Here is a 57,671-nt window from a genome sequence, read left to right on the forward strand (position 1 = left end):
ACCTCGGCGAGGTAGAGCGGGTCAGGGCCTTTGGCCATGACCTCTTCGAGCTGCCAGCCGAAGAGAAGTCTCTCCAGGCTTGCGCCCTGCCCCCGCATCGGAGCACTGATCCAGCGATTGCTCGCCCGGCTCGTCGTATTGGCGGCCTGGTTGTTGATCAGCAGGTGGAGGTTCTCGGTGGCCGGCCACCGGCTGCGCCGGTGGTCCAGCCAGTCCAGCAGCAGTTGCAAGGTGAGATCGTCGAGTGGACGGGCGCGTCCGGCGATGGACAGCCGGCGGTTGCCGAGGCCGACCTCGTCGAGTATGAGGGTGGTGATCTGCCCGACCCGGGCGGCGTGCACCGCCGCGAGGGCGAGGATGAGCCGCGTTGCCGGGGCGGACGGCGAGGCTGCGGATCTCATCGACACCAGTCGCGAACGACCCCCGCGCGGGCGGACCCGGACCCGGAACCGGCCCCCTCCCCCCGGCGCGAGCGACCCCGCGCGGGCGGGGCGGACCCTTCGTGACCTGGGGTGTTGTCACGTGATCATGCTGTTTTCGTTTACCTGCTCCAGGACAGCTCCCGGGTGCTGCTGCGGTGTTGTCGACGCTGGCCACCACCGTAGACGACGTCGGTGCGGTGCTTGACCTGGAGGGTGATCCGCTCCAGCGGGTTCGTCGATTGAATCTCGATCACAACCTTGCGCAGCCCCCAAGCCCCCAAGCCCCCGGGCCGTCTGGTCGGGCGGCCCCAGGGGCCTGGGCGTAGTGGTGGTTGAGCAGGCGATCGACCTGGGGCGGGGCTGGGCTAACGGGGGCTGAGCAGGCAGAACTCGTTGCCCTCCGGGTCGGTCAGGATCCGCCACGAGATGGCGGACTGGTCGATGCCCGGGTCGGAGGCGCCCAGAGCGCGCAGCCTGGCCTCCTCGGCTGCCGGGTTGTCACCGCGGTAGGGGCTGATGTCCAGGTGGACGCGGTTCCACCCGCTCTTGGTGTCGGGGGTGCGGACGAACTCCAGGTAGGGGCCGACGCCGTGGGCGGAACGCATGGTCGCGTGGTCGTCGGCGGCCTCGTGCACTGTCCAGTCCATTGCCTCGCCCCAGAACCGGGCCATCGCCCGCGGGTCGGTGCAGTCGACCACCACTGCGGCGATCGGCCCGGTGTCCCGGTAGATCTCCCGGGGCTCCAGGACACAGAACTCGTTGCCCTCCGGGTCGGCCATGACTGTCCAGGGGACGTCGGCGTGCCCCACGTCGGCGATTGTCGCGCCGAGGTCCTTCAGGCGTGCGACCAGCTCCGCCTGATGGGCCGTCGAGGTGGTGGCCAGGTCGAGGTGCACCCGGTTCTTCACCGTCTTGGGTTCTGGGCGGGCGATGAGGTCGATGCAGACAGCCGCGGGGTCGGGGTAGGCGAAGCCGACCGGTTCGAGGTTGGTCACGCCGGGGCCCTCGCTGTCGACACCCCAACCGAGTGCCTCCGCCCAGAACCGGCCGAGCGCGGCGTTGTCCTGGGCCTTCATGTTGATCTGCACGAGTCGTGTTGCCATGCCGCAGATCCTAGATTCGGAGTCGGCCGGTTTCAGTGGAGTTCCAGGGCGTCGAGTCACCGCTCCGCGCACTGTTGCCGCCGGCTCGGTCGCCCCCTGCACGGGTGAACGCCGGCCGCCGCTGCCGCGCGGAGAGCGACCCCCACGCGGGCGGGGCGGATACTTCGTGACCTGGGGTGTTGTCGCGTGATCATACTGTTTTCCTTTACATGCTTCACGACCGTTCCCAGAGTCTGCTGGTGTGTCAGCGTCCCGTGGCATCGGGCTCTGGCAGCACCGTATCCGTCAGTATGACGGTCACGCCGACGGCTGCCTGTACTTACCGTGCGGTGCGTTCCCTCGCCTCGTCGGCGGCCTTGCTCGCTGCCGTGATGGCGTCCGTACCGTTCGGGTTGTCCTTGCACCAGAGCCGGTTCCGCTCGGTCCGGTACGCCCGGCGTGCCGCTGTCTCGGCTCCCTCGGTACGCCCGAGTCGGCAGAGGGCGCTGCCACGGTACCCCGGCAGCGCCCGCTCGACCGGGTCCACCGAGCTCCGGGAGCTCGTACCGGGTGCGCGCTGTCGGTCGGCAGCGACGTCCGGACCTCGGCGGCGACAGCCACCAGCCCGGCTTCCTCGATCGCCACCGGCGACACACCTCGCCCACCCCGGCCTGGCCGGGCTGGCCGAGCGACCCCCGCGCGGGTGGGGCGGACGTGGCCTCTCGCGCGCCGAAGCCCCCGACTTTTGCGGTCGGGGGTCTTCCGTATGTCCGGGCCCGCTACAGGAGTCGGCTCCGTGCCGACTGGGGCGCGGCTCCCGCTCGCCGGCCGCGCGCCCGGCGGGCAGGGCGGGGAACGCGTCGTTCACCATCCAGTCCAGCTGCGCGGCGGGCGAACTTCGCCAGGACCTCCGGCGGCAGCCCGGACGCCGCCACGCTCACCGCCACTGCGGACCGGCAGCCCGGGGCCCCGCAATGCACCGGACTCGCCGTGACCCCAGGGGACGACGGGTAGGTCATCGACTCGGGCGGCAGATACTGGGCGGCGCAGCCGAGGCAGATGTAGATGGTGCGCATCAGGGGCGCTCCTAGACCTTGGTTCCGGACCCGGAGCAGCTGCTGCATGCGCCGGTGAAGCGGGTGACGACGTGTGTCTGTGTGCCGTCCGAGTCGGTCTCCACCGTGTGCTTCTCGTGCTCGGTGAGCCCGGTACCGCCACAGGCCATGCACTGGACGGGCTAGGAGTCGTCACTCATCCATCCAGGATGACGGAGGATCCCCGGCCGAGGGTGGGATTCACCAGACCTTCGCCGGCGAAGTGGCGGCTATCGTCCGGCCATGAGCACCTGGACCGACATAGCCACCACCAGCAGCCCGTCCTGCGTGAATTCCGTTGCAAGCCCGACCCGTCAGGGGAACGCACCGCACGGCTGGGGCGGACGCACTGGGCGACCAAGGTGAGGTCGCCTACCTCGAACGCCCCCCGCGCGGGCGGGGCGGACCCATAGATCCCGAACCTACCTGCCGTCGTGCCGTTGTGACAGCACGACGGCACCTCGTGATCGCTACGGGCAGCGGTGGGATCCGGCCCGGTCGTGAAGGCCGGTCACCGAGCAGACTGGGCCGGCCCCCGCCGCCACCGCCAGGTGATCCCCGGGTCCGGACAGCGGCTGAGCGCGTCGCCGACGGCGCGTGAGTGGAACCCACCACCGCCCCCGTCGGGCCGGTCCGGCCGACGGCCCGACGTCGGCTCGGACCCGGCGGGGCACCGGCCACGATCCCGCGCCCCCGCCCGGCCCCGAGCACTCTCCGTAGCGGCGAGGCGAGCGCCACGCCAGCCTGGGCCCCGGACGGGCCGGAGGAGAGACCACCTCGCCTCGCCGCTACACAACGTCACCGGGTGGCGATCAGGGCGACGACCGCGACCAGGACCGTGAGCACGGCGGCGGCCGCCGTCACCGGCACACCGAGCGGCGGGTGACGGTGCACCAGGTAGGCGATCCCGGCACCGACGAGCAGCACCACCAGGACGAGCAGCAGCACGACGAGCAGCACGAGCGTGGACATGAGAGTCCCCCAGAGGGTCAGGGCGTGCCGGACCGGCACGCGACGAGCGGAGAGTGGAGCACCCCTACACTGCTTGCGTCTCGGGCACCGGGCCGGACAGCAACGCGGGGTGTGATCCGCACAGTGACGGATGCGGGGGTTAGCCGCGCCCCCCGATGATCAACGCCCGCCGGACGGGACGCCCCGCCTCACGGGCAGACTTTGGGGCACACTTCCCTGCCCGAACAGGAAGATGGCCCGGATACCGGCATGCCAGACGGCCTGTATGGGGTGCCTCCCTGAATGGGTTCCCGACCTGCGTGTATGGGGTGTCTGGGATCAGGCAGGCCCCGGGGTTGCCCCATGGGGCAACCCCTACACGGACTCCACCTCCAACACCCCAGACACCGTGCTCCCGGCGCGCGCTCCGCTGGCGGCCCGGCCACAACCACCACGACGGCCATGAGCACGACGACGGCCCCGGGCACAGATCACCCGGCGGCAGATCCGGCAACAGCGCGCGCAGCCCGCGCGGGGTGAGGTCGGAGCGGAATCCGGGTGATCGCGGTAAACCTGGCCCCGCACCCCGGCCGTGGTGGCTCGAGCGGGAGACGACGGTCGTGTGGGCGGGGACGACGTCCAGCGCTAGGGCCTGGACGGGATGATCGGCGAACGGCCCCGCGCGGGCGAGGCAGACTCCGGGACGTTCCTCACCATCGGGACCGGCACCGGACGACCCCCGCGCGGACATGGCGTCCTGCATCCCGCCGGACTCGAAGGACGGGCGACCCCCGCGCGGGCGGGGCAGACGCTTCGCGACCTGGGGTGTTGTCGCGTGATCATGCTGTTTTCCTTTACATGCTTCACGACGGTTCCCAGGTTCTGCTGGTGGGTCAGCGTAATGTGGCACCGGGCTCTGGCAGCACCGTATCCGTCGGTATGGCGGTCGCGTCGGCGGATGCCTGTACTCACCGCGCGTTGCTTTTCCTTGGTGCGGCAGGGCGCTGGACCTCCGCCTCAGCTTCTTCCGTACGTCCGAGCACGCTGGCGCGGCACTCCAACAGTGGCTGCTCGACCGCCTGGAGCCCGGCGAAGGCGATCACGAATACTGCCGCGGCCTGTCTGCGGCCTGTCCGCGTCCAGCTCGCACGGGTCCACCGAGCCCCGGGAGCCCGTGCCTGGTGCGCTCGATGCCGGCCGCCAGCGATGTCCGGACCTCGGCGGCGACGGTCACCAGCCCGGCCTCAAACGCTCCCCGCGCGGGCGGGGCGGACTCTTCGCCGGACCGGCAGCCGGGGACCAGTAACCGCTCGGAGTTTTGAGTGTTCACCATGGCCGAGCACCGTACCGGCACCAGCCATCGGACGGGGCTGATGCCCGTCGCCGCGCTGTCCGGCATCGAGCCGAGGGTCGGCTCGATGCCGGTCGAAACGACCCCGCGCGGGCGGGTGGATGTGGGTCGGATTGTTCCGTGGGTTCATGGCGCGGGCCAGGTGCCCAGTGCTCGGGCCAGTCGGTCGCTCTGGTCGCGGGTGATGCCTTGGGCGAGGTGGATTCCGAAGCGGGGGCTGCCGGGCTCGTCGCAGTGCAGGATGCCGGGGAAGGGGACCCGGCTGCCGGAGAGCGGGGAGGCGGCGGGCGTCTCCCACGAGGCCGGCTCCCACAGAGGGTGGTCACGGAGGAGGGCTTGCGCCAGCCGCGGCGCTTCGCCGACTGCGGCGCCCACCCGGATGAGCGCGCCGCCCAGCAGGTCGGGGAGCCTCGCCGGGCAGGTCGGCGTCGCCGAGTGCGGGCAGCAGGAGCAGCAGGCGGGCGTACGGTGCTTGAACGCCGGGGGCGTGCGGGTCGGGGGTGTTGGCGATGTGGGTGAGTTCGCGCCAGGACAGCCCGGGGCCGGCCTGGTGCCCGTCGATGGTGGCCAAGTATCCGTTCCGGTCCCATGCGGGGTGGGAGACGAAGTACTCCGTTCCCGCGTCGTCGGCGTGGTTGCATGCCAGGACGACCGCGGTGTGGCCGTCGCTGAAAGGTATCCGGAAGACCGGCCACCGTCCCTCGTCGTTCAGGGCCTCGTATGCCGCGTCCGTGTCGGCCTCGTCGGCGCCGAACCACTCCGGCTCCGGATCCTCCTCACCGGTCCGGCACAGCCACAGCAGGTAGGCGGCCCAGAACCCTGGAAGGACCAGGAGTTCTTCCCCGGCGACAAGCGGGGCCTTCTCGAATCCGTCGATCAGCACCGGCCCAGACTGCCAGCCACGTCCGGCAGGGCCCACACCACCCTGGAGACGCTCCTGTTTCTCAGCAACACCCTGACGGCTGGCCTGGTCCCGGAACGGTGGCTGGGCTGCCGGGCCCGGCTTGCCCCAACCCGGGGCCGCGCAGAACATGACCGCTGACACGGGCGGGCCGGGTCGACGCGGTGCCAGCGGGGTGGAAGGGCACATTTTCACTGGGACTTGTCCGGGCGATCATGTTGCTGGTTAGGGTGCGGGCATGGCCAGGACGAGCGTGAGTAACGAGACCAGCGGCGTGGTCTGCCTGTGGGTTGAGCCGTGGGGAACTGATCACTGGATGCGTCCGGGTGAGGAGTTCACGGTGGCGACCGAGGCGGAGCCGGAGCAGTCGCCGTTCAATGTGGTCGTGCATGACCAGGGCATCACGGTGTGGGTGAACGCGGGTCATGATGCGGAGGTCTTCGACAAGAACGGCGGCTTGGTGCCGTGCGGGCATCAGCGGCCCGCCGAGGGCGGTAGCTGAGCTGCGTCTGATCGTCAGGTCCGGAGCCAGATGGCGAGGGCCGCTGCGGTAGGGGTGCCGAGGAACACGTAGCCGCGCTTGTTGTAGTGAGTGGCGACCGCCCGGAGCTGTTTCATGCGGCTGATCGCCCGCTCGACGGTGTTGCGCTTCTTGTAGCGGTCCTCGTCGAAGCCGGGTGGCCGTCCACTGCGCGGGCGGGGCGGATGGACCAGGTGGTGTGCTTCCGGCGGCGGCAGGATTGCCGACCAAGATCAGGCTGCCGTCTCGGCACGTCGGCTGGGTTCAGTAGAGCTGGACTCGGGTCCGGACGCAGTGGGGCACGTCGGCGACGATGACGTACTCGGCAACGCCGAGGGATCCGTCCGGTCCGAGCGGGACACGGTGCTGCTGGGGCCACCTCGCCGAGGCGGTACTGCCCGGCACGTAGCCCTTGGTCTCGTTGATCTGGACAGTTACCGCGATGATCGCCCCGAACACGTCGGCGGGCAGTGCAAGGTCGGCCAGCAAGGCATCGACTTCGGCGGACAGCAGGCAGGGCCAGCCCTCCGGCTCCGGGTTGTACGGCTCACTCAACCGGGTCGGCCCGCCGCCAGCCGGCGCTCTATGACCTCGGTGACCGTGGTGGTCGGCAGGTCCCGTTCAGCACGGCCTCGGTCAGGCGGTCACCGCTCGGGTCGGTGTCGAGCATCGCCTCGCACCACCAGCGGCGCAGTGCTGCGCCGGCGTTCTCGGGCGCGGCCGCCGGGAGCTCACGCCGGAGTGGGGAGCACGGTCAACGAGTTCGCCCACGGACACGGCATCCGCTGCTGCCGCTACCGAAGGCAGGGAAGGGCCCACATCCAGCACGTCCTGCCCGGACGAGTCGCTCTACGAGGCTGCTGGCTTCCTCAACGCGATCGCGATCACGTTGAGGAAGGTGTACACCCCGACTCGGGAAGTCCAGGGCCTGGCGGTCGCCCGGTGCCCTCGGCAGATGGGGAAGGCTCTGGACGGGGTGCGGGCCGCGCTTGACCTGGTGTGCGCGGACCTCGCGGCCTGTGACGACGAGGGGGCCGTTGGTGCGTTCGCGCCCATCCTGGCGCTCTTGGGCACCCTGAAGACCGGTGCGTGCCCCGGGGCGGCCGCCGACGAGGTCGCCGCGGCGATCCCGGGCAGACCTCGAGGTGGCCCGCACTACCGCCACGCTGGCGGCGTACGGCTCACCCGGTGGCCCCTGCGGCCGGCCGCAGGGCACCGCTGGTTCGCGTCACGCCCACCACCACACGACGAGCCCACACGGTTTGGCCACACGCAGCATGTCCGGCCGGGTGCCACTGCGGCCCGGTGCCTCGCCGCGGACCGGGGGAACGTCAGGCGGAGAGGCTGGTCGAGCCGACTCGGCCGCCGGGGCCGGACTGGACCCTCAGGGCCCGGAGGAGATGCTGGGCTTCTTCCCCGTGCCGCGGATGTGCTGATCCGGGTGGGCAGGGCCTGTTGTCAGTGGCGGGTGCCACCATCAGTCGTATGACCTCGACGGACAAGACAGCACCCGAATCTCCTTTCGACTGGCGGGAGTTCCTCACCCTGTGGAGCGGTGAGTGGGCGGATGCGCAGGCCCCTGCCGAGGAGGATGAGGCGCAGTCGGAGCTGATAGCGGCGCGGTGGCTCGGCTGTCCGGGGGCGTCGGACGCGGACATCGCCGCTCTGGAGCAGCGGATCGGGTACCGACTGCCGCCGTCGCTCGGCACGTTCCTGCGGATCAGCGACGGCTGGCGGCCGGCGGACCACCCCGTCTACCGGCTGGCCGGGACCCGGGACATTCATCCCCACGAGGACGAGTGGGACCTCGCCGAGGTCTTCGGGGAGCACCTGGACGAGGACGCGTCGCCGCAGAGGCTGCTGGAGGCCGGGATGTGGCAGCGGGCGTTCGGTCTGCACGCGGAGACGGACATGACGCTGGTCCTGATCGATCCGCTGGACCGGGGCGCGGACGGCGAGTGGGCGGTGTACGAGTACGCGTCGTGGCGTGCCGCGCCGCCTGACCGCTATCCGTCCTTCCGCCACTACATGGAGCATCTGTACCGGTCCTTTCACAGCTCGGCGGCTTATGACGCCGCTCATGGCGAAGGGCCGCCGTTCGCCAACGACACGACGCGGGCGCAGGACGCCGTGGTGGAGCGGGCCTGGCGAGCGGCGCTGAGCGGGGAGTACAAGCAGGCGATGGCCCTGCTGCGCGGGGCCGAGGAGTACGGCAGGCCCAGGGCCGGGCTGCTGCGGGCGCAGTTGAACTGCCTTCTCTCGGCGCACGCACCGGGTCTCTCGGCCGATTCTCTCGCGCTCGACCCGGTCTACGCCTCTGATCTGCTGCCGGTGGCGGCGGTGGGCTTCGCCGCCGGCGACCGGCACTACGGCCACGCCGGCCGGTCGTGGGATCTGCTCGCCCGCTGCACGACGCCCGAGGAGGTGGAGAGGGCGGAGAAGGCGCTGCGGGCCGTGCGGGAGGGGACGTACCGCTTCACGGCCGACGGGCCGCTCGGAGAGGCGGCCGGTGAGGCGCGGGCGTTGGCCCGCTGGGGCCGGTGGAACGAGGCGTGGCGGCTTCTGTGGGCCGCACTCCCCCACTGGCGGCCGCTGGGCCCCGACCATCTGGCGCCGCTGGGACTGCTCGCGGATCCGGCACTGGGTCCGGTGATCACCCCGGAGCGGGCGCGGCTGCTGCTGGCCCTGCCCCGGGGCGAGTTCGCACGCCCGGAGCGGGAATGGCCCGGCACGACCCCGGGGGACGATCCGGCGGGTCTGTCCTGGCTGGAGGACGAGGTGCCGGACCGGCTCCGCCAGGGCTATCGGGCCGTATTCGTCGCGGACCCCGATCCCGCGGGCCTGCCGGCCCGCCTGAAGGACCCGGACGGGGGCGGCCCCGGACCCGGCGGCCGGCCGCAGCGGGAAGCGACGCCCGGGCCGGACGGGCTGTATCCACCCCTCAGCCAGTGGGACGCTCACTACCTGCTGGGTCTGGCGCTCGGCAGTACGTCGTACGACGACCGCGCCCTGGCCCGGATCGGGCAGGCTGCCCCCGGGTGGAGCTTCGCCTTCGACGGTGCCCCAGCAGGCTTCGACGAGGAGCGTTTCGTCTCCCCGGCCGCCGCCGCGTCACAGGGGACCAGGGCGGTGGTCGTCTGGCACAGCGTCGACACCTTCGACCGGACCCGGACCCGTTTCCACCTCTCCGCCGGGGTCGGCGGAGAGGAGGTGTGCGCGTTCTCCGTGACGGCCGGGGACATCGAGCCCCACTGGACCGGGGAGATACCGCCGTGGCTGACGCTCGACGGCTTCCCGGCAACGGCCGGGCAGTGGCGGGGCGACGAGAACCTCCGGAAAGAAACAGACACCCCCAATACCCCGGCCCGGGGGCTGCCGGGGACCAAGAGCGCACTGAGAGCCCTGGAGCGGGCCCTGGGACTGACCCTGCCACGCACCGCCCTGCTGGAAGGCCCGCTGCACGGCTTCGTCACCCGTTCATGGATCCGCCCGCCCGGACCTGGCGAATCGTATGCGACCTTCGTCTACGGCTCTTCCAGCGGACCGGACACCGATGAGGACACGTGAGCGCGGCGGCTCCTGCTCGCGGGTGTTCTTCCCGGCCCACCCGGCTGCGACATGACTCATTCTCGAGATGTCCTCGTCGACGCACCAGCCGGGGACTACCCCCGCGCGGGCGGGGCGGACACTTCGTGACCTGGGGCGTTGTCCCGTGATCATGCTGTTTTCCTTTACATGCTTCACGACCATCCCAGAATCCGTTGGTGTGTCAGCGCCGGTGGTGCCGGGCTCTGGTAGCACGGTATCCGCCGGTATGAAGGTTGTGCTGGTGGATGTCTGCACTCACCGCGCGATGCGCTCCCTATCTGCGTCGGCGGCCTTGCTCACGGTGCCGATGGTGTCCGCGCGGTTCGGGTTGTGCTGGTACCGGAGTCGGGTTCTGCCCGGTCCGGTATGCCCGATGGGTCTCCGTCTCGGCTTCCTCGGTCCGCCCGAGCCGACCCAGCGCGCTGGTGCGGTACTTCGGCAGCGGGACCTCCACTGCCTGGAGCTCGGCGAAGGCGAGCGCCGACGCCGCTTCGGCCGGGTCAGCGTCCAGCTCGCCCTGCTCCACCGAGCCCCGGGATCTCGTGCCGGGTGCGCTCGCTGCCAGCCGTCAGCGGCGTCCGGACCTCCACGGCGACAGGCACCGGCCCGGCTTCCGCGATGGCCGTCTCGGTCCGGCACCGGCCACACACCTCGAACAGCCCGAGGTCACTACCCCGCGCTGAACGGATCGGGGCCGCTCCCGCCCTAGGCCCCCGCGCCCAGTGGGTGCCTGGCGTGTGGCGTGTCCCGGAGTTCGCTCCCGCCCGGGCCCGGGTACGGGGGGCGGCTTTCGGCCGGGTTGACGGAGCGGCAGAAGAGCGTGGTGCGGCACCAGTAGGGTGCCGGTGCGCACTGCGGTGCGCCTCCCCTCAACGGACGTGTCCGGGCCCCTCGCCTTCGGGGCCCGGCCCGAACCCGAAGGAGGTCGTCGGCCGGGAACTCCGGCGGCCGGTTCTGAGGGGAGGCGCCCATGGGGCGTCACGGGAAGCGGAAGCCGACACTCTGGCAGCGCTGCGAGGACCTGATGGTCCGGGCGGCACGGCTGCTGGGGAGGTGGCTGAAGCGATAGGGCCGACCTGAGCCCCGACTTATGAGGCTCAGGCCGGAAAACCCTTTTCCGTATGGCTCCCATTCCGGAATTCCGGTCCGGGGTGGGAGCCGCTTCCCCGGCAGGTGCACCTGCGGAGTCGCGTAGAGGCCACGGTAGCCGATAGCCCGGAATGCGGCGAGAGCTGTCAGCACACGCACCTGCCACCAACCGGGCCCTTCCCATCCGAGGGCTTTGGCATGCTGCGGCCAAGCAGTTCGGCCGACGTGGCTACCAGCGTCAACTCATCATCCCCACCCGCGCGAGGGTCGCTCGGAGGCCCGCCGGAGGCCGTTCGACCGGAAGCCATCGGCCGTCCCTCCCCACACAGGGGTCGCTCGGCAGCCCGGTCGACCGGGCTGTCCGAGTCCTTCGGCTGCCCCCAGACCGAGGTGGAGGCCGGACTGGTCGCCGCGACCTGGACAGCCGCCCTGGCCGCCCTCACCGCCGAGGTCGCCGCAGCCTGGCACTGGCACTGAACTAGAACCTGCTCCATCAGAGCCGGTACATCGTCCGCGACAACGCCGGCCTCGGGGGAACACCCGCCACGACAACTCCCACATCGCCTTCGTCTACCACTCCACCACTACCGCGACCCCGCGCGGGCGGGGACGACCCGGACGTCGATTCCGCGAACGCGCCCGAAAAGGGACAACCCCCGCGCGGGCGGGGAGGACACTTCGTGACCTGGGGTGTTGTCGCGTGATCATGCTGTTTTCCTTTACATGCTTCACGACCATTCCCAGATTCTGCTGGTGTGTCAGCGTCAAAGTGCCACCGGGCTTCTGGTAGCACCGTATCCGTCGTGAGGGCGGTCGCATCGACGGATGCCTGTACTGACCGTGCGGTGCGTTCCCCTCGCTGCGCCGGGGGCCTTGCTCACGCCGGCGATGACGTCCACGCGGTTCTGGTTGAACTGGTACCAGAGCCTTTGCCCCGTCCGATACACCCGATGGGTCTCCGCCTCGACCTCCTCGGCCCGCCCGAGTCGTCCGAGGGCGCTGGCGCGGTACTCCAGCAGCGCGGCCCCCACGGCCTGGCGGACGGCGAAGGCGAGCGCGGACACTGCTGCGGCCGGGTCCGTGTCCAGCTCGACCGGATCCACCGAGCCCCGGGAACTCGCGCCGTGTGCGCTCGCTGCCAGCCGTCAGCGGCGTCCGGACCTCGGAGGCGACGGGCACCCGGCCTCCACGATCGCCACTTCGGTCCGGCGCCAGCCACACACCTCACCCACCCGGCCGGCCAGGCTGCCGAGCCGCCCCGCACGAGCAGGTAAGGCGCGCCCGGCACCCAGCCGAAGGCTCTGTCGATCGAACGATCCCCGCGCGGGCGGGGACGACACTCGCCAAGGACGAAAGTCCAGGTGAGAGCCCGTACGATCCCCGCGCGGGCGGGGCAGACATCCCGATACCACTGCATGGGCTGCATCCCCTCGAGCGACCCCGCGCGGGCGGGGAAGACCTCCCAGTGGTGCGCTGCGGGGGCCCGACGATCAGCGCGTTGCCGGCCGCGAGGGCCCACAGGCCCATGCAGCCGTTGCTCATGGTCGCGTTCTGCGGCGGGCTGAGGCAGACCACGCCGTCCGCCTTGCGCACGAGGCGAATCCGCCGGCCAGCGGCCTCCATACGACGGTCCATCAGGGTGCTGAGCTGTTCCAGGCCGGCCGGCGCCATGGCCTCCGCGATGCAGGACAGCTCCCAGCGGGCGAGCGTCGGCGGGTGTCCTTCGTGTCCGAGGATCTCCACCAGCTCATCCGCCTGCTCGATGATCCGCAGCCGGAAGTCGGCGATCATCGCCATCCGGTGTGCCAGGGGGTGTGAGCCCACTGGGGCTGGGCCTCGCGTGCGGCACTCAGCGCGAGGGTGAGCTGTTCGTCATCCGCCACGGCCACATGGCCGACCATGGACAGCTCTTCCGCCTCGGGTTCGGCGCCGTGTGCCAGTTCGCTCTTCCTGCGCAGGACGTCGGCGGGATCGGCGACGCTGCCGCCGGACGAAGCCGGGAGCGAGGACCTCGTAGGACATCTCCAGGCCCTACCAGCCATGTGGGCCTCCGTCGCCGGCTACGCGTCCGCGTCGCCGGGACAGGCCGGCTCGGCATGGTGAAGCCGCACATCACCAGGCTCGGGGCAGACGGCGCTGCCCTGTCCGCCTGTACGCCGACCGCCACAGCAGTTGAGCAGCGGCGGGGCATCTCTCGGCACCGCCCCCTGCAGCTGACACGGAGGGCTGCTGAGCGTTCAGTGTCCCTGCCGTCAGGGTTGCCCGGCAGGAGGTCACCTGAACGCCTCCGTGTTGCCCCTCCGGACGAGACGGTTGCCGCCGGCACCGCGGCTGGCCCGGGGTGAGCGACCCCTCCGAGCCGTCGTCACCCCATGGGGAACAGCGCGAGGCGGCGGGCGGGGAAGCTGGTCCCTGCCGGCGGTCGCGGACAGCACCGTCCGCCAAGTGGGGTGAGGCGGCCGGGTGGCCGGGGAGGCGTTGCCTCAATGTCCTCCCGCCGGGCGGTTTCCACCCCTGCCGCGGACTACTGCTGCCGGCTGTGCGTCGCCGTTCGGTCGGCGAGTCGCTCCAGGACGCCGATCGCGGCGCGGAGGTCGAGTCTGTCCAGTCCGTCGAGGTCCGTGAGCGCCCCGTACCCGATGAGGTCAGGCGGCCTTTGTTGTCCACGTGGACCGTCGCGGTGACCTGGTCGCCCGAGTGGCCGGGCAGCCGGACCGTGAAACTCAGCCCGGTGAGCCGCGCCTGGGGAGAACCCCACATCGGGTTCGGTCTGTTCGCAGTTCCGCTCTTCTTCGGCGAGCTCGTCATCGTACTCCCGCTCGGTCAGCCGGCTCATCGTCAGCCGGGCCGCCTCGGCGGCACGTAGCCCTCTGAGCTCGGCGTTCTGAAGCTGCTCCATCGCGCACTCGTTGTCCCTGGTCAGGTTCCCCGTCTGGCCGATGGCCCAGACCGCGGACAGAAGGAATCCCAGGATCGGGAGGGTCGCAGACTCCTGCTCCTGGGGATCAAACCCAGGGCGGATCCGATGTGCGGGGTCGATGGCACCCATGGTGACCCCAGGCTCGGCGGTACCGTGTCGGCCAGCACAACGCACCAGGCCACCGCCAAGATGCGCCGGACCACCCGAGCGGCCCAGCCATAGAGTCCTCCCGTCCACCGGCGGCACCGGGAACAGTCGTTGCCGCGATGCGCGCCGACCGGCTGCACAACGGCTTCAACAGGTCCGCGACGCCCCTCACACCGGCTCCGGAACTGCGGAGGGCCGCGGTGTGAAGACCTGCCGCCGTCCGGACAGGCGGGTTGCCCAGCGCGGGCGGCGCACGGGGAAGTCGCTGCTCAGAGGCCGGCGTGCGGAGGTGATGTCGGCGAGGCTACGTCCACACAGCTGCTGTGGCACCACGCACTGAGTTGTCCGCATCCCGTACACCCGGCTGCCCCATCGGATCCGGTGCGGGCGCGGACCGCCACCAGAGCATCGGAGACCTTGCCCGAGATCACCAGCACACCGGGCAACTGCGGTAACAAGCGCACCAGTTCTAAGTGAAGTCGCAGACTGCCCGCTATGCTGACCGGCCCACCGCGTCACGGGGATGACCTTCGGCTACGAAATTCTTGCCAGAACGGCGATCGCTTGTACGCCAGCAACGGGTCGGGACGGTGTTCTCCGCCTGGGCGCGGTCCCGGAAGTCGGCAGGTTCCCGAAGATGCGGGGGAGCTCACTGCCGGGTCGGCACGCCCCCGGAAGCGTGCCGGAGAGTGAGTCCGGAGGTGGCCGCTCGGGCCAGCACCGCGTGATGACGTGCTGGCGGAGTGCGTGATTCGGCAGGGCTGTGACCAGCGGATTCAACGGGAATAGGGCGGTTGGTCACCGTATTCCGGACGGTGACTGCGCTCTGCAGGGTGCTCGTTATCTTCGCAAAGATCCATTTCAGGACCTTCGACCCCGTCGCCGCTGGGCCATTGGGCCTACGTGACCGCCGAAGGCCCTGACTAGCTTTGGCGTTTTCCGATGCTTCTTTATCCCGAAGGGATTTCATGACAAAGGCATTGTTGAGGCGTCAATCGGCTGTCGGGGTCTGACTGGCACTCGCCGGTGCCCTGCTCCTGGAGACCGGAACGCCACGAGGGGCCGTGGCGGCCGAGAAGCCCGCCGTGTCGCGGCCCACCGGCAAGCCGGCCGCAGGGAAGGGCATCACCGCGGCGATCCTGAAGGCGCGCCTCCAGAGCAAGCGGGTCGAGGTCGTCGGCGAGCGCAGCGAGACCCGCACGCTGTGGGCGAATCCGGACGGGACCCTCACCGTGGACCAGGCCGCCGGGCCTGTACGGTTCCGGAACAAGGGTGGCTCCTGGTCCAAGGTCGACATCGGCCTGGTGAAGAAGGCCGACGGGCGGATCGGCTCGAAGGCCCACCCCCTCGGGCTGACCCTCGCGGGAGCGACCCCGCGGCGGAACGACGCCGCGGCGGCCCGCAGGCTCGGCGCCGCGTCGTCCGTCGCCGCCTCCGTCCCCCTGGTATCCCTGACCAAGGGCAAGGGACAGCAGGTCACCCTGGGATGGCGCGGCGCGCTGCCCGCGCCGGACATCGAGGGAACCAGGGCGACCTACCGCGGTGCCCTGCCCCACGCGGACCTGGTCGTGGACGCCACCAGGACCGGCTTCGAGCAGTTCCTCAGGCTCCGCTCCCGCGAGGCCGTCGGCCGGGCGGGCACCCTGCGGATGACGCTCACCGCGAAGGGGCTGAAGGCCAGGGCCTCGAACGGCGGGGTGACGTTCACCGACGCGAAGACAGGCAAGACGGCCGGGACCATGCCCGCCCCGGTGATGTGGGACAACCGCAGGGACAAGCACACCGGCACGCACACCCACCGGGCCCCCGTCGCCCTCACCGTCGACCAGCACGGTGACCAGATCGATCTGACGCTGCGCCCGGCCAAGGCGTTCCTCGCCGACCCGGCCACGAGATTCCCTGTCACGGTCGATCCGTCGGTGAACCTGCCGGTCACCTTCACCACCTTCGTCCAGGAGGGCCACACCACCGATCTGTCCACCGCGCAGCATCTGCGCATCGGCGGCACCCCCGGCAATGTGGCCCGTTCCTTCCTGCGCTTCGACACTCAGCCGGTGAAGAACCAGCAGATCACGGCGGCCACGCTGAAGCTGTGGAACAGCAACTCCGGCGTGGGATTCTGCATCGCACGCTCCTGGGAGGTCTGGGACACCAACAACGTCGGCACCGCGACCCGCTGGACCTCACAGCCGTCCTGGAACCGCAAGTGGGCCACCTCCACCCAGACCAAGGGCGGCGGCTGCGACCCCGGCTGGGTGAGCGCCAATGTGAAGACGCTCGTGCAGGCGTGGTCCACCAACCCGCACGCCGAGAACATCCTCGGCGTCAGGGCCACGAACGAGAACGACGTCCTGGCCTTCAAGCAGTTCCACTCCCGCAACGCCGCGGCCAACATCCCGGTGCTGTCCGTCACCTACAACACCCAGCCGGGCACTGCGAGCGCGGTGGCGTTCACCCCGTCCGCGCACAACCCGTTCAACCAGAGGACCTATGCCACCTCGGTCACGCCGACGTTCACCGCGAAGGTGACCGACCCCGAGGGCGCCGCCGTGAAGGCGCAGTTCGAGGTCGTCGGCGAACCGGCCGCCGACGGGAGCGTCTACACCTGGACGGGCACCAGCGCGGCGGTCGCCTCCGGCTCCACCGCCAAGCTGACCCTGCCGACCGCGAACAAGCTCCGTGCCGGGTCGCACCGGGTCCGGGCGCGCGCCTACGACGGCCTGGTCTACGGTCCGTGGAGCGCCTACTCGACGTTCGGCGTCAATGTCGTGCGTCCCAACGCCCCCTCGGTGAGCTGCAACGGCATCACCCGGGACCAGTGGAACAACATTGCGCCCGGTGAGGTCGACTGCACCTTCACCACCACCTCCACCGACGGGCGCGGCTTCCTCTGGGGCCTGAACGACCCGGCGACCAAGCAGGCGGTGAACGACCCCGCCGGAACACACGGCCGTCCCCAGACCGTCAAGGTCAACCTCACCCGCGGCTGGCACACCCTGTACGTCCGCACCGTGGACTCCGGCGGACTGCTCTCCGGTGTCGTGGCGGTCCAGTTCGGCGTGGGTACCGAGCCCGCCGGGCTCACTGCCCCCGACGTTCCCGGAGCGCTCCAGGAAGGCGGCCTGGAGACAGCCGCCCCGCTGCTCTCCGGCGTGGTCACCACCCGGTCCCAGATGTCGCTCAACGGGGAGTTCGCGCTCTTCGACGCTGCCGGGGCCGCGCTGCCCGGCGTGGTGCTCCCACCGATGGGCGCGGGCAGCGGCAGCCGTGTCGCCACGATGGTCCCCGAAGGCGCCCTCACCCCGGGCACCTCCTACCAGTGGGCGATGCGCGCATGCAGCGACACCGCCTGCTCCCCATGGAGTACGAAGAAGACCTTCACGGCGAAGACCCCGCACTCCGCTCCCGCCCCGCAGACCAGTTCGGTGACCCTCTCCGGCACGGCGCTCCAGGACGCCACCGCCCCGGTCGGAGCCCAGGACTGCGGCGGCACGCCGTGCGCCGCAGTCCAGGACGATCAGCTCCAGGTGGGCACGCCGGACGGAATCTCCTGGCGGACCTGGTTCAAGGCCGATCTCACCGCGGTGCCGGCCGGTGCCCGGATCACCGGTGCGCGGCTCAAGCTGCACCGCGTGGACTGCGTCGACGGCGAGGTCTGCGAGGAGCCCGGGGCGACGGTGCGCGAGCTGGCGGACGCATGGACCCCGCAGCAGAGCGGCCAGGATCTGGCCGCCGCCTCGAGCGAGGCCACCCATGAGAGCGAGGACGAGACGACTGTCCCGGTCGGCAGCCTGGATCTGGGACCCCTGGTGGACTCCTGGCGCTCCGACGACGACAACCACGGGATCAGCCTCCAGCTCGGCGACGAGAAGACCGCCGCCCCCGGCATGGTCTACCACTCCTCCCGCGCCGACGACCCGGCCAAGCGCCCCCAGCTGATCATCGACTACATCGCCGCGACCGCTCCGACCGCCCCCCGGGACGTCCGGACGGTCACGGCCGACGGCGGTCTCCTCGCCGTCTGGAACGCCCCCTCCGACACCGGGTCCTCCGACGGGGCCCCGACCTACACCGTCGTCGCCCACCGGGGCGGCGCCGAGGTGTTCCGCACCACCACCACGAGCGACCGGGTCAGCGTGCCCGGACTCGTCAACGGCCAGGACCACACCGTCACCGTCACCGCCGCCACCTCCCACGGCACCTCCCCGGCCGTCACCACCGCCGCGGTGAAGCCCCAGGCAGTCACCGACCGCGATGGTCATCTCCAGGCGGTGCGGGACTACTTCGCGGCCCGCTCCGGCCTCCTGAAGGGCACCTACACCACCCTTGACCAGGCCGTCGCGTCCTCCCCGCACGGAGTGAAGTTCCGTGCGCTCCTCGCGGAGCAGGCCCCGGAGCTGAACCGGCGGCGTCAGGCGGTCGTCGGGCACGGCCTGCACTACTCCTCCATCACCACCACCTTCGACAACCTGCTGGCAGGGCCCGGCCCGAACGGCACCGTCGTCGTCCGCGGCGGGGTGAAGGAACAGCTGAACCTCACCCACACCGACGGGACCCATGAACCCGAGGAGGGGGAGGAGACCGGCCACTTCGTCTTCGACCAGGGCGTTCTGCGCATGGAGGCCGACGACACCGCCGTGGAGACCACCCTGCCGGAGGACGGGGCCGCCGAGCGGGCCGCCCACACGGCGGAACCCGACGCACGGGACCTCGCCGATGTCACCCCGGTCACGGAGGAGGCGCCGCTGGTCGAGATGAACGCCGACGGCATGTTCCCCCGGACCGGACCGGCCCCCGGGGGGCCGTCGCCCCGCAGGGCCCCCGACCACAGCGGCACCGCACGCTGGGCCCTGGGCAACATGAAGCCCAAGTCCGAGTGGGAGTACAAGCAGGACTGCACCAACTTCGTCTCCAAGGCCCTCAACCGCGGCGGCAAGATGAAGCAGATCCGGGGCGGCCGTGAGAACGTCGCCCGCTGGTTCCGCAACAACGTCGGCTTCCAGCGCAGGGACAGCGTCACCTGGACCGTCACCGCCAAACTCCGCACCCACCTCAAGCAGCACCGCAAGGGCAAGGAGATATCCCTGCTCGACGTCCGGCCCGGGGACATCGCCTTCGCCTGGTACAACACCCCCCGGCGCTGGAACCACGCGGGGGTCATCTCGAAGATCGACGGCTGGACCATCCACATCGCCCAGCACGGCGGACGCAACCGCACCACCGTCCAGAACTGGACCCGGAACCCGGACATCGGCCAGGTGAGCTTCATCCGACCAGGGCGCCGCAGCTGACCACAGCAGACACAGCGCCGTGACGGCACCCGGCGGAGCCCCCGGGCCCACCGGAGACCCCCGGCACGACCGTCCCCTTCACCTCAGCCGCGGCCCCGCAACCCGTCCCGGGTGCGGGGCCGCGGCCCGTCCGCGCGGCGGTCCCGTATCAGCCTCCACAGGCGGTGCGGATCTTGTAGAAGTTGCTCAGGTACTTCGCGTGGTAGTCCGCACTGGTGATCCGTACGAAGGCTTCGTCGGCGTGCCTCAGTGACGAGCCGGTCAGGTTGGCGCTGCCGGTGTAGACGCGGGGCGTGATGTCACCGTTGTAGTCGCCGTCGATCAGAATGTGCTTGTTGTGGGGGAGTACATCGATTTCAGGGCCATTGGGAATCAGGCACTTGCGGTGCTGGATGCCCGCACGGTTGAGCTCGGCCACGACATTGGGCTGGGCCGAGCGGTAGACGATGTCGATCCAGCAGCCCCTTGCGCGCAGTTCGCTCAGCTTGTCGGCGACCTGGATCCGCGTGTCGTTGAAGTAGAGCACCACGATCCGGACGTCGGTCTGGTGGCGCTTGCCGTCCGCGCCCGTGTAGGAGCAGGCAACTTCGTTGAGGACGTTGACGATGGTGTCGGTGGCCGGGTTGTAGTAGGAGGGGTCTCCACGGGGGAAGAAGTAGGCCCGGTAGGTGGAACCGGTGGGGGTGGAGGAGTAGACGCTGCTCTGTCCGTCCCTGAGATACCGGCCGGCTCGCAGCTTCTCGTGGTAGGCGGCGTAGCCGTCGTGGACGGTGGCGTCGACGAAGGTCACCGCGTCGTTGAAGGCCTCTTCCTTGTCCCAGTTCCCGAGATTCGAGGAGGTCTGGAAGACGGCCTTCGAGTAGGCGGAGCCGTCGTCGAAGGGGCCGGTTTTCGAGAATAGGAAGAACTTGTTGTGGTTGTAGGCCGAGGCTGCGTCGGCGGAGATGCAGCCCCTCCTGACATCGTCGATGTGGTCGTTGTCCTCGAAGCGGTCATCGCACACGACGATCCAGGACCGGGCCGTGTCGTTGTTCCCGAGGCCGGCCTTGAGCGCGTCGTAGGCGAGGTTGGCGAACTCCTTGCCGTTGTCGTCGCGGACATAGGTCGAGTCGTCGACGATGATCCGGACGTTCACTCCCCGCTGGTGCGCCGCGAGCAGGGCGTCGGCGACCTCAGGATCCTTGAACTCGAAGATCGAGCCGAGGATCTGCTGGCCCGGCGGGGTGGCGTCGATCAGGCGGACCAGCTGGGTGAAGATGGCCTTCTGCTGCGCCGCTGTACCTAATGGGTTGTTGAACACCGGTCCGTTGACAACCGGCTTGACAGGCACGGCACCCGCCGGTGGCGCACCGCCCAGCACGGAGCCGGCGACCAGAGCAAGGGTGGCCGCCACCGTGGTGACGGCACTGCGTACGCGGATCAACTGATCCTCCCGGGCGTATAGGCCACGTGGGAAACTCCGCAATCGTTTCATGGCAAGGCCACGACAAGAAGAGTTCCGGGAGTCTCGGCTTGTTCTCTGAGGAGCAGCAGCAGTTGCTGGCGGAGGGCGGAGACCCGTGCCTTGGGAATCTCCCTGGTGCACGGTCACCGGCATCCTGCGGTGACGGGCGCGCCATCGAGATAACCATGATCATCATGGGCGCCTTCGGCGCTAAGGAGTCTCGGCGAAATCAGGCGCGCGTTACGTCGGCGTCTGGCACGAATGCGTCACGACACCCCGGCGGCCAAGACCCTATCGTGGTCGCACAAGTGCACATCTGGCGACCCGAGAGGGGACGCTTGTGCTCAGCAAGCAGTCATCGCGCCAGCCAAACCGTACGCTCGTTTTGATTCTGACCACCGTGCTGATGACGTTCGGCATCGGACTGACGGTCACGCCTGAGGCAGAGGCATACGCCGTGTCGTGCTCCCAGAGCCATGCCGGGAATGGTGAGGGGGGCGGCCGTCTGAAAACAGACGTGAACCTCAAGCGGGGGCCCTACACCCACTGCGCCAACGCCGGTACGGCCGCCTCCGGTGAACTGGTCTATTACCACTGCTACGTCTTGAACGACTACGGAAACGTGTTCTGGTACGTCCGAGTGGCGGGCACCTCCAACTACGGCTGGACGTCGGCCGCCAACATCGAAGACATCTATATCGACGACAACGGCGACGGAATCAGACACCTTCTGTATTGCTGACAGCGGCGCCCGCACATGCCCCTCCGCGTTCCACTCGTGGGTCGAGACCATGGACGGCACCCCGGTCGGAACGGAGGAGGACAATGGCAGCGACCACCCGTGGACCGCCGTCCACCGCACCTGAATCCCCCGTGCACAACTCACCTGCCGACGAACCGATTTCACCCGAACAAGTGGATCTGAACGCGGGAAAGTTGACCGCTCGGAGGCGGGAGCAGCATCAACGCGCCCGGGCCGTGGGCAAACAGGTTGAGCCCCCCACCGTGGCCGGACTTCGATGACGCCGTGACCCTCCCAGCACCCCTTTCCTCCCCAGCCTCAAGCCCAGATCCCAGCCGCCGCGGCACTCCCCGCTCCGGGTGCACCGCCGGTGATGCGCCTCAAAGAGGACACTCATGAGGCCAGGCAGGCGACGCTCACAGCCCGCGCCATCGCCGCCCGGCTGCCGGCCCCACTCGCCCGCGCCTGGCGCCTGAGCTGGAACACCGACCGGCGCAGCGTCCTGATCCCTCCTGGCCGTCGTCCCGCGGGCGTGGGGTGCGGTACGGGTCGCGCAGATCACCCCCACGCCACCGCCCACCAGAGCCTCGCCGACAGCCGCCTGCGGGGCGTCCTCGCCCAGTACGCCACCGACGGCTCCACCGCCCCCGAGGTCCGCGCCTACACCATGGCGCCTTCCTCCTCGATCAGTACCGCACCACCTCCCACCGGCTGGAGACCGAGCAGTTCGACGGTGCCCGCCGCAGCGCCCTCGTCCAGGGCGCCGGGGACCTCCTCGCCGCCGTCGCCACCATCGCGGTCTGGGCCGGGGCATCGTGTTCCTCCTGCTGAACGGGGACATGGCCGTAGCCGCCGCCGCGACCACCGTCCTGGCCGTCCGCAGCGCCAACACGGCCCTCACCGGCAGCGTCCGCGCCTCCGCCTCCCTGTTCAGCACCGGCCTCTACGTCACCGACTGGGCCAGTTTCGTGGACACCGCACCCGCCTGGGCCATGAACCGCGGCACCTCCCCCGCCCCGCCCAACGGGCCGGACGTGATCAAGGCCCGGAGCCTCGCCTTCACCTACCCCCGCCACCGCGCCCGCCGTCAACGGCATCGACCTGACCATCCGGCGCGGCGAGGTCATCGCCCTCGTCGGGGAGAACGGGTCCGGCAAGTCCACCCTCGCCCGTCTTCTCACCGGCCTCTACCTCCCCAGCAGCGGCACCGTCACCCGGGACGGACACCCCACCGCCGACCTCGACCCGAGCACTCTGTGGCAGACCATCGCGCTCGTCCCCCAGGACTACACCCGCTGGTCCTTCACCGCCCGGCAGAACATCACCCTCGGCCAACCCCGGCCCGGAGGCGACCAAGCCGTCCACGAAGCCGCCCGCAACGCGGGTGCCGACACCGTCCTCACGGCCCTCCCCCACGGCCCTGGACACTGGCCCGCTCCTGGTGGGGCGGCCACGACCTCTCCGGCGGCCAGTGGCAGCGCCTCGCCATCGCCCGCGGCTTCCACAAGGACGCCCCCGTCGTCGTCATGGACGAACCCGCCTCCGCCCTCGACGCCCACGCCGAGCACCAGCTCTTCACTCGCCTGCGCACCCTAGCCGACGGCCGCGCGGCAACCCTGTTCATCACCCACCGCCTCGCCAACGCTGCTGTCGCCGACCGCGTCATCGAGTCCGGTACGTACGACGAGCTCCTCGCCACCGAGGGCTCCCAGTTCGCGGAGATGAAGAATCTTCAGGACCGCCGAGCCGACACGACCGGCTCTGTCACAGGGGCCTTGAGCCGGTGAACACCGCCAGCCGGTCGCGTCGGCGACGTATGCGACCACCGCACACCTGGCGCGCATAAGCACCCCTCGCGTCACTCTGCGCAGCGCTTGTCAGGGCGAGGTGGTGTGTTCTTGTCGATGGCAGGCTTCTAGCGGGCGCGCTCCCGGTGCGGCTTCGGTGATGGTGCCGACGCATTCTTGGACGGGGAAGCCGGGCCGGGGCGCGGAAGTGTCGGAGACGGGCTCGAACGTCTGGGACGCGCGAAGACGGAGGGCGTGCACGGTCCGGTCCTTTCGTCGTGGGCCCACGCACCCGATGGCCGGCAGTTCAGGCGGTGCCGGGGCAGCTGTGGAGGGCCGTGATCTGAGCGGCGAGGGCCGGGATGTCGATGGTCTGGAAGTCGGTGGTGTCGACGGTGAGGACCGGTCCGGGCAGGTCCAGGGGTTCGTAGCTGCCGGCCAGCAGTTCGTCGCGGAACTCGTCGGCGTTCTGGTCGTCGCAATGCCCCGGATGCCGCTCGGCCGAGGAGGAGCGGGCGGTGAACCGCTCCAGCAGTACGGGGCCGTCGGCGACGCACCGGACCTGCACCACGGCGCAGCCGGTCCGGTCGATGAGGTGGAGGAAGTCCGCGGTCGCATGGGTGGGGCGGAAGTTCGACTCGGCCAGGCAGTCCGAGCCAGCCTTCAGGGCGGCTTCGAGGAGGTTGAACAGCACGGTCGCAGACGCGGCCCCGAGCTGCTTGGAACGCTGCCGATCGGACCAGCCCAAGGTGCCGAACAAGCTCTCCTTGATCGTGTCGCGGCTGTAGAGGGGCAGGGTCAGCAGCTTGGCGAGCTTGGTGGCGAGGGCGGTCTTCCCGGTGCCGGGAGGGCCGGAGACGATGACGGCAACGGGCATGCGGGTGGGCACAGGATGGTCTTCCGGGACAGGGTGAGCGTGAGGTCGGCCGACGTCTGCACGTGGAGCCGGCCGGTCAACTTCACGAAACCTACCGCCCGGTGGGAGTGAGCGCGGGGGCGGCGTGGCAGGTGAGTCATTCCAGCAGGTGAAGGCCCTCGGTGCAGACGCTGCTGCCGGAGGGCGTCGGTGACCTCGCCGGGGCTGCCGCCGACGGTCGCCAGTGCCCGTCCGGGCCCTGCGGCATGGCGGGGCCAAGGTTGCGGCGCTGGAGGTGGAACAGGCACGGGGGCGGCGCGGGCCGGCCCGGTGAGCGTCAGCGGTTCGAGGCGGTGGGCCAGGACGTTGATCGTGTGGCCGGCCCGCTCGGCCGTGCCGTGGATGAGGAGTCCGGGGTGGTCGAGGACGACTTGGTGGTACCGGTCCCACACGTGCGGCGGGACGATCACGTTGATCATGCCGGTCTCGTCCTCGATGTTGAGAAACACGGTGCCCTTCGCGGTGGGCGGGCGCTGGCTGTGGGTGACGAGCCCGCCGGTCAGCGCCGGGGTGCGGTCGTGGAGGAGGCGGATGTCGGCGGTGGTGGTGGCTCCGAGGCGGGTGAGGTGGCCGCGTGCGTGCTGGACGGGGTGGGAGGTGGGTGAGGCGCCGGTGGCCCACAGGTCCGCGGCGGTCTCTTCGGCGGGTGTCATGGCGGGGAGTTCGGGCGGTGCGGGTGGTTCGGCGGTGCCGGGGAGCTGTCCGTCGTGAGTGTGGGCGAGCGGGCTCGCGCTCCTGGCAGGCGTGGTTCGCTCTCGCCGCATTCGCCGCCGGGCCCCGCGGCACGAGCGGCAGGAGCGTGGCCCGGCCGCAGGCGCCGCGGCAGAGAAGCCGGGGGGAGTGCTGTGGCGGCGGCTGGCATACATCGATGCGGTGTGGGCTTCCGGAGGGCGGCAGCCGACTGCGGGTGGGCTTCCGGAGGGCGGCAGCCGACTGCGGGTGGGCTTCCGCCGTCTCTTCCGCACCCACTCCGGAGCCCTGCTCGCAGCTCCGGCCAGAACCGGCCACGCCTGCCGGCTCCCGCTGCCCGAGATCCAGCCCCTCCTCGCTGCGCGCCTCAGGGCCGGGCTGGTGATCCCGCCGCGAGTCCCCGAACTCGGTGGATCGCGTACATCCTCACCGTTCTCGCCCTGGGAAGGCCGCTCTCCCGAGCCACGCTCAGCGGCGGGCAGGAGAGAGGGGACCCGGTCCGACTCCCCTCGGGCAACTCGGACCCCACGTCGCACTCGGGAACATGGCGGACGCACATCTTGCCGTCACAGCAAGCCATACGGACCATTCGATTTGCTTTCGCAACAACCCCATCCCATGTGATGGGCATCACATTTCATGAGTGGTTGCATTGTCGCCCATACAGTGAATTGGTGCAGTTTTGGATCATTATCCACCTCGATAGCTTCACAGGTAAATCACAGGTGCGATGGGTGAAGCCAGGAGGTATGGGATATATGAAGATCAGTTTTCTCGCGCCGAATGAGCGCGCCGGGCCCCGGCCGAGAGTGGGCGTCGGCTACTTAGCCGGCGGGCTCGCACTGGCCCTGGCGGCGACCCTGGTCGACGCCAACAGTGCCGCGATGGCGGCGGTGCCGAAAACACCTGCCGCGCCCAAGAAGGCCGCGGCGACGCAGGCTGCCGACATTTCGTCCGCGCGGGTGGCGGCGCGGCTGTCGGGCAAGCGCGTGGAAGCCCTCTCGGAGCGTACGGAGACGTCGACGACGTGGGTGAACAAGGACGGTTCTCTCACCACGGATCTGTCAGCGGGGCCGGTCCGGTTCAAGGACAGGGCCTCTGGTGAGTGGCAGGACGTCGACCTCGATCTGGTCAGGGCGGCCGGCGGCGCGGTGGAGTCGAAGGCTCACCCCCGGGGGCTGGCCCTCGCCGGGAAGACGGGGACTCCGGCCCGTTCGCTGGCGGCCACCCGGACGGCGAAGGCCACCGACCTCGTCACCCTCGGCGAGGGCGACCAGCGGATCACCCTCCAGTGGAAGGGCGGACTCCCTGCCCCGACCCTGACTGGGACACGCGCCGAGTACGTCAACGCCGTACCCGGCGCGGACGTGGTCGTCGAGGCCACCCGCACCGGCTTCGAACAGTACGTCGAAATCAAGCAGCGCCCGGCCACCGCCGGGTACACCTACACCCTGCCGCTGAAGGCCGAGGGCCTCAAGGCCAAGCAGCTCGCCGACGGCAGTGTGCGGTTCACCGACAGGAAGAACAAGGTCAGGGCGGTGATGCCCGCGCCCGTGATGTGGGACGCCACCGTCGATCCCCTCTCCGGTGAGCACACCCGCCGCGTCCCGGTCGCGATGAAGGCCGTCAAGACCAAGGGCGGTGTCGACCTGGTCATCACCCCGGACGCGAAGTTCCTCGCCGACCCCAAGACGAAGTACCCGGTGACAGTCGACCCGTCGACCTCAGCCCTGGGCAACGTCTTCGACACCTACGTCCAGCAGGGCGAGACCGTCGACTGGTCCGGCGACACCGAGCTCGACCTCGGCAACCCCGGCACGACCAACCCGAACGGGACCGCCCGTACCGCCCGTTCGTTCATCTCCTGGGACACCACACCGATCCGGGACGCGCTGATCACCAACGCCACCCTGTCGCTGTGGAACTTCCACTCGGGCAACGCCACCTGCGTAGCCCAGCCGTGGGAGGTCTGGTCCGCCGGAGCCGCAACCACCTCCTCACGCTGGACCGCCCAGCCCGCCTGGACCGCGAAGAGGGCCACCTCCACCGAGACCAGGGGCCGCCCCGTCTGCACCGGTGCCCCAGACGGCTGGATCAACGCCGATGTGGGCACCCTCGTCCAGGAGTGGACCTCCGCGCAGGCCACCCGAGGCCACCTCGGGCTGCGCGCCACCAGCGAGACGGACACCGCCCAGTGGAAGCGGGTGAACTCCGCCAACGCGGCCTCCAACCCGCCGAAGCTGACGGTGTCGTACAACTACCGCCCCCGGACCGGCACCATGCAGGAGGCCGGACCCCCGTACTTCTCCCACGGGGGCGACTACACCGTCAACACCCTGCGGCCGGTCCTGCGCGACAGTTTCGTCGACGCCGACGGCGACAAGGTCAACAGCACCTTCCAGATCTTCGACAGCGTCACCGACACCCAGGTGGGCGCTCTTCGCGTCTCACCGTACGTGCCTTCCGGCGCGGTGGCCTCGATCACGGTGGCGGCCGGCGTGCTGACCAACGGCAGGACGTACAAGTTCCGGACCAACCCCTCCGACGGGGCCCACTACAACCTGGCCTGGTCGCCGTGGAGGACGTTCACCGTCGACACCAGTGCGCCCTCCGCGCCGACGGGGATCACCTCCACCGACTACCCGCCCACCGCCTGGGTCAAGGGCGCCGGACAGACCGGTGTCTTCACCGTCACCCCGCCCGCCGCCGACCACAACTGGCTGGAGTGGTCGCTGGACGGCGTGACCTGGACCAAGGTCACCACCGACGGAACCGGCGGAGCCAGGAACATCGGCATCGCCCCGCCCAAGGACGGCACCCACACCCTCCAGGTCCGCGCCGTCGACAAGGCCGACAACAAGTCCGAGCCGGTCGAGTACACCTTCCACGCCGGACCCGGCGGCTTCATCCAACCCACCGACGGCGAGCGCACCGCACACCGGCTGCCGCTGGTCGCCGAGGCCGACGCGACGGCGTACGACAGCGTCTCCTTCTACTGGCGGCGTTCCGCCGCCGACCTCTGGAGGCCGATCCCCGCAGGCGACGTCACCTCCGCCGGCACCCCGCTGACCGGCTGGCCCGTCGCGCTCACCGCGGGCAAGAACGCACCCCTGGTGTGGAAGACCACCGACACCGTCAACCTCGACGGCACCGTTCAGCTCAAGGCCGACTTCACCGGAGCGGGCTCAGCGGCCGGCTCCACCCAGTCCCTGACCGTGGTCGTCGACCGCAACGCCACTGACGCCGCCGCAGATCAGGTGGGCCCGGGTTCGGTGAACCTGATCACCGGGGACTACACACTGTCGGCCAACGACACCTCCGAGTTCGGGCTGTCCACCTCCCGCACCGCTTCATCCCGTGAGCCGGACAAGGGCGCCACCCAGGCGGGGCAGGCTCCCATCTTCGGCGAGGAGTGGGTGTCCGGCACCGTCGCCGAGCTGACGGAGTCCGCCTACTCGCACATACGCAAGATCTCCGACACCGCGGTCGCGGTCGTCGGCTCGGACGGTTCGGAGACGTACTTCACCGCCAACGCGGCGTCGAACGGCTGGATCCCCGAACCCGGCTCCGAGCACCTGACCCTGCAGGGCAGCACCACCGGCTCGTTCACCCTGTCGAACACGGACGGCACGGTGAACGTCTTCACCAAGCCGGACCCCACGGTGCCGACATGGCAGGTGTCCTCCACCCTGCGCAACGGCCTGACCAACTCCACCACCACGGTGGTCTCCGAGACGACCTCCCACAACGGGCTGCCCGTCGCCCGACCGAAGTGGATCATCGCGCCGACCTCGGCCGTCACAGCCGCCGAGTGCGCGGCCAACCCCGCCGCCAAGGGCTGTCGGGTACTGGAGTTCCAGTACCCGACCACCACCACCGCCATCGATGGCGTCCTCGGTGACATGGTCGGCCGGGTGAAGGCGATCCGGCTGTGGGCCACCGAGCCCGGTGCGGCGACCTCCACGGCCCTCAACGTCGCCTCATACGCCTACGACTCCGCCGGCCGGCTGCGCGAGACCTGGAACCCGCGGATCTCACCAGCGCTGAAGACGGCCTACGCTTACGACGCCGCAGGCCGCGTCACCCAGCTCACCCCTCCCGGCGAACTTCCGTGGACCTTCACCTACGGCACCGCCGGCGGCGCGTCCACCGCAGGCGCCGGGATGCTGCTGAAGGCCTCCCGCTCCGGACTCCAGCAGGGCACCGCCGACGTGGAGCAGGGCACCGCGACCATATCCGTGGTCTACGGCGTACCGCTGACCGGCGTCAACGCCCCCTACGCCATGGGCACGGCCGACGTCAGGACCTGGGGACAGACCGACACCCCCACCGACGCCACCGCCCTCTTCCCGGCCGACTCCGTACCGGCCTCCCACACCGGCGGGTCGCTCACCGCCACCGACTACGCCCGGGCCGAGGTCCACTATCTCGACGTCTCCGGCCGCGAGGTCAACTCCGCCGCACCCGGCGGCCACATCTCCACCACCGAGCACGACCGCTTCGGCAACACCATCAGCAAACTGAGCCCCGGGAACCGCGCCGTCGCACTCGGCCTCACCCCGCGAGACCAGGCCACCCAGGCCGAACTGGGCATCGCCCAGCTCTCCACCACGGGCCGCGCGGAGCTGCTGACCACCCGCTCGGTATACGACCAGAGCGGCACCCGCGAGACCGACCGGTTCGGGCCGCTGCGCCGGATCGACCTGACGGCGGACCTGAAGTCCGGCACCACCACCCTGGTGCCGTCCGGCACCTCGGTCACCGCCCGTCCCTGGACGGTCAACGAGTACGACGGGGGACGCCCCACCGACGGTACAGCGGTGATCAAGGACCAGGTCACCAAGGCCGTCGCGGGCGCCGAAGTACGCGGATACCCCGGTCTCCGGGGAGAGGGTCACACGACGCAGACCGTGTACGACTGGGCCAAGGGGCTCGCTGTCCAGGCGGTCAAGGACCCCGGCGACCTCGCGATCACCGAGGCGACCGAGTACGACGCCCAGGGCCGCATCGTCAAGCAGCTGCTCCCCGGAGCGGGCGGCACGGACGCGGCGACCCGCGCGACCGCATACTGGTCCGCGACCGGAACCGGAACCTGCCGGGGCCGCCCCGAATGGGCCGACCTGATCTGCTCCACCGGACCGGCCGGCACGATCACCGGCGGCGGCGCGCACCCGGATCAGCTCCCGACCACGACCAGCGAGTACGACTGGTACGGCAACACCGCCAAGACCACCGAGACCGCGAACGGCGTCACCCGGACCACCACCACGGCCTATGACGACGCCGGCCGCCGTACCGCGGTCGTCATCAGCGGCGGAGTCGGGGACACGCCGCCGACGACCGCCTACGAGTACGCGACGAGCGGCGGACAGGTGGCGAGGATCACCTCGCCGACCGGCGGAACGATCACCAAGGCGTACGACCGGCTCGGTCGCGTGATCTCGTACACCGACGCCGACGGCGGTGTCACCACCACCGAGTACGACCTCCTGGACCGGCGGGTCCGGGTCGCGGACTCGGTTCCCTCCGCAGTCACCTACACCTACGACCACACCGCCGAACCCCGCGGTCTGGTCACCCGGTCCACCGACTCGGTCGCCGGTCACTTCCAGGCCACCTACGACTCCGACGGCTCGGTCCTGACGGAGAAGCTGCCGGGCGGTTACACCCTCACCCGACGCGAGGACACCGCCGACTCCCCGGTGGAGCTGGTGTACACCCGCGACAGCGACGGCACGACCGTGTACTCCGACACGGTGACCCGATCGGTCCACGGTCAGATCACCACACACTCCGGCTGGTCCAACCAGGACTATCGCTACGACGCGACGGGCCGGCTGACCACGGTCGAGGACACTGTGGACACCGTCTGCACCCGGCGTGGTTACGCTTTCGACGCACGCTCCAACCGCACATCGCTGGCCAAGGCGACCGGCACCCCCGGCGCGGACTGCCCGGCGGGCGCGGGGACCTCCACCACCCACGCATACGACAGCGCCGACCGGGTGGCCGACGCCGGGTACGCCTACGACGCCCTGGGACGCAGCACCACAGTTCCCGGCAATGGCACGATCGAGTACTACGCCAACGACCTCGTCCGCCGGCAGACCGTTAACGGCGAGCGCCAGACCTGGCAGCTCGACGCCCAGCAGCGCTTCCGCTCCTGGACGAGCGAGACCGGCAGCGGCTCCGCCTGGACGCAGACCGCGTCGAAGCGCAACCACTACGACAGCGACGGCGACAACCCGCGCTGGATCGTCGAGGACACGGCCAACGGGGCTCTGAGCCGCAACGTCGACTCCACGACGGGTGAGCTGGGAGCCGTCACCGACAAGACCGGTCAGGTCACTCTCCAACTGGCCAACGTCCACGGCGACATCTCCCTGCTCCTCCCGCTGGACGCCGCTCAGGCCCCGCTCGCGCTGGACAGCGACGAGTACGGAAACATGCGGTCCAGCCCAGTGGCGACCCGCTACGACTGGCTCGGAGCCAAGCAGCGCTCCACTGAGACACTCACGGGCGTAGCCCTGATGGGCGTCCGCCTCTACAACCCCACGACCGGCCGGTTCCTCTCGGCCGACCCGGTGTACGGAGGAAACGCGAACTCCTACATCTATCCCGCGGATCCCGTGAACATGTACGACCTCACGGGTATGTACAGCGTCAGCCGGAGCTGGTACAAGATTTCCGTCACCCTCTCGAAGAGGGAGAACGAAGCTGTGATGAGCGGCGGAGGCTATGCCGCGGCGTTTCTCGGCGGCATCAAGAAGATGGGCTTCTGGGGACGCATCGCCTACCACGCCTTCCTGGGCTTCGGGACCCTCGCCTGGCTCGCCAGTCGCCAAGGAAAGTGCCTGCGGGTAACCGTCAGTTTCATGCGCCCCTACCCGAGTTTCGCGAAGTGCGCAAAGAGGTGACAGCGGATGAACGCTTCCCTCTGGTACGACGGAATCCCGACCCGGGCCATTGCCTGGCTGTTGATCGTGACCGTCCTGGCAGCCACGACCCTGCGGAGTGATCAGAGCGGTCTCGTCAGAGGTCTCGCGACAGCGGCGGCTCTGATCGTCATCGCGGGGTCGGTCCAGCAGATCATCCAAGGCGCGAGAGCGTCCGCAGAGGGACAGCGGGACTGATACGGCAAGGAGCGCGGCCACCGCTGATCGTGGGTTCGAGAGGACACACGATTACGCGGTGGGCGCGCGCTGTCGTGAATGTCCTGCCCGCAGAGCCAGCCACGTTGGGGCCTTTACTTCGGATTTTGAACCCGTCTGTGCGGCTCGGGTCAGGGTAGTCGCTGTTGGGCGGAGGTTGCGTTCGAAGGCGATCGGAAGACCGCTGGCCGAGACGGAAACGCCGGCGTCGGGTGTTGTACCGGGCCGCCTCGCGGAGAACGCCGCGCTCTCCCTCCAGCTCGCGAATCCCCTTCCGGGCCGCGGCCGACTCCGTCTGAACACCGTCACCGTCTGCCCGCGCAAGGGCCGGGGGCGCGGAGTGGGCGCCGGAACGCCGTCCGTCGGCGGGCCACTCCGCTTCCCTGGACCAACAAGATCCAAGTCTCTCCGGTGTCCAACTTGGCTCACGCAGCCGAGTACGGCCGGTTTCCATCTCCTCGCCGGGCCGTCTATGGGGGTTGAATTCATTTTCAGTCGACATCCACATGGAGGAAAAGAGAATGATCTTCCGTAGGGTCACCTCTGTCTGTGCAACCTTTATAGCCATCGCCGGCCTGTCGCTGGGTGCCACCTCATCAGCTTCGGCCGAGAACGGAGCGAAGCGCTATCCGGCGGGAAGTGGATTATCCGAGGGGCGGGCGGTCAGTCCAGCTGATGCGACAGGCTGGCGGCTGCAGAACTTCAACAGCGGACAATGTGCCGTCGCGCGAGGCGGTGCGGAGAGCAGCCCTGTTGTTCAGTTCCCATGCGGCGCCTACGATGATCAAGGCTGGACGTACCCGCATCACGGCGGCATTCTCAATCAGATCGCGAACAGGAACAGTGGTAAATGCATTGTGGTGCGTGGTTCGACCTGGGGTAACAAGGCGGTTCAGTCGGAATGCAATGCAGGCTATGCAGACCAGATCTGGGAGGCTCATTCCTTCCGGCACACCAACGGCGAGACGCTCTGGTACTTCCTCAAGAGGGGAACAGATCTCGCACTCACTGTTCAGGGAGGGAGCGCTAACAATCAGCTCATCCAGGCAAACTACGGCGGCTATGCCGATCAGTGGTGGCGGGTAGCTGTTTGAGGAACTAGATGTATTGCCCTGTGAGGTTGAGGACGCGGCCGGCGGGTGATTCGCCTGCGAGGGCGGTGTGTCCGCGGTGGTGATTGCAGGGCGGGAGTGGTCTCGGCGGCGGTGTGGATGTAGCTGTAGCCGGCCCCGGAGCGGTTCTTGCGGCCCGCTGGGCGGCCCACGCCTTGTGGCCGCCGTCGTCGGGGAGGTTGCCGAGTTTCTTGATGTCGACCGAGGGCAAGAGCGGCGGCCCACGATGGCTCGCCTTGACCTAGCTGCCAGGCTCCCCGCCGTCGTCCTCAGGAAGAACAGCGCCGCGCCCTGGCCGCTTTCCTCCAGAGCTGGGGCCGCGGCGGGCGGAACGTTGTAGCGGTGGACGGGTACCTGCGGGCTCAGGCTGCTGCCCGGGCGGGGTAGAGGGGCGGTGGTGGGCGGGGACGATCGCGTCGGCGGACGCGGTGGCGTGGAGGGCGACGTCGACGCTGCCGGCCCGGCTGGTGTCGAAGCGGACCTCGACCGACTGCGGGGAGCGAACCCAACGCGCGAGGCGAACACCCACAAAGCAGCCAGTAAAATCCGCCCGGCGCACCCGTAGCCGGGCGGTGCTCTGTTCGAGGCCGAGGCGGGGGTGTCGGAGGCGACCAAGTCCGCCAGGTCCTCGCGGCGGCAGACGTCCGCGGCTTGGTCGGGGTACACGTACTCGTGAAGACCAGACCGACGAACCGGCCGGACTCCAGGGATTTGGCGTTGCCCGGCGCGACATCATTGGGCTCGGGATGGATTGACGGTCATGTTCTCGCCGCTTGGCTCAGTCGGTGTCCTCGTCGAGGTTCGTGGTCGAGGCAGGGAACTCTATGGGTTTGCATTCCCTGTACAGCCAGTTGAACCGTCCCTGGTAGGGGTCGGCGACCACATGGTTGCGCAAGGCGAGGATGGCCTCGTCGTTCTGGCGCAACCCCCTATAAGTGAGGTTCTGGCTGCCCGCATACAACGTCGATTGAGAGCCTCTGCGAACGATCATAAATTTTTCATGCATCGTCACGCCGCCTGCGGCCGTGTGGCCGCAGTGGCGAACGGGAACAGCGCGGGCGAGATCCTTCAGCGCCGCGAACCCGTTCTCACCGGTGACGACCCTGACCCTGCAGCCCCGCTCACGCGCGGCAATGAGTTCCCTCACCACGGCTCGCCGCTGAATCCTGAAGTTGGCCAATTCGATTCGCGTCTCCCCTGAGGAGCCGCACGTGGTATTTCTGAGGAGAGTTGAGATTGGATCGTTGCTTGCGCTCCGTGGCCCTCCAGTAGCCTCTCTTCGGGGGAACGTGTACACCCGATGCGCACCAGCCGTGAAAGTTCTTCCGTAATTGTTGTTGACTCTCCCGCTCTCACCGTGCCGCATGAGGTCGTTGAAATATCTGAGATAGTCCCGATAGAGACCAGCATGACTGATGGTTAGCGCGCTTTCGTATGCTCCGTAGTAGTCGAGATTGGCGGAAGAGACATAGAGTACGTTCTTCGCGGTTGCGCCTCCTGTCAGCTCAACGCTGGATACGGTCATGAACTTATTGTGATTGATCGGCCGCTTGTCGAGCGGTGCTGAATTGATCCTGTTGCTCATGCAACCCCTGACTGGACTGTCGCCAGAACTCCTTGGATCGCACTCGACGATCTTGACCGAGGGAATCGCTTTGAGGGCCTGATGCCAACTGTTTCCGACCATATCGCCATCGACGACAATCTGGATACGCACTCCGCGGGCAGCGGCCGTTTGGAGAGCCCCGACGATCTCCTGGCGGTTGAAGAAGTAAAGGGTGAGAGAAAGAGTTGCCCCTGGTGAGGCGGCGTTGATTACCCGGCTCACATGCCGCACGACGCCGTCGTGCATTTTCTTCTGGTCCTCGATCGTCGCGGGCTTGGCGTTGAACCACGTGTGATTCCGTACCTCTGAGGGTGCTACCGGTGTCGCAGCGCTCGCGACGGTCCTCGCGCTTGAGGTCACTGCTACGGAATCGGGCGTCGTGAGAGTGGCCGCAATGATCGACAAGGACAAGGCTGATATGGCAGTACGCACTCGCGACATGGCTGCTCCTCTGCTGCCTAGCCGATCGGAGGTTGCCTGGAGATGGTTTCCGAGTACAGAGGTGAAGTACAGATAAAATGCGGACAATATTTCTGGATCTTCGGTTCGGGCGCAGATCTTGGGGAGTGGTTGCGGAGCATGAAGATGTCGTTCGATTGAGAGGGTGGTCAGCCCTGGTGGCCGGCGTGGGCGCGGAGGATCAAAGGGGCCGGGAACCGCTCGGCATCGCCTTCGGAGAGATGCGGCTAAAGGCCCAGAGCGGGTACTTCGCCGAGTAGGCTGTGATCATTATATTGCAGACCCTGACCATTAAGACGGAGAACGCAGACGGCGTTTTGAGTGGGTGTGTTGGCGGCATCTTCACCCAGGACCAGCCGCCCACGTGCCAGGTCGACAGCTTCACCGAGCTGATCCGCCGGGATGTGCATCGACTGGCCCACCTCCGGCCGTCTGCCCTGCGCCTGACGCCCCCGTACGGGAGAGGCCGGACGGTCGGGTGTCGCCGGCCTTTCGCTGTCGGATAGACGACGGTGTCTCCCTGCCCACCGAGCTGGGGCGGTGGGCAGGGTCCATCCCGTGCTCGGCCCGCCCGGCGACGGGTGGGAGGACAAACTGGGTGAGCTGCGCGGCGCCAATCTGCTGCAGTACCAGGACGAGCAACGCGCAACAGTTATGGCCGTCGCCCGTTCCTCCATCTGACCGACAGGCAAGCCGTATGTGGTCCCGGCCCTCTCCCGGGGCGGTCCCTCGGCGGTCCGCCCCCGCTCTGGCAGCCGGCGCCGTTCGAAGAACTCGGCCCGAGGGCCGGCCTCCCGAGGTCCTCGGGGCCCGGTCCGGCGGGACGGACCGGGGGCCGGTGGGTGGCCGTAGGGCTCAACTCATCTGCTGGGCAGGACGTCTGTACTTCTGTACACCCATCGGCCGGCCGACCACCGGCAAGGGCAGGCGGCACGGGACGTTGGCCCCGCTGGTACCTGTCTGTGGGCTCACAGCAATCAGCAACGTGACGGAGAACGCATGCGCAGGACGCTTACTAGCGTCGCCTCATTCGCCCTTCTGCCGGGCACGGCGACGGCAGCCGGAGCCGTCCGGCGGGGGACGGCGAACCCGGAGGCGGAGGCATCTTGGAAGGTGTCGGCGGGGCCGACATCAAAGACCGGATCGTGGCGATACCAGGGTTGCGGCTGATCAAGGAGGAGCCATATCCGGGATACCGGTTCTTCACCTTCACCTACGAGCAGCCGATGAATCACCGCAACCGGACGCGGAGTCGTTCCGGCAGAAGTTCACTCTGCTGCACCGGAACACCGGGCCCCATCGAGGACACACCGGTCAGGCGAACCGGCGCAGGTGCGTGAGGTCCGCGGGGCGCAGCGAAGGGCCCGCAAACACCTCGACGACGATGGCGCTCATGGCAGGGGCTTCGCGCGTCCGGCCCGCACCGCCTGGAGGCGCACACCCAACAGAAGAACGCCGCCTCCCAGGCGATTCTGCGCAAGCACGGATTCCGTTCCTGGGGCATCGCCCACGAACACTTCTACGCCGACGGTGCGTGGCGTGACAAGGTGTTCTGGGAACGGAGGCTGAACGGCGGTGCCAGATTCCGGCGGCGTTCGACGCCGCCGCCGAGGGTGAGCAAGACATCGCATCCCGCACCCGCCGGGCTCTGTGAGACCGCATCAACGAAACGGGACTGCTCGACCGGTGCGTGCGTGACATCAAGCACCTTCTTCCTTACGACGGTGCTCGCAAAACGGCAGAGGGACAGGACCGGATGACCTTGCAGTCGTGACAGCGACACGCACGTCCCAAGCGGCCGCAACTACGGCGACGAGTCGATCTGGTGACCGTCATCATCCTCGCCAACTTCCCCTCCGGACTGCGTGGCTCTCTCACCCGCTGGCTCCTGGAGATCTCCGCCAGCGTTTTCGTGGGCGCCCCATCGGCTCGCGTACGCGAAGCTCTCTGGGCAGAAGTTCGCCAATACGCGGACCAAGGCCGTGCCCTTCTGGTCCACCAGACCAACAACTGGTCAGGGAGATGCAGATCATGTACCACCAGCAGACAACAACTTGCTCGTGTCGTATTCGCCGAAGAAGCTGGGCTTCTTCTAGACACAGAAAATGGGCGCCTGGCCAGGGGGTTTCCCTACCAGGGGCCCTTCGTAATGCGTTTCTACGCGGTGAGTCGAAATTTAGTGTTACTTCCGGTTTCTCTCACCTGAATCCCACTTCGTAGTGACGGAAGAGGACTTGGATCTCTGCCCGGCGCGGCGGAGATCGTAGGGTCGTTTGGCGAGTTCGAGGGCGTGTTCGTCCAGAGTGAGGGCGGCTTCGTGGGCCCGGTTCCAGGTGCTGCCGTAGGCGGAGGCGTCGATGTAGTCGCCTTTGGCGTTGCGGAAGATGCGGACGAGTATGAGTGGGATGGGTACGGGTCGGGTGGCTTTGGCGGCACGTCGTTTGAGGGAGTGGATTTCGCGGACGGAGCCGTTGTCCGCCCATTCCTTTCCGGCGGTGACGACGCCGCCCTTGAGGTTCAGCAGGCCCCATCCTGCGGCCGGGAGGCGGCACTGGGCTTTGCGGAGGTGGATGACTTGGGGTTGGGGACGCAGTCCGGGTCGACCTCGTCCGCCACTTCCGGTGCTGTCCATCGGAGCCCGTTGAGTGGGTTGCGGGTGAAGTATCCGCGTTCAACGGCCACACCGAAGACCTCGTTGACCGCCGCCTTCTTGCGTTTCACGGTTTTGGCCGCAGCGGCCGTTCCGTCGAGTTTGTGGCACAGGGCGTCCAGCACGCGGCGAAGGGTGTCGGGGTCCTTCAGCTCGCTCACGGGCAGAGAGTTCCGCTCCAACCAGGCCAGTGCCTCCTGCCGCTCCTCCCCCGGCTCGGCTTTCCAGGCCTTCTTGCTGAATCCCATGAGCACAGGGGCCGATGGTTAAGCGTGCTGGTCAGAGCACCAGGCTGACCAGCGGCGGAGGCGGGTATCACCACCCTCGCCGTGTGCCGGCTCGTACGTGACCGCAGGCACCGAGGACTGAAAGACCTTCTGGCCTACGGCGTAGCCTATGTTCGTGAGAATGCGCAGCTCCGTTGCGAGAGGTCGGTTCCCGTGTCCGGTACGGGCGGAGCGCGACCGTAAGGGCCTCCGTATCCGGGGTCCGCCCTACGGGGCGAACTGGCCGTCAAGCAGGGCGACAGTCCCGGGGCCTGATGGGGTCGCGGGTGATGATGGGCCGGTGTCCCGTGGCGGGGGCCGCCCCAGTCGGGCTCAGTCGTTCTGCGGTGGGACTCCGGGGCGGAACTCCACCAGCGGGCCGTAGGAGTAGCGCTTGCCGTTGACGCTGTCGCCGCTGGCGGTGTTGCCGGTGACCACGGTGTTGGTCACCTTTGAGTCGAACCCGCCCTCGCTCACCGAGTTGATCCGCACCGCGTGACGGGTGACGCCTGCCGCGCTGCGCGCCACCGTCACCGTGTTGCTGGTGATCTCCACTCCGTTCAGGGAGTTCGCGGCGACGGATACCGGCGGCTGACCCGGTGCCTTCGCCGTCATCGGGCTGACGTAGATGCCGCCGCATCCCCTGTTGACCGTGTTCCCCCGGATGACCAGGGCGGTGGTGTTCATGGGGCCGATGGCGTCCCACTTGGCGTCGTCCACCACGTTGCCCTCGATCAGCACGCGGGCGTGCACCTGACCGGCCTTCTCGCCGCCGGTGTGCGAGCCGATCAGTTTGGCCCAGGAGGGCTGGGAGCCGGAGGCTGCCACGTGGTTGCGCAGCACCCGCACATCCACTGTCGGTGTGCCGTCGGCCGCACCCGCCCAGGTGTTGTTCGCGCTCGGCAGGTCGAGCTGGACGGCCTCGCCCTGCCAGAGCCCCGCGGTCGGGTTCTCGACCCAGCCCATGAAGAAGGAGTCCTGGACCACTGCCCGCCGCACGGCGTTGAGCTCGACCGCGTGCCACCACTTGACGTTGTAGACCGTGACACCCTCGATCTCGATGTCCTGGGTGTGGATGAAGGTGAGGGCGTTCATCGGCGGAGCCTTGTCGGCGCGGGCGCGCGCGGCCCCCGTGTCCTGCCACACGTACGCGGAGATGGGGTCCCACTCGCCGCCCCTGATCCTGATGTTGCCGGGGGCGGCGTATCCCCTGGTGGTCGCGGCGGGCACATGGTTGATCAGCATCGTGGCGGCCTTGGCGCCGCTGACGGCGGGCGCCGTGAACATCCGCTGCCCGTCGACCTGGTACACGGGCGTGGGCGAATGGTCGTTCGTCTCGTCCAGCTTGTACTTCCGGCTGACCGTCCCGAACCTGGCGACGAAGCGGGCGCCCGTCGCGTCCAGGAAGGTATTGCCTCCGATGACGAGGGTGTCGAGGAGTGTGTAGGTCGGTACGCCCGCGTACCCGGCCTTCACGATGATCCGCCCCGCGCTGTCGACACCGTCCGGGCCCGCGATCCCGGCCGCCGCGTCGTCCAGCGCCTTGCGCAGCCTGCGTGCGTGGGCCGCCTCGCCCGGCACGGACGGATTCACGCCTGTCGCGGCAGCCCGCGCGGCCCAGTGCCCGCCCCCGGATAACGCGGCGGCCACCCCGGCCACCGCTCCGCCGCGGATCGCACCCCGCCGGCTGATCCCTCTCATGGTCCCCGCCTCGCCTCTCGCCCACCAGTGGTCCAATATGAACACTATTGCGAATACAGTACGATTCATGGAAGACACGGCTGACCCGGCTTCGGCCAGGGAGTCGAAGAACTGCGACACACCGGCTTCCTGGTCCGCTCTCAGCCGGGATCCGCCCTCACACGGAATGCCTCCAGCTCCGCCGGGCCTTTCAGTTGCCGGGGCCGTTGAGGATCCACGACAGGTTGAACCGTCGCCACAGGATGGCGCGGTACGAGTGAGGCCCGGTCCCGTCGTTGAAGAAGTCGGTTTCGACGAGCGCGCCGATCCGGTAGTCAGCGGTCTTGGCCATGCTGGAGTAGCCACCCTCGTAACCGACTCCGGCAGCCGGAGCGTCGCCAAGGCTGCGGCTCGGACCGAAAGTCCGGGCGTCCGCGTCGTAGCTGATGCGTACCCGCATCGCTCTCCGGCTGTTCACCGAGGCCGAGTTCAGGAAGACGGTGCGGGCGGGTGAGTCGAGATTGTAGGAGAGTACGGAGCCCTGACACCTCGGATCGGGCAGAGCGGTGTCGGCGCTGAACGGTGCGAAGCCGTCGAGTGTGCCGCGGGCGACCAGCCGGTGGGTACCCGTGCCGGCCGGCCGGTCGTTGCGGTAGAGGCCGCCATCGGGGGTCTGGGTGATCGTTCCTTCACTGCCCGCACCGGCGAGTGACTGGTAGGACCAGGTCCGGTTGCCAGTGGGGCCCCGGCCGACGAGGTTCCGGCCCTGCGCCGGCACCACTAGTTCACCGGAGCGCATACGGATGCCGTTGCCGGGACCCACGGCATCCCACGACCATCCGTTCGGGGTGAGTTGCGATGTCATGTTCCGCGGGGTGGACCAGGTGGCGCCGTCGTCGGTGCTCGTCGTGAGGTAGAGACGGCGTCGTCCCTCGTCGGTCGAGTCGACCTTCTTGGTGAAGGTTCCGTCCGGCAGAAGGTCGTTGCCGTGCTGGCTTCGGTCACCGGCGTTCCAGGACATGAACAGATGGACGGTGCCGCCGTCCACGACGGGTGTGGGATTGCCCCATGTCCCGTTCCCCGCCCCCGTGACCTCCCTGAGGGGCTCCCAGTCGCCCGGGTCGGCACCATGGTCCGATGTGGTCCGGGTGCGCTTGTACACGAGGTTGATGTCACCGAAGTCCCGGTTGTCGTGTCGCCGCCCCTCTGCGAACGCGAGCACTCTGCCGCTTCCCGTCGTGACCACGGCCGGTATCCGGAACGAGTGGAAGCCGACTCCGGAGGCGAGTTTGTCGGGCGACGACATGTTGGCGCTGCGGAACAGGGCGAACTCCCTGTGGTAAGGCACAGCCGTCTTCGCGGGGTCGTCCGCCGCCGCGGAATCCGAACCGGCGGGCCCCGTCACCACGGTCAGGGCAACGCTGACTGCCAGCATGAACCGGATGGCCGAACGCATGAAGGTCATGTCGTTCCTCTTCTGCCTGTACAGGCACAAGGCTCTTTCGACGAATCAGACCGGAACATCGCGTGAACGGACAGTGGAACACGCCCTCAAACCAGTGGATACCACACTGCGCGCCAATGGCTCATTTGTGGAACCTTTGTCCGGAGTGTGGTTCTTGCGCTGGAACCGGCCAGGCCCTGGCTTCCCTAGCGCCTCTTCGGCCTCGCCACAACCCACGGGGTACGTGCCTCAAGTCATACCTCTGCGACCTTGCGCGCCGAGACCACTCGTCAATCCTAATGACTGACTGTCAGACACGCTGGAATGGAGTGCATGTGAAGCACCATCGATTAAGGGCTCTACGAACCGTCGTCGCTGGACTCGCAACTCTCCTCATCGTCGTTGCCGGCCCTGCGACCTCAGCCTCGGCCGCCCCCACCTACTGGACGTACCAGAGCAAGTACAATTTCGCCTGCCTGACGGCCTCGGCCGACTCCACCAAAGTCTTCACTGACACATGCCAGGGCTGGCACGCACAGGACTGGGACTGGGTCGGCCCCGCCAACTCGTATGGCCAGCACCAACTGAAGAGCCGGACGCGAGGCTTGTGTCTCACCACTGACGACAAATCGGACCGCAACGCGATCTGGCTGAGTTCGTGCGGTGGCAAGGTCGGGCAGTACTGGGACAACGATATGCCTCAAGTCCTCTTCAGCGCCGTGGCGTTCGGTAGCAACAGCCTGCGGATATCTCCCGGATACTCCTCCGTCTACAGCTCGGACATGGTCACCGACAAGGACAGGCACGGCATCCCCTACGAGGCTCACTACTGGTGGGCCTCGGCTCATTCCTGATCCTCAGAGGCCGGACAGTCTGCTGGTGAGCTCATGCGCGTCGGCGAACGAGGCACTGCGGCAAAGGGCCTCCGTCCAGGGCGGAGGTACCCGGGTTGTCGCTTTTGAACGAAGAAGCCGTGCAGCCGATTCTTGCCGGTGATGCCGAGCGTGGCTGCGAGGTCTTCGGCGCGTCGTGCCTGTTCCGGGCTCACCGGCACCAGATCCCCTGGGCTCCTGGCCGTGGCTTCCTCCCGGGGACACACCGGTGCGCACTTCCGGGAACGACAGCCCTCGCCGACGACCCCTCGATGGAGACACCGTGCTTTCTCGTCCGGTACGACGCCGCAGCCCGGTTCTCACCGCACTGCTCCTCCTGGCCCTCCTGCTGTCCTCGCCTGGGCTGTACGCGGCCCCGGTCTCCCAGGCGGCCGAAGGTACGCGACCACAAGAACGCGGAGGAAGGGCCATCCTTCCGGGAGCGGTGTCCACGCCTTTCACCCACCACACCGAGGGCTACGCCTGCTTCCGGATACCCGCGCTGATCACCACCGTGTCCGGTGCGCTGCTCGTCTTCGCGGAGGGCCGTGTCGACGACTGCGGCGACATCGGGCACATCGACATCGTCATGAAACGCTCGCTCGACGGAGGCCGGACCTGGGGGCCACTGAAGAAACTGAGCGGCGCGGCCGACACTCTGGCCCACGGGAACCCCGCACCCGTCGTCGACGCGGCGACCGGCCGGATCTCCCTGCTGCACGCTTCCGGCGCGTGGAGCCTCGGGTCGGACGGAACCCGCGTACGGGGCCCGCGCTCTCTGCACGCGCTGAGCAGCACGGACGACGGGGTGACCTGGACGGCGAGGGGCCCGCTGAACCATCTCAAGCCAGCGGGCTGGTCCTGGGTCTCCACCGGCCCCGGCCACGGTCTCCAGCTCGCCGCCGGCCCGAACCGTGGCCGACTCGTGATTCCGGGCGATCATACGACCGAGGATGCCCAGGGCGGCGGACAGCTGTACTACAGCGACGACGGCGGACAGAACTGGACGCTCGGAGCCGTCCACCGCGTCCCCAGGACCTCCGCCCACCCCTCGGAACTCGCCGTGGCGGAACGAGCGGACGGCTCCCTGTACGTGAACGCCCGCAGCTCGGCCACCTGCGGCACCGACGACCACCGGATGACGGCGACCAGTGTGGACGCCGGTCATACCTTCGCCACCCCGTTCATCTCCGTACCCTCCCTGGAAACGCCCCCCGTCTTCGGCTCCCTGCTGCGCATGCCCTCCTCCGGCCCGAACCGGCCCCGCCTGCTCCTGTCCGCCCCCTCCCGCCCGGGCGCCCACACCGTGGAGGACCGCCGCACCCTGGCCATCCGCTCCTCCTTCGACGAAGGCCGGACCTGGCAGAGCGCCGGTACTGTCGTCGAACCCGGACGGGCCGGCTACTCCGACCTCACCCTGCTCCCCTCCGGCGCCATCGGCCTGGCCTACGAGACAGCGTCCAACACCCCGCACGGCACCGTCCGCTTCACCTCCTTCACCGAGACCCAAATGGATGCGGAACGCGAGGAACTGCGCCTCCCGCGCACCTCCGACAGCACCGGGAACCGCAACCACGCCGTCGTCCACGGCGGAGCGGTCCTGGGCAGCCGCGGCTCCGGCCGGGCCATCGAACTCGACGGCCGGGACGACTACCTCCGCCTCGTCAACTGCGCCCCTTCGCTGCGCCTGGGCGGTGGCGACTTCACCGTCACCGCCTGGTTCCGCCACACCGGGACCAGCGGACCACAGCCCATCGTCTGGGGATACGGCCAGGGCGCGGGCGCCCGGCAGTTCTGGCTGAGGGCCGAGCCGAGCAGTGGAACCGTCCGCGCCGCCATCGACACCGGCACCGCGTCCGCCTCCGTGGAGACCCCCTCGTCCTACAACGACGACGCCTGGCACCACGTGGTCTTCCAGCGCCAGGGCGGGCGACTGCGTCTGTCCGTGGACGGCGGCACGGTCCACACCGCCGCCGCTCCCGCGGGGGACATCACCCCGCCCGGGGCCTTCACCATCCATCTGGGAGCACGCCCGGACTACGAGCAGCTGTTCCGGGGCGGCCTGGACGACATACGGATCTACGGCCGTGCCCTCACTCCGGCGGAGTACGCCCGGGTCCGCGACGGCGCCACCGACGTAGCCGTCGAGGAAGAACGCGTCCGCCTGGGATTCACCACCTTGTGGTGAGCACCGGACACGGACCAGCAGGGCCCGGGACCGCCACGTTGTCGCCCCGCACTCCTTCACCACCGCAGACACTCCCGCACATCATCCGGCACCCACCCATGTCACCCCATGGGCGGCTCTCACTCCCACCGCCCCAGCGGTCCCCACTTACCCCGCCGAAACCCTCAACGGTGACACGCGCGGCCATGCCCGCATGTCACCACGGTCGCTTTCCACCCGGAAACGGAGGGCTGGATTCTGCACCTCCGGCTCGACTGCCGGTGCCACATAGGTACGCGGCACCGGTTCCGGCCTCGGCGGACAGTCCCCGCTGGCGCGAGGCAGGGCGAGAAACGGTTCACCGGAGCGTCGCATGTCCCGTCCGGCGGGTAGTGGGGGTGAGCGTCGGCGGTGAGTCCGACGGCCGGTGGTTCTTCGTGGCTGGACTCATGGGGCGACATCTATGGAGAACACTACGCGATCGCCTTCAGCGGTGTTTATCTTCTCGTTCAGACCCCACAGGCGCCCTGAGAAACGGGAATACGAGAGGTTCTGGGTCATTCGTGGTGCCATGGTGAATACGTGGGGTGCCTCCTCCTTTCTGGCGCGGTGAATGCAGCTGAACGCATCCTCGTGGTCTGGGGGCACGTCCCCGTTCCATCCGGGTGGGCATTGCCCGCTCATGTAGTAGTAAGTGCCGTCGGTGGCAACCCCCTGCATGGCCCATACCGGTGTCGTGTAACCCTCCTCCGCGGTACTCGTGGCGATTCCGGCGCCGCTGCCGGACTCGGGCAGTGCCGTGGAACTGTTGAGAGGCCACCGGATGACGCGGCCACCCGCACCGGCCGCCGGGGAACGGTACTCACCTGAGACGAGAACGTCCTTGCCCGTCCGGTCCAGGCTCAGGGAGCCGAGGCAGACCCAGGATCCCGTGGCCGCCTGACAGCCGCGGGGATTCTGCCGATCGCCTGTCCAGTAGCGGCCGATCATGGGCATGGCCCACGCATGCCACCGGGCGGATGAAACGCCGTTGGCTACACCAACCCGTTCCGAACTGGATCCCATTCGCCATATATGCCTCATGTCATAGACTTGAAGCTCCCCTCCATTCGCCACGAAGAGCCTGTTTCCGTACCAGACCATGCCGTCCGTGTGAGTCCTGGTCACGGCGGTGAAGGATCCGTCGAGGGTGGGCTCAACCAGCAGGACGTGTCCGTACGCAGTGCTGCTTCCGGTGTTCTTCACGAAGGAGACGCGCGCGAACTCGTTCTGTGAACCGTTCTTCCCCCGGTACCAGGAGGCCAGATACACATGGCGGCCATTGATGGTTCCGTCGGCGTTGTCACTGTCGTGACTGGCCGTCAAACCCTGGGGAACCCAGCCACCGGGATCTGTTCCTGTGTTGTTGTAGTTGCTGCTCCGGTCGTCTCCCTCATCCCAGCAGAAGCCGTCCGGTATGTAACGGGTGTTGAGCCTCGTCGCATGGCACAAGAGCGGTCGGCCGATATGCTGCGCACTTTCGGCCACGGAAAGAGCCGAGACTTTCGTCACCGCGCCGCCCGCTTCAGCTCTCTGGATACCCGTCTGATATCTCTCCCAGATGTCCGTGCTGGTGTCGCCCGTGACATCCGGAGTGTGAACCGTGTTGAGCTTGAACGTGCTCACCGTGGAGGGGCTGATCCGGGCGAGGACGGTAGCAGCCATCGCGGGCGGTGCCAAGGCGAGGCAACTGACCAGCATGGCCAGCGTCAACAGTACCGCGGACGCGGCACGACGGGCGTGAGTCCTGCACACTGAGCCGATGTTGTCCACCTGCATCCGACCGCATCGGAGTGATTCCGCCAGGCCATGCGTGCCGCAATTCCGGGAGGGTAATCGTGTTTCCCGGGCAGAGGCCCGAATTCGCTCTTCCATGATTCTCCGTCGATTCACCGATGGTGGCATGTGGCGTTCGGGGTGAGCTGTGACGTCGTGATCCTCGGCGTCGACCAGATGATGCCGCCGTAGGCGCTCGCCGTGAGGCAGAGGCGGCATCAGCCTTCGCCGGCCGGGTCACGTTCTTGGTGAGGATCCCGTCCGGCAGGAGGCGTTGCCGTGCTGACCCGCAGCCGCCCGCGTTCCACGATTACGGTCCCGTGGCCTGTATATGGCTGCGGAAACCTATCGGACACGAAGTGCAGTACGAAATGATGCCAGGAATCATCGCAGCCGGAACTGTCTAATTCGGACAGGCTCGCAATGCACGAGCCGACCGGGGCTACGACTTCGGCAAGTACCGTCGCTCGCTGTGGAAGCGCGGCATCAAGCCGCTGATCGCCCGACGCGGCGTCACCCACGGACTCAGGGCTCGGCAAAGTCCGTTGGGTGGTGGAACGGACCCTCGCCTGGCTGCACCAGTTCAAACGACTCCGGGTCCGCTACGAACGCCGCGCCGACCTCCATCAGGGCCTGCCCGAACTGGCATGCGGCCTCATCGGACGAACGCCGAGTCCTCCACAGTCCGTTCCACACCTCCATCGCGTCGAAGCCGAGGAAGGGGAACATGAAGTCGCCCGAGTCCGTCCCTGACCTGGTGGTTCCAGTCGACGACCTCGCCGGGATTGATGCCGAGCGCGAGCCAGTGCCCAGTCTTCATCCCGCCTGCTGAGGGCGGGGGCGGGTCAGGTTCTGTGGCGGGTGGCGATGAAGGCGGCCCACTCGTCGGCGGACTGGGCGATCGAGTCGGCCGTGGCCCTGTGCTCGGCGGCGAGGTCGTGCCAGCGCCGTGCCTCGGCCCGCGTGAGCACGGCCACGGCCTTCGGGTCGGCCGTCGTCCAGCCCGGTACCCGGGCCGCCCACTGCCACGCCTGCTCCGGGGAGTGCCCGCCCGTGGAGACCAGGCGCATCCCCCACAGCGCCATGTCGATCCACGCCGGGCCGGCCGTGGCCCATGACCAGTCAACCAGGCGGGCCCGGCCGCCGTCCTCCACCAGGACGTTGGTCGAGGCCGGATCTGTGTGCAACAACTGTGAGCCGGTGAGCAGTTCCCGGTCGGCGTCGGCGCAGTAGTAGCCCCACCGGTCCCAGGCGGTGGGCAGCCGCACCTCGGGCGGCGCGGGCAGGGGCGCCAGTTCGGCCAGTGCCGCGGCGACCGGCGCGAGGTCCGGCGAGCCGGGAACGAAGTCCGCGTCCCGGCCCGCAACCCCCTCGAAAGCCAGGAGATGCCAGCCGTGGCCGTCCAGGCGCCACAGGATCCGTGGCGCGCTCGGGGGCAGATGGGGGTTCACCGCCTCCTCCAGGTCCAGCTCGTCCACGGGCGACCAGCCGGGCCCCCACCATGAGTCGTCCTCCTCAAGGCCTGCACCGTCAGCGGGTACGGGGGCACGCTCGCGCTGCCCCTTGACGAAGACGAGCGCCCCCGATTCGAGGTCCAGCAGGGAAGCGATCCCGGCCGCGGCCGAGTGCTCGGTGTCGCGGGCGGTGAACGACATACCGAGACGCTCACCCACTTCGGCCACCACCGCCTCGGGAAGCTGCGCCCAGCCGATGCGCCCGGACGTCACCCTCAGTTCCCGGCTGCGGGCGGTACGGGTGGGCTCGGAGGGAAGGGAGGGTTTTTGTCCGGCGTAACGGGTCCTGGCGGACGTCCGGCGGGCTTAGGCGTCACGGGCCCCCGGGGCGGCTTCTTCGCTTCGACGATCGTCATGACGAGCAGCGTGGCACCAGGGCACGGCGAAACGGTCGACTTTGCCTCATCGCGTCCGATTCCGGTCAGGTGCTGGCCGGATCACCGGCCGACGGTGGGACCAGCCTCTCCGGGCCAAGGACCTCTTGGCCGGACCGGAGCCCGCTGCGTACAGGAAAGCGATCACGGCCGCGCTGCGGAACTCCGCGAGGACGACCAACAGACACGACCGCCGCGCCGGGCCCGGCTCAGGGCACCGCCTGGCACCGCGACCTGCGATCCGGTCGGCGTGGCGGGTGGAGCCGAGGCGGTGGGTGATGAGGATGGCGGTGCGGCCGTGGGGGGGTGTCGCCGGTGGGCTGGTGGGACGCCAGAGACCGCTCTTCCCCGGGCCTCATGAGCCGGCTGGCGGCACCGAGAACGGGGCACGATTCCCGGATCGCTCAGGGACGCGGCCGTGGACGGTCGAAGTACGGGTCAGCTGCCCCGAAGACCGACCGCCAGTGTCAGTTCAAGGACCCGGTGCGGCGATGCGAGGTCCGGAAACAGCTCCCGTAGCTGCGACATCCGGTATCGGACTGTCTGGGGATGGACGAACAACGCCGCCGCCACCTCGTCCCGTCTGCCCTGGTGCAGCAGCCACGCCCGCAACGTCTCCTCCAGCCGCTGTGCCGTCGCGACAGGCAAGGTCCGCAATGGTGCGAGAGCTCGGGCACGCAGGTCTGCGAACGCGTCCGCGTCGGCGCTCAGCACCAGCTCGGGCAGGTGGTCCTCGGTGTCGCGGACATCGGAGGAGAGGGAGCGCGCGCGTACGGCTCGTGCGTACGAGGCGGACGCTCGAATCCATGGTCGGGCCGGGCCGACCACGGCGGTGCGGTCGGCCAGCCGGCTCAAGAGATGTGATCGGTCGGCATCAGGGACGAGCAGCACACCGGTGGCGTCCGGCAGATCGTCGAGTACGAGGGTGGTCGGGTCGAGCGCGCGGTAGGCGGGCCGGGCCTGGGCGGCGGGCAGCAGGACCGCGGTCAGTGAAACCGGAGGCTGCCACCCTGCCCGTTGAGCAGAGGCCAGCAGCACGTCCGGGCTCGCGCCGGCGAGGAGGTCGTGGGCCAGGTGTTCCAGGTGGAGCTCGTGGGCCCGGCCCCGGGCGGCCAGTTCGTCGGCGTGGCCCGCGGCACTCGCGGCGGAGAGCTCGTCGATGTAGGCGAAGGTCAGCTCGGCGAACTTGGCGACCTCGGCAGCGGGCAGACCTGCGGGCACGGCACCCGCTGCCAGGCAACGCCAGGCCACGCGGGCGCCGACACGGTAGGCGCTGAGGAGGGCGTCCATCGAACGGCCGTCGCGCACTTCGCCGCGGCCCAGCTCGTAGGCTGCGTCACCGGCGTCACCGCCCGTGGCGTTCCCGCTCGCGAGGTCCAGATAGTGTCCCAGGGCAGTGCGGACGGATCGGCGGATGGTGCCGCCCATGCGGCCCGACAGGGCGTTGGCGTAGGGAGGGACCTCGTCGATGATCGCCTGGACGACCTCGTCGGCGGTGCTCTTCAGCGCGGCCCGAAGCGCGGTGACCGTCGTCTCGTCCAGGGCCGGCTCGGTGGCCCTCCGGATTACATGCCCCATGTTTTATTCCCTGCGAACAATTAAGCCGACCAGATTCACGCCCTACGGGTAGGACTTTACGCCCTGAGGCGTATCAAGCTGGAGTCATGACGAGTGCAGCCCTCCGCAGTAGGGCGTGGAAACTGCTGGAGATGGTCACGACGCCGCTGCTGCCGTCGGACTACCTCGACCTGGTCAGTCCGCTGCGTGCGGGTGCCGACCTGCGTGGGCGCATCGAGGCCGTGCGTCCCGAGACGGGTGACGCCGCGACCATCGTGATCAGGCCGGGACGGGGCTGGCGTGGCCACAAGGCCGGGCAATATGTACGGATCGGGATCGACGTCGACGGGGTGCGTCTGTGGCGTGCCTACTCCATCACCTCGCCGACAGACCGCCGGGACGGCCGCGTCACGATCACCGTGAAGGCGATCCCGGGCGGCAGGGTCAGCAACCATCTGGTCCGCGGGGCGAAACCGGGCACGCTGATCCAGCTCGACCAGGCGACCGGTGACTTCGTGCTGCCGGAGGCCAAGCCCGCCAAGGTGCTCTACCTGACGGCCGGCAGCGGCATCACGCCGGTCATGGGCATGCTGCGCGACACCGAGTTCGACGACGTCGTCATGGTCCACTGCGCGCCGCGGCCGCAAGACGTGATCTTCCGGAACGATCTGCACGGCCTGGTAGCGGAAAGGAAGCTGCGTCTCACCGAGGTGCACACCGACACCGACGGCATGCTCGACATCGCCCGTCTCGACGAACTCGTGCCCGACTGGGCCGAGCGCGAGACCTGGGCCTGCGGGCCCGCGGGCCTGCTCGACGCCGCCGAAGACCACTGGGCCGAGCACGGCGTACCAGAGCGCCTGCACACCGAACGCTTCCGCCCCGGCATCGTTGTCACCGGAGACGGTGGCGAGGTCACGTTCAGCACCACCGGCAGGACCGCCGCCGCGGACGGCGCCATGCCGTTGCTGGACGTCGGCGAGGAGGCCGGCGTGCTCATGCCCTCCGGGTGCCGCATGGGCATCTGCTTCGGCTGCGTCACGCCGCTCAAGGCGGGCGCCGTCCGCGACCTGCGCACCGGCGAGATCACCGAGGCCGAGCCGGGCGTCCTCATCCAGACCTGTGTGTCCGCCGCGGCGGGCCCCTGCGACATCGAACGGTAGGAACACACCGTGACCGCCATCGACCCCACCGCCCACCTGACCTCGGAGCAGATCGAGGAGCTCGGCCGCGAGCTGGACGCGATCCGTGACGAGGTGCTCGCCGACCGCGGCGAGAAGGACGCCGCCTACATCCGCAAGGTCATCTCGGTGCAGCGCAAGCTTGAGCTGGCCAGCCGGGGCGTACTGCTGTTCTCGATCTTCCCGCCCGCGTGGCTGATCGGCACCGCCGGTCTGTCCGTGGCGAAGATCATGGACAACATGGAGATCGGCCACAACGTCCTGCACGGCCAGTGGGACTGGATGCGGGACCCGAAGATCCACTCCACCACCTGGGAGTGGGACCACGTCTCCCCGGCCGATCAGTGGAAGCACTCGCACAACGAGCTGCACCACACGTACACCAACGTGATCGGCAAGGACAACGACCTCGGCTACGGCATCATGCGCGTCGACGAGGACCAGCGGTGGCACCCGTTCCATCTCGGTCAGCCGCTGTGGAACTTCATCAACGCCTGCTTCTTCGAGTACGGCATCGCCGCGTACGACCTGGAGCTCGGCAAGAACCTGCACAAGCGCCGCCGCAAGAACCCGGAGTTCCGCGCGCGGGCCAGGGCCGTGGGTCGCAAGATCCGTAAGCAGGTGCTCAAGGACTACGTGATCCACCCGCTGCTGTCGGGCCCGTCGTTCCTCACCACGCTCGCCGCCACCTTCACCGCGAACCTGGTCCGCAACCTCTGGACCCACTCGGTGATCATGTGCGGGCACTTCCCCGAGGGCGTGCAGGTCTTCGAGCGCCGGTCGATCAAGGGCGAGACGCGCGGCCAGTGGTACCTGCGCCAGATGATGGGCTCGGCGAACATCAGCGGCAGCAGGGCCATGCACTTCATGAGCGGCAACCTGTCGCACCAGATCGAGCACCACCTGTTCCCGGACCTGCCGAGCAACCGGTACGCCGAGGTCGCGGTGAAGGTGCGCGCACTGTTCGAGAAGTACGAGCTGGAATACGTCACCGGGCCGCTGCCCAAGCAGGTGTTCTCCGCGTGGCGCAAGGTCTTCCGGCTCTCGCTGCCGAACAAGAAGCCCAAGGTCAAGACACCTGACCACGAGCAGAAGCTTGTCGCGGCCTGATCCCGTTACTGATTCGGATCTCGCGGCCGGACCGGCGGCGCCACCGGGTTCGGTGAGATCCGTTGCGGACGGTGGGCGGCAGCGGCATCGGACCGTACGACACGAGATCCGGGCAGCCCGGCGTCGGGCTGCGCTGCTGCCGGGCGGGCGTACGGGCCGGCCTCTCCCGATGGCCAACCACGTGAACGGCAGTTCACCAGTTTTACCGGAAACCCCACGTGGTGGGGAGGGCTGGTCCCCGATGTCATCGAGCGACTGGTCGCGCGATCCGGTCCAGTGCCTTGCGCCACTCTTCGGTCGGCTCCCGGTCCCACGCCTTCTTGTTGAACGCCCATGAGTACAGGGCCCGGCGCAGTACCCGTGGCTCCGGGTATACGGCGCCGGGGTGGATCAGCGCGGGTGTGACGGTGGCGAAGGCGTGGGTGAAGGTGTGGGTCCGGCCACGGCAGCACGTGTTCCGGCCCCACCACCGCCTCCGGAGCCGGGGTGCCTCGCGCCCCCGGGAGACGTGGAGGTCAGTTGCGGTTGATGATGTTCTGGATGAGGTCCGGCTTGTTCTCCGGGTAGTCCATCATGATGGCGCCGAGGGCGCGCCAAGACGCGGCTTCGCCCGTCAGAACACCGTTCAGCACATGGTTGAGGCTGCTGGCATGGCCACTCGGGGTGCCGTTCCACGCCGCCGAGCTGACATAGTTGATGAACAGCTTCCCGGGCTGGTTCCGCGCCTTGCGCAGATGGTTCTTGATCAAATCGGACTTCGTCGCCCCGAGGGCGTTCCAGTCGTCCTGGATGTCGAAGAGCGACGAGTCTCCGTACCGCACTCCGCGGATACCGCCGTTGTCACCGAGAATGACGACCTTGCCGCGTGCGGTGCCGAGGGGTGGCAGCCCGTTGCCGACACGCAGGATCGCCTTCCAGTCCTGGTAGTACTTCTCGAAGATCGCGCCGAAGACGGCGTCGCTCTCCTCCGAGTACTCCTGCTTGACCCGCATCAGCACGGTCTCACCAGGGTTGGCCTTCAGAAAGTCCCAGCACTCGCTGAGGACATTGCCGAACATGGCGTTCTGGAAGGCGTTGCCGTGGTGAATGGCGAAAACGCCGTCGATGGCCCGGCAGCGGATGTCCAGGAAGCGGATTCCGGCGTTCAGCTGTTGGGTGATCGTCATGCCCTGACACTGGTGCCACACCGATCCAAAGCGTGCCCCGGAGTCATGGGTGCCCGGAATGGTCAGGTTCCTGAGCAGGGTCGCGCCGGGGAAACGGGACATCCAGTTGTGCGTGCCCTGGGCCGATATGGGTTGAGCCTTCGCCGCCGATAAGGGGAGGGCGGTGGCTGCGGCCGTGACGGTCACGGCCGTTGCCCCCCTGAGAAACGCCCTTCTCTCCATGAAGAGTTCACCTTTCGCTGTCGCTGTAGCGAGCGGGCGGTGCGCACTGCCTGTGCGTCCGTCGTCCACAGCTCCCGGGTGACGCCCGACGTCGGGGGCGGACCTCGTCCCCGACGTGCCGGGTGGTCCGGGGGACCCGGTGGTACGGAGGGTCGCACTCGCCGTCCCCCTGGTAGCCGAGCACCGCACCTCCCCGGAGAGCTGTTGCTATGAAACAGGGTGTGGCGGAAGAGAAGGTTGCCTGCCCGGCCCGATCTTTTCTCGCGCGCCGAGCCCTGTCCCCCGGCGCCGGGATGCCGGTCCTGGTCCGGAGCTGGGCTTCCCGGACCAGGACCCGCGTCACAGTGCGGGAATCCGGAGGTGGGCCTTGACCGGGTAGTGGTCCGTCGGCGGGAGGACGATCGGGGTCGGGTTCGGGTTCGTCACGTCGCAGGACAGGAAAGTCGCGCTGGACGGCGCGAACAGGTAGTCGATTTTGATGCTTCGCCCCTCCAGCGGCTTGGTGGCCCGTCCATCACGGGGGCGCGCGGCGTCCCGCCCCTCGTCGCACTCCTTGTCTTTCTGATAGGCGGAGGCCATCACGTCCTTGGGTGTGTCGGGGGAAGCGGAGTCCGGTGGCACAGCGTTGAAGTCGCCGCCGTAGACGGTGCGGTAACCGGCCGGGGTGTACGAATGGACGATCTGCTGCAGCAGCGCGGCCTGCTCCTTCCGCTTCGTGCCGTCCGCGTCGTCCGTCGACAGGCCGGCGCTGAAATGGGCCGTGCAGAACTGGAGGGCCTGGGCCGGGAGAACGGCGCACAGAGCGGTGCGCTGCTCAATGCGCACCCAAGCACCGTCGATGGTCCGGTTCGCAGGTGAGGGTAGGTCGTATGAGGTGTACCAGACGTTGGAGTCCGGTATCGCGAGGCCGATGCCGTAGGCGCCCCGGTCCTTCCAGGCCCCCGCAGAGCCCGCATTGTGACAGGTCCTAGCGGCATTCACGGATGAATCGTCGACCGCGTACTTGATGGGGGCGAAGCGTACGCTCCAACCCGTACCGGTCTTCAATTCCAGTTTCGTCTCGATCTCCGATGCTTGGGACTCGCAGATCTCCTGGAGAAAAATGGCTCGATACTGTTGCGCTTCCGTCGTGGAGCCCATCTGGCTGGTGATCTGGTTGCCCAGTTCACCGCCCTCTGTCCGGAAGTTTCCGCACTTGTCATTGTGGTTGGCGCAGAGATTCCATGACATCACTCGGATGTCGACTGCCGAAACGGGGGCTGCGGGCTGGGGCCGAGACCCCTCACCGCCTGGGTTGCTTTCACCCAGAAACTCAAGCTCGAACTTCTCCCAGGACCCCACTGCCGACGCCCGCGCCCGCAGCAGCCCGGCATCGTTCCCGGCGTCCTGCTTCTCAGCGGTCACATACACGTCCATGCCGTCGGTGCCGGCCTTCTGCGCCCTCAGGGCGTAGTACCCATCGGGCTGTCTCACCAGCTGGAGCTTCTCCCAACCGCCAACGGTCGTACCCCGGGCCCGGAGTAGATTCCGGTGGCTGCCCGTGTATCCCCGCTCGGTCGTGACGTAGTTTCCGTTCGCCTCCGATCGCAGGGTGATGGTCTCCCCCTTGTCGTCGGTGTGCAGCGTGAACCGTTCCCAGCTGCCCAAGTCATTCTTCGAGCCCGCCTTGCGAGCGCGCAACATGCCTTCCGTGGCACCGCTGTTGTCGACTTCCGCCGACACGTACAGGCCGACACCCACGGACTTGATGGCGTACTTGTCACCGGCTGTGACAGGAACCGGTCGTGGAGCTGCCTGCGCCACGCCGACCGACATGGATATCACCGCGAAGAGTGCGGAGCACAGCACCACCATGTGGCGCAAAAGCACTTTCATTTTCCCCCGCTTAGGATCGGAAATACTGAATCGCGGTACTCCAATGCACGGTAACCCCTCGCCGGTTCCGCACCAGCGGTCGTCGAGGCGATCGGGCCAGGCTGCCGTCCCGGCTCCACCGCGCCCCGGCCGCCCTCACCATCACCGCCGTCCGGCTGATCACCCTCTGCCGATTCGGCTCGGCCGGTTCAGGGACGGCGACCGTGCGGGAACGCATGGCCAGAAGTCCGAACACCGGCGAAGGCGGCAGGAGTCGGGCTGGCACACGTTCACTGCCACCGCATCACCTGGGACCATCTCCAGGGGCAGGTCCATCAGAGGAATTCGTCCGTCGTTCGCTCTTCCAGGCAGGGGTTCGCCGCCACCCGGTCCGGTATGCGGCGGGTGGCGGCGAGCCGTGGGGCTGGAGCCGTGCCGGGAGGGGTGCTGTCGGTCAGGCTGTCCAGGCGTCGGAAAGGCCGGTGTTGGGGTCGCGGGTGGTCCATTCGATGACCACCGTCCCGTCGAGCCTGGTGAGCGTGTACTTGTCCTCCTTGTACCAGAGGGCCTCGGCCACCCGCCCGCCCTGGGGGTAGACCCGGCTGATGGTCTGCGTCCGGCTGCTTTCCGGCGTGGTGCTGGAGCTGGAGCCGTTGGTGACCTTCAGACCGGAGCTGATGGTGGTGGCGAGGGCGGCGGTGGGTCCTCCGTAGACGAAGGAGGCGTCGGCGGTGACCGAGATCCCGGTGGCGGTCTGGACTTGCTGCGCGTTGGCGCTGGTGAGGCCCACGGTGATCTGCTGGGTCCTGGTCTGCTGGGTGGCGCCGGTGTGGTCGTGGTAGTGCGCGAGTTTCCAGTAGCCGTGCCGCTTCAGCAGGTAGTACGGGCTGTCGATGCCCTGGCGGGTGCGGGGCAGGGCGGAGTCCGTGACCAGCGGGAAGGGCAGTGCGACCTGTCCGATCAGGACGGGGGCGGTCTGCTGCTGGGACGGCTGCGCGAAGCCGGTCAGCCGCACCACGTCACCGATGTCGGCCGGGCCGGCCGGTACCGGCGCGAGATCCAGCACCGGCCGGTACTCGTCCTCGACCTCCAGGCCCCAGACGTTCGTCGCCAGCGGCGGGCGGTAGAAGAAGTCCAGCTGGGTCTGTGCTCCGGTGCCTGTCCCGTTGCCCTGCAGGCCCAGATACAGGCCGCTGCGCTTGTTGACGATGTGGTGACCGCCACCCGACACCTCCCGTAACAGCCATGTCTGCTGCGCGGCGGAGGCGGTCTGGAGGGTGTTCTGCTCCAGCTTGGCCGAGGGCGCGAGGCTGCTGTCCAGGACGGTGGCCACCAGCCCGCTGTGCTTGTTGGCGATCAGATAGCCGCCGTCGTCCAGCGGGAAGAGATGCCACACCTGGCTCGTACGGAACTGCCCGGTATCGAGTCGCCAGGTGTCCAGCCTGATGGCGATATTCGTCGTGTTCCCCGCCACGTTGAAGACGAGGCTCGACTTACGGTTCCTGAGCACGTAGCTGCGCCCGGCACTGATGGCCATCCGGCCCTCCTCTGGGAGTCACATCCTGTCGGAATGTCGTCAAAGACGTCACCCGGCCGAAACCCCGGGCCCGGCGGCGGCCCGGCGGTTCGTACGGTCACGGGGTCCGCCGCCCCGGAGGGCGGCCGGGAGACGTGTGCGTTGGGGGCGGGCGCCGCGGAGCTGTGGCCCGCCCCTCCGCGCGGATGGCTCAGGAGCGGTCGCCGGTCTGCTCCGTGATCGCGGCTCGGGTTTCGTCGGCTTGTTGCTGGATGTGTTCCTGGACGTGGGCGGGTATGCCCTGTTCGCGGAAGTGGGTGGTGAGGTCGGTCAGGACCGCATCGGCACGGTCGAGGTCGCCGGCCTTGGCGTGGACGGTGGCGAGGCGGCGCATGGCGGCGTTGAGGGTGAGGTTGTCCAGGCCGGTGTTCTGATCGGTGCGGGAGGCGTCGATGGCGTCGGTGAGCTGGGTGACGGCGGTTTCGGTGTCGGGCTGCCGTACCTGGAGGCGGCCGTCGGTGACGGTCTGGAAGTGGCGTCCGGCGTTGGCTCCTCGGGCGAGGCGGGCGTAGGCCGCGAGCGGGTGGTCGCCGTAGCGGTCGATGAGCTCCTGGAGGGCGTCGTTGCCGGAGGCGAGGGAGGGGGTGTCGGAGCCGAGGAGGGCGAGGAGGGCGCCCTGGTCGTCCCCGGTCAGGAGTTCGCCGACGTTCTGGTCTGTCCGGTCGAGGGGGAGGCGGACGCGGAGGGTCCGGGTGGGGGAGACGGTGCGGGCGCCGTCGAGTCCGGTGTGGACGGCGGTGACCTTGTAGAGGCCGGGTTCGGCGAAGTACAGCCCGTCCGCGCCGTAGCCGAGGTAGACGGTCTCGTACACGGCGGGCCGCTCCGCGTTCAGGGTGACGGCGGACTCGCCGCCACCGTGTCCCGTGCAGGTCCGTGCGAGGGGGCGGAAGAGGCGGGTGCGGCCCTGGGGGTCGGTGATGGCGATGACGGTGCGCTCGCCCTTCGGCCCGATCGACTCGG

38 protein-coding genes and 6 pseudogenes (2 of these 44 only partly in view) are annotated in these 57,671 nt (G+C 68.7%); 19 read left to right on the top strand and 25 right to left on the bottom strand.

All coding sequences use genetic code 11. The features are described from left to right. The 7 genes from IE247_RS34490 to IE247_RS24710 form a co-directional block, all read right to left on the bottom strand. Positions 1 to 401, bottom strand: partial view of a hypothetical protein gene (locus IE247_RS34490; RefSeq protein WP_229869332.1) — the 5' portion only. 244 nt of this gene lie to the left of the window's left edge; 401 of the gene's 645 nt are visible here — the first part of the coding sequence; the start codon lies at positions 399 to 401; its stop codon lies off the left edge, out of view. Positions 402 to 541: 140 nt separating this feature from the next. Continuing rightward, entirely contained in the window at positions 542 to 676 is a 135-nt protein-coding gene (locus IE247_RS34810) for a hypothetical protein (RefSeq protein WP_268247238.1), read from the bottom strand. A 111-nt stretch (positions 677 to 787) separates the two neighbouring features. Further along, the gene (locus tag IE247_RS24690) at positions 788 to 1,525 is read right to left on the bottom strand and encodes a VOC family protein (RefSeq protein WP_190125461.1); all 738 of its coding nucleotides are present in this window, start codon (positions 1,523 to 1,525) and stop codon (positions 788 to 790) included. A gap of 319 nt (positions 1,526 to 1,844) precedes the next feature. After that, positions 1,845 to 2,051: a hypothetical protein gene (locus IE247_RS24695; protein WP_190125462.1), complete on the bottom strand. Its 207-nt coding sequence runs from the start codon at positions 2,049 to 2,051 to the stop codon at positions 1,845 to 1,847. Positions 2,052 to 2,591: 540 nt separating this feature from the next. Continuing rightward, a complete protein-coding gene (locus IE247_RS24700; protein ID WP_190125463.1) occupies positions 2,592 to 2,729 on the bottom strand; it encodes a hypothetical protein in 138 nt (45 codons plus the stop codon). Positions 2,730 to 3,396: 667 nt separating this feature from the next. Further along, the gene (locus IE247_RS24705; protein ID WP_190125464.1) at positions 3,397 to 3,570 is read right to left on the bottom strand and encodes a hypothetical protein; all 174 of its coding nucleotides are present in this window, start codon (positions 3,568 to 3,570) and stop codon (positions 3,397 to 3,399) included. 1,652 nt (positions 3,571 to 5,222) lie between these two features. Then, positions 5,223 to 5,783 (bottom strand): hypothetical protein, encoded by a 561-nt coding sequence (locus IE247_RS24710; RefSeq protein ID WP_229869333.1) that lies wholly within the window; start codon positions 5,781 to 5,783, stop codon positions 5,223 to 5,225. Between the two features lie 256 nt (positions 5,784 to 6,039). Between IE247_RS24710 and IE247_RS24715 the strand changes: the two genes are divergently transcribed. Next, a complete protein-coding gene (locus tag IE247_RS24715) occupies positions 6,040 to 6,303 on the top strand; it encodes a hypothetical protein (RefSeq protein WP_190125465.1) in 264 nt (87 codons plus the stop codon). A 282-nt stretch (positions 6,304 to 6,585) separates the two neighbouring features. Here IE247_RS24715 and IE247_RS24725 read toward each other — a convergent pair whose 3' ends face one another. Further along, on the bottom strand, positions 6,586 to 6,876 hold the full coding sequence (locus IE247_RS24725; RefSeq protein WP_190125466.1) for a hypothetical protein: 291 nt from the start codon (positions 6,874 to 6,876) through the stop codon (positions 6,586 to 6,588). Between the two features lie 930 nt (positions 6,877 to 7,806). On the opposite strand from IE247_RS24725, the gene IE247_RS24730 reads away from it, so the two are divergent. Then, positions 7,807 to 9,888 (top strand): SMI1/KNR4 family protein, encoded by a 2,082-nt coding sequence (locus tag IE247_RS24730; RefSeq protein WP_190125467.1) that lies wholly within the window; start codon positions 7,807 to 7,809, stop codon positions 9,886 to 9,888. A gap of 1,874 nt (positions 9,889 to 11,762) precedes the next feature. Here IE247_RS24730 and IE247_RS24735 read toward each other — a convergent pair. From IE247_RS24735 to IE247_RS24745, 3 genes are all read right to left on the bottom strand, one after another. Next, the gene (locus IE247_RS24735; protein ID WP_190125468.1) at positions 11,763 to 12,101 is read right to left on the bottom strand and encodes a hypothetical protein; all 339 of its coding nucleotides are present in this window, start codon (positions 12,099 to 12,101) and stop codon (positions 11,763 to 11,765) included. Between the two features lie 684 nt (positions 12,102 to 12,785). Beyond that, positions 12,786 to 13,040, bottom strand: coding sequence for a hypothetical protein (locus IE247_RS24740; RefSeq protein ID WP_190125469.1), 255 nt, complete (start codon positions 13,038 to 13,040; stop codon positions 12,786 to 12,788). A 482-nt stretch (positions 13,041 to 13,522) separates the two neighbouring features. Continuing rightward, positions 13,523 to 14,047, bottom strand: a complete 525-nt coding sequence (locus IE247_RS24745; protein WP_190125470.1) for a hypothetical protein — start codon at positions 14,045 to 14,047, stop codon at positions 13,523 to 13,525. Between the two features lie 1,082 nt (positions 14,048 to 15,129). Between IE247_RS24745 and IE247_RS24750 the strand changes: the two genes are divergently transcribed. Next, complete coding sequence (locus IE247_RS24750) at positions 15,130 to 19,356, top strand: DNRLRE domain-containing protein (protein ID WP_190125471.1); 4,227 nt, start codon at positions 15,130 to 15,132, stop codon at positions 19,354 to 19,356. Positions 19,357 to 19,504: 148 nt separating this feature from the next. On the opposite strand, the gene IE247_RS24755 is transcribed toward IE247_RS24750, so the two are convergent. Beyond that, entirely contained in the window at positions 19,505 to 20,779 is a 1,275-nt protein-coding gene (locus tag IE247_RS24755) for a phospholipase D-like domain-containing protein (protein ID WP_229869334.1), read from the bottom strand. 361 nt (positions 20,780 to 21,140) lie between these two features. Between IE247_RS24755 and IE247_RS24760 the strand changes: the two genes are divergently transcribed. From IE247_RS24760 to IE247_RS34505, 4 genes and pseudogenes are all read left to right on the top strand, one after another. After that, a complete protein-coding gene (locus IE247_RS24760) occupies positions 21,141 to 21,542 on the top strand; it encodes a hypothetical protein (RefSeq protein WP_190125473.1) in 402 nt (133 codons plus the stop codon). A gap of 1,125 nt (positions 21,543 to 22,667) precedes the next feature. Further along, positions 22,668 to 22,865, top strand: a pseudogene (locus IE247_RS34815) (ATP-binding cassette domain-containing protein); the annotation flags it as partial. After that, a pseudogene (locus IE247_RS34820) lies at positions 22,799 to 23,041 on the top strand (hypothetical protein); the annotation flags it as partial. The pseudogenes IE247_RS34815 and IE247_RS34820, both read left to right, overlap by 67 nt. 27 nt (positions 23,042 to 23,068) lie before the next feature. Then, the gene (locus IE247_RS34505) at positions 23,069 to 23,329 is read left to right on the top strand and encodes a hypothetical protein (protein WP_229869335.1); all 261 of its coding nucleotides are present in this window, start codon (positions 23,069 to 23,071) and stop codon (positions 23,327 to 23,329) included. 307 nt (positions 23,330 to 23,636) lie between these two features. On the opposite strand, the gene IE247_RS24770 is transcribed toward IE247_RS34505, so the two are convergent. Then, the gene (locus tag IE247_RS24770; protein WP_190125474.1) at positions 23,637 to 24,206 is read right to left on the bottom strand and encodes a P-loop nucleotide/nucleoside kinase family protein; all 570 of its coding nucleotides are present in this window, start codon (positions 24,204 to 24,206) and stop codon (positions 23,637 to 23,639) included. A 395-nt stretch (positions 24,207 to 24,601) separates the two neighbouring features. On the opposite strand from IE247_RS24770, the gene IE247_RS24775 reads away from it, so the two are divergent. The 4 genes from IE247_RS24775 to IE247_RS24790 all read left to right on the top strand — a co-directional run bounded on the left by IE247_RS24775 (position 24,602) and on the right by IE247_RS24790 (position 33,180). After that, the gene (locus IE247_RS24775; protein WP_190125475.1) at positions 24,602 to 24,850 is read left to right on the top strand and encodes a hypothetical protein; all 249 of its coding nucleotides are present in this window, start codon (positions 24,602 to 24,604) and stop codon (positions 24,848 to 24,850) included. A 969-nt stretch (positions 24,851 to 25,819) separates the two neighbouring features. Beyond that, positions 25,820 to 31,852, top strand: a complete 6,033-nt coding sequence (locus tag IE247_RS24780) for an RHS repeat-associated core domain-containing protein (RefSeq protein ID WP_190125523.1) — start codon at positions 25,820 to 25,822, stop codon at positions 31,850 to 31,852. A gap of 6 nt (positions 31,853 to 31,858) precedes the next feature. Beyond that, positions 31,859 to 32,068: a hypothetical protein gene (locus IE247_RS24785; RefSeq protein ID WP_190125476.1), complete on the top strand. Its 210-nt coding sequence runs from the start codon at positions 31,859 to 31,861 to the stop codon at positions 32,066 to 32,068. A 539-nt stretch (positions 32,069 to 32,607) separates the two neighbouring features. Next, positions 32,608 to 33,180, top strand: coding sequence for an RICIN domain-containing protein (locus IE247_RS24790; protein WP_190125477.1), 573 nt, complete (start codon positions 32,608 to 32,610; stop codon positions 33,178 to 33,180). A 4-nt stretch (positions 33,181 to 33,184) separates the two neighbouring features. Here IE247_RS24790 and IE247_RS35055 read toward each other — a convergent pair. Beyond that, positions 33,185 to 33,286: pseudogene (locus IE247_RS35055) on the bottom strand (IS481 family transposase); the annotation flags it as partial. Between the two features lie 690 nt (positions 33,287 to 33,976). Continuing rightward, the gene (locus IE247_RS24795) at positions 33,977 to 35,215 is read right to left on the bottom strand and encodes a phospholipase D-like domain-containing protein (RefSeq protein WP_190125478.1); all 1,239 of its coding nucleotides are present in this window, start codon (positions 35,213 to 35,215) and stop codon (positions 33,977 to 33,979) included. 1,154 nt (positions 35,216 to 36,369) lie between these two features. On the opposite strand from IE247_RS24795, the gene IE247_RS35060 reads away from it, so the two are divergent. The 3 genes and pseudogenes from IE247_RS35060 to cas2e form a co-directional block, all read left to right on the top strand. Then, complete coding sequence (locus tag IE247_RS35060; protein ID WP_190125479.1) at positions 36,370 to 36,603, top strand: hypothetical protein; 234 nt, start codon at positions 36,370 to 36,372, stop codon at positions 36,601 to 36,603. A 242-nt stretch (positions 36,604 to 36,845) separates the two neighbouring features. Continuing rightward, positions 36,846 to 37,092 (top strand): annotated as a pseudogene (locus tag IE247_RS34510) (type I-E CRISPR-associated endonuclease Cas1e); the annotation flags it as partial. After that, positions 37,089 to 37,283, top strand: a pseudogene (gene cas2e, locus IE247_RS34515) (type I-E CRISPR-associated endoribonuclease Cas2e); the annotation flags it as partial. The pseudogenes IE247_RS34510 and cas2e, both read left to right, overlap by 4 nt. 497 nt (positions 37,284 to 37,780) lie before the next feature. On the opposite strand, the gene IE247_RS24810 reads toward cas2e, so the two are convergent. From IE247_RS24810 to IE247_RS24820, 3 genes are all read right to left on the bottom strand, one after another. Beyond that, entirely contained in the window at positions 37,781 to 38,161 is a 381-nt protein-coding gene (locus IE247_RS24810; RefSeq protein WP_190125481.1) for a site-specific integrase, read from the bottom strand. A gap of 351 nt (positions 38,162 to 38,512) precedes the next feature. Further along, positions 38,513 to 39,880, bottom strand: a complete 1,368-nt coding sequence (locus IE247_RS24815) for a hypothetical protein (protein ID WP_190125482.1) — start codon at positions 39,878 to 39,880, stop codon at positions 38,513 to 38,515. Between the two features lie 190 nt (positions 39,881 to 40,070). After that, positions 40,071 to 41,324, bottom strand: coding sequence for an exo-alpha-sialidase (locus tag IE247_RS24820; RefSeq protein WP_190125483.1), 1,254 nt, complete (start codon positions 41,322 to 41,324; stop codon positions 40,071 to 40,073). A gap of 314 nt (positions 41,325 to 41,638) precedes the next feature. Here IE247_RS24820 and IE247_RS24825 point away from each other — a divergent pair, with 314 nt between their 5' ends. Further along, positions 41,639 to 42,157 (top strand): ricin-type beta-trefoil lectin domain protein, encoded by a 519-nt coding sequence (locus IE247_RS24825; protein ID WP_190125484.1) that lies wholly within the window; start codon positions 41,639 to 41,641, stop codon positions 42,155 to 42,157. Positions 42,158 to 42,620: 463 nt separating this feature from the next. Then, a complete protein-coding gene (locus IE247_RS24830) occupies positions 42,621 to 44,363 on the top strand; it encodes a sialidase family protein (RefSeq protein WP_229869336.1) in 1,743 nt (580 codons plus the stop codon). A 426-nt stretch (positions 44,364 to 44,789) separates the two neighbouring features. On the opposite strand, the gene IE247_RS24835 is transcribed toward IE247_RS24830, so the two are convergent. Then, the gene (locus tag IE247_RS24835; protein ID WP_229869337.1) at positions 44,790 to 46,007 is read right to left on the bottom strand and encodes a hypothetical protein; all 1,218 of its coding nucleotides are present in this window, start codon (positions 46,005 to 46,007) and stop codon (positions 44,790 to 44,792) included. A 581-nt stretch (positions 46,008 to 46,588) separates the two neighbouring features. On the opposite strand from IE247_RS24835, the pseudogene IE247_RS24840 reads away from it, so the two are divergent. Next, positions 46,589 to 46,910: pseudogene (locus IE247_RS24840) on the top strand (transposase); the annotation flags it as partial. 92 nt (positions 46,911 to 47,002) lie between these two features. On the opposite strand, the gene IE247_RS24845 reads toward IE247_RS24840, so the two are convergent. After that, positions 47,003 to 47,812, bottom strand: coding sequence for an aminoglycoside phosphotransferase (locus IE247_RS24845; RefSeq protein WP_190125525.1), 810 nt, complete (start codon positions 47,810 to 47,812; stop codon positions 47,003 to 47,005). Between the two features lie 671 nt (positions 47,813 to 48,483). Then, positions 48,484 to 49,623, bottom strand: a complete 1,140-nt coding sequence (locus IE247_RS24850; RefSeq protein ID WP_190125486.1) for a PucR family transcriptional regulator — start codon at positions 49,621 to 49,623, stop codon at positions 48,484 to 48,486. A gap of 86 nt (positions 49,624 to 49,709) precedes the next feature. Here IE247_RS24850 and IE247_RS24855 point away from each other — a divergent pair, with 86 nt between their 5' ends. Then, positions 49,710 to 50,765 (top strand): ferredoxin reductase, encoded by a 1,056-nt coding sequence (locus IE247_RS24855; RefSeq protein ID WP_190125487.1) that lies wholly within the window; start codon positions 49,710 to 49,712, stop codon positions 50,763 to 50,765. Between the two features lie 9 nt (positions 50,766 to 50,774). Beyond that, complete coding sequence (locus tag IE247_RS24860) at positions 50,775 to 51,893, top strand: fatty acid desaturase family protein (protein ID WP_190125488.1); 1,119 nt, start codon at positions 50,775 to 50,777, stop codon at positions 51,891 to 51,893. Positions 51,894 to 52,408: 515 nt separating this feature from the next. On the opposite strand, the gene IE247_RS24865 is transcribed toward IE247_RS24860, so the two are convergent. The 4 genes from IE247_RS24865 to IE247_RS34825 form a co-directional block, all read right to left on the bottom strand. Then, positions 52,409 to 53,281 carry a phosphatidylinositol-specific phospholipase C gene (locus tag IE247_RS24865; RefSeq protein ID WP_190125526.1) on the bottom strand — a complete coding sequence of 291 codons (873 nt, stop codon included), beginning with the start codon at positions 53,279 to 53,281 and terminating at the stop codon, positions 52,409 to 52,411. A gap of 339 nt (positions 53,282 to 53,620) precedes the next feature. Next, positions 53,621 to 55,156: a hypothetical protein gene (locus tag IE247_RS24870; RefSeq protein WP_190125489.1), complete on the bottom strand. Its 1,536-nt coding sequence runs from the start codon at positions 55,154 to 55,156 to the stop codon at positions 53,621 to 53,623. A 433-nt stretch (positions 55,157 to 55,589) separates the two neighbouring features. Beyond that, positions 55,590 to 56,672, bottom strand: coding sequence for an RICIN domain-containing protein (locus IE247_RS24875; RefSeq protein WP_190125490.1), 1,083 nt, complete (start codon positions 56,670 to 56,672; stop codon positions 55,590 to 55,592). Positions 56,673 to 56,862: 190 nt separating this feature from the next. After that, positions 56,863 to 57,671 carry the 3' portion of a YfgM family protein gene (locus tag IE247_RS34825; protein ID WP_190125491.1) on the bottom strand. The gene runs 1,930 nt beyond the window's last position, so the window shows 809 of its 2,739 coding nt (coding positions 1,931–2,739); the start codon falls outside the window, past its right edge; the stop codon is at positions 56,863 to 56,865.

The organism is Streptomyces inusitatus, assembly GCF_014651115.1.
Classification (GTDB): Bacteria; Actinomycetota; Actinomycetes; order Streptomycetales; family Streptomycetaceae; genus Streptomyces; species Streptomyces amakusaensis.

Bases quoted from the DNA above. Each gene is read 5' to 3' on its own strand.
- IE247_RS24690 (WP_190125461.1), bottom strand. From the start codon at position 1,525: ATGGCAACACGACTCGTGCAGATCAACATGAAGGCCCAGGACAACGCC.
- IE247_RS24700 (WP_190125463.1), bottom strand. From the start codon at position 2,729: ATGGCCTGTGGCGGTACCGGGCTCACCGAGCACGAGAAGCACACGGTG.
- IE247_RS24705 (WP_190125464.1), bottom strand. From the start codon at position 3,570: ATGTCCACGCTCGTGCTGCTCGTCGTGCTGCTGCTCGTCCTGGTGGTG.
- IE247_RS24715 (WP_190125465.1), top strand. From the start codon at position 6,040: ATGGCCAGGACGAGCGTGAGTAACGAGACCAGCGGCGTGGTCTGCCTG.
- IE247_RS24730 (WP_190125467.1), top strand. From the start codon at position 7,807: ATGACCTCGACGGACAAGACAGCACCCGAATCTCCTTTCGACTGGCGG.
- IE247_RS24740 (WP_190125469.1), bottom strand. From the start codon at position 13,040: ATGGCTGGTAGGGCCTGGAGATGTCCTACGAGGTCCTCGCTCCCGGCT.
- IE247_RS24745 (WP_190125470.1), bottom strand. From the start codon at position 14,047: ATGGGTGCCATCGACCCCGCACATCGGATCCGCCCTGGGTTTGATCCC.
- IE247_RS34505 (WP_229869335.1), top strand. From the start codon at position 23,069: ATGGACGAACCCGCCTCCGCCCTCGACGCCCACGCCGAGCACCAGCTC.
- IE247_RS24770 (WP_190125474.1), bottom strand. From the start codon at position 24,206: ATGCCCGTTGCCGTCATCGTCTCCGGCCCTCCCGGCACCGGGAAGACC.
- IE247_RS24780 (WP_190125523.1), top strand. From the start codon at position 25,820: ATGGCGGCGGTGCCGAAAACACCTGCCGCGCCCAAGAAGGCCGCGGCG.
- IE247_RS24785 (WP_190125476.1), top strand. From the start codon at position 31,859: ATGAACGCTTCCCTCTGGTACGACGGAATCCCGACCCGGGCCATTGCC.
- IE247_RS24790 (WP_190125477.1), top strand. From the start codon at position 32,608: ATGATCTTCCGTAGGGTCACCTCTGTCTGTGCAACCTTTATAGCCATC.
- IE247_RS24810 (WP_190125481.1), bottom strand. From the start codon at position 38,161: ATGGGATTCAGCAAGAAGGCCTGGAAAGCCGAGCCGGGGGAGGAGCGG.
- IE247_RS24815 (WP_190125482.1), bottom strand. From the start codon at position 39,880: ATGAGAGGGATCAGCCGGCGGGGTGCGATCCGCGGCGGAGCGGTGGCC.
- IE247_RS24820 (WP_190125483.1), bottom strand. From the start codon at position 41,324: ATGACCTTCATGCGTTCGGCCATCCGGTTCATGCTGGCAGTCAGCGTT.
- IE247_RS24845 (WP_190125525.1), bottom strand. From the start codon at position 47,812: ATGTCGTTCACCGCCCGCGACACCGAGCACTCGGCCGCGGCCGGGATC.
- IE247_RS24850 (WP_190125486.1), bottom strand. From the start codon at position 49,623: ATGGGGCATGTAATCCGGAGGGCCACCGAGCCGGCCCTGGACGAGACG.
- IE247_RS24855 (WP_190125487.1), top strand. From the start codon at position 49,710: ATGACGAGTGCAGCCCTCCGCAGTAGGGCGTGGAAACTGCTGGAGATG.
- IE247_RS24865 (WP_190125526.1), bottom strand. From the start codon at position 53,281: ATGGAGAGAAGGGCGTTTCTCAGGGGGGCAACGGCCGTGACCGTCACG.
- IE247_RS24870 (WP_190125489.1), bottom strand. From the start codon at position 55,156: ATGAAAGTGCTTTTGCGCCACATGGTGGTGCTGTGCTCCGCACTCTTC.
- IE247_RS24875 (WP_190125490.1), bottom strand. From the start codon at position 56,672: ATGGCCATCAGTGCCGGGCGCAGCTACGTGCTCAGGAACCGTAAGTCG.